Genomic DNA, 54,800 nt, shown 5'->3' on the forward strand with positions numbered 1-54,800 from the left:
AGCCAGCTTCATGGCCGAGATCATGGCCGAGGCGGAGGACCTTCCGGATGGCGTGATCAATCTGTTCTTCGAAAGCGGACCCGATGGCTCCGCCTATCTGGTGGACTCGCCCGAGGTGCCCGTCATCAGCTTCACCGGCTCCACCCGCACGGGCCGCGCGATCAGCGCCGCCGGCGCCAGGCACTTGAAGCGCTTCGGCATGGAACTCGGCGGCAAGACTCCCATGATCCTGTTCGATGACGCGGACGTGGACGCGGCGCTGCCCGTGCTTGAAAAGGCCTTGACTGTCTTCAGCGGCCAGTTCTGCATGACCGGCTCCCGCTTGCTGGTCCAGGACGGCATCTACGCCGAGGTTCGCGACGGACTGGCCTGCCGGCTGCGCAAGGTCAAGGTCGGCCCGGCTGCCGATCCGGACAGCGACATGGGGCCGCTGATCGACCGCGCCAGCGTCGAACGCGTCGACCATGCCGTCGTCCTTGCGATCGCGGCGGGCGCCACCGCAGTCGAACGCGGCGGGCCGGTGGACACAGGCCCGCTGGCCAGCGGCGCCTTCTACCGCCCCACGCTGCTGGAGGTGACCGAAAACAGCCTGGCCATCGTCCAGCAAGAAACTTTCGGCCCGGTGTTGACGATCCAGCGCTTTGCCGACGAGGCCGAAGCCATACGCCTGGCCAACGACAGCGAATACGGCCTGGCCGCCAGCGTCTGGACCCGCGACGTCGAGCGGTCGCTGCGTGTCGCGCAAGCCATCGACGCAGGTTCGGTATGGATCAACGACTGGGCCAAAGTCTACGACAGCACCGAGGAAGGCGGCTTCAAGCAATCCGGGCTGGGACGCCTGAATGGCGTGGCCGCGCTGGAGGACTTCATCGAATACAAGCACATCGCGCTCAAATCCGGCCTCGGCTAATGCCGACCAGCCAGAACATCCATTAGAAAAAAGGAGGCTCCCATGCCGGATTCCATCGCCGCAAAGCTGATTGACGCGCTCCATGCGGGCGCGGACGTCCCGCCAGGCTGCCGCGTCAATCACGCGCGCGGACTGCTTGTGGAAGGCAGATTCCTTGGCGTGCCCCGGGCAGCGCAATTCTGCGCTTCGCCCATGTTCAACGACGCTGAGCAGCCGCTCCTCGCCCGATTCTCGGACTCCGGCCCCGACCCGCGGATTCGCCAGGACAGTCCGCAAGCCGAACCGCGCGGCCTGGCCGTGCGTATCGGACAGGGTTCGCAGTTGGTGCTCGTAGGCCACTCGATCGAAGGTTTTCCCGCGCAAGACCCGCAGACGTTTCTTGCATTCATACAGGCCCTGAACACGCAGCACACCGCCCCCGAGGCGTTGCAAGCCCATCTGGCGACCAATGCGCCGGCGCAACGCTTCGGCCAACTGCAGCAAGACGCCCTGCCCACGGGCTACGCCTCCCGCAGCTATCACATGCTTCATTCCTACCGCCTGACCGCCGCGGATGGCGGGACGCGAACTGGCAGGCTGACGATCCGGGGCAGGAATGCCGATGGCGCTCACAAGGCCCTGACCGGTCGGAACTGTATGGACGAGGCCTTGCGCCATGCAATGGCGGCGGGCCCGGTGGCGCTGGAACTGGCGTTTACCCCGGAGCCGGAACGAGGCATGACGGACGACCCGTCCACGGGCTGGCCAGGGCATGGCGGCTCGCTGCTCCTGGGATATCTGATGCTGGAACGCCTTGCGCCAGATCAGGACGCACAGCGCACCCTGGTATTCGACCCTTCCATCCTGCCTGCCGGCATCGCGTTCGCGGGCGACCCGTTGCTGAAGGCGCGCTTGCAGGCCTACCGGCTGGCGGCAGAGCGACGACTGCGCGGCACTTCCTGATCCAGGCCAGACGCCAGGCGGCTCCGGGCCGCCTGCGCCGCCTCGCGCAACGACGCCATCAATGCATCCACCAGCGGATTGCCCGGCCGGTGCTCCGGAAACACCACGCTGACCCGGAACGGAAACGAGCGCGCCAAGGGGCGGATATGCAGGCCCCGGCCGGCAAAATCCAGCGCAGTCAGCGGGTTCACGATGGCCAGGCCCAGGCCCTGGCGCACGAAGGTACACACAGACACGGCAGTCGTCGTCTCGACGATGGACCGCCGCAGCACGCCGGCTTCGGCAAAGGCTTCGTCGATCTGGATACGGTAGGGATCGCTGGAGGACAGGCTGACGAACGCATGGCCCTCGAAATCGGCCAGCTCGATGCGCTGCCTGCCCAGGAGTTCGTGGGCGTCGGGCAGCACGCAGACTTCGTCCACTTCCAGCAGCAGCTCCACGCGCGTGCCGGCCGGCGCCGCGTCGTGCTCGGTCAGGCCCAGGTCGTAGCGCTGGGCGCTAAGCCATTCCTCCAGGAAGGGCGATTCCTGGGTTTCCAGCGCCAGGCTCACCCCGGGATGGCGCTCATGGAAACGCCGGAACGCGTCCGGCAGGATCGAATGGGAAAAGACCGGCAGCGCGATCACCGACAGTTGCCCGCCCTTGTAGGCCCGCAGGCGGGCCGCGGCCGAAGCGACCCGTTCCAGGCCGGCGTAGGACTGGCGGACCTCGTCGAACAGCGCCAGGCCCGGCATGGTGGGCCGCAGCCGCCCTGCCACCCGGTCGAACAGCGTGAAGCCTATGCCCTGCTCCATGCGCGCCAGCTCGCGGCTGACGGTCGGCTGGGAAGAGCCCAGCAGCTCGGCCGCCTTGGTCACGCTGCCGGCGATCATGACCGCACGGAAGACTTCGATTTGCCGGTGCGTCAGCATCGCCTACCCATATCAAAAATGAATCGATCAAGGAATTTTAAGCATTTTACTGGATGACCGAAGCCGGGCATCATGCCGCCTTGTTTTCACTTCCACCAACAAGGTTTCGCCCGCCATGGCCTTCGATCCGCGCCAACTCACCCAACTCGCCGCCGAGCACGGCACGCCGCTCTGGGTGTACGACGCCGCCGTCATCCGTGAACGCATTGCGCAACTGCGCCGCTTCGACACCATCCGCTATGCGCAGAAGGCCTGCTCCAACCTGCACATCCTGCGCCTGATGCGCGCCGAAGGCGCCGTGGTGGACGCCGTCTCGCTGGGCGAGATCGAGCGCAGCCTGGCTGCCGGCTTCCAGCCCCAGGGCGAGCCGGAAGGCATCGTCTTCACCGCGGACCTGATCGACCACGCCACGCTGGCCGCGGTGCTCAAGCACGGCATCACCGTCAACGCCGGTTCCCTGGACATGCTGGCCCGCGTGGGCCAGGCCTCGCCCGGCCATCGCGTCTGGCTGCGCATCAACCCGGGTTTCGGCCACGGCCACAGCAACAAGACCAATACCGGCGGCCCGCAGAGCAAGCACGGCATCTGGATCGGCGATGTGGCCGAAGCCATGGCCATCGTGCGCCGCCACGGCCTGAAGCTGGTCGGCATCCACATGCATATCGGCTCGGGCGTGGACTACGCCCACCTGTCCAGCGTGTGCGACGCCATGGTCGACGTGGTCGCCTCGCTGGACCATGACATCGAAGCCATTTCGGCGGGCGGCGGCCTATCCATCCCGTACCGCGAAGGCGATGCCCGTATCGACTGCGACCACTACTTCGAGCAATGGGACGCGGCGCGCCGCCGCATCGCCGAACGCCTGGGCCACGAGATCCGCCTGGAGATCGAGCCGGGCCGCTTCCTGGTCGCCGAGGCCGGCGCGCTGGTGTCGGAAGTGCATTCGATCAACCGCCGCCCGGAGCGCGACTTCGCGCTGGTCGATGCCGGCTTCAACGACCTGATGCGCCCGGCCATGTACGGCAGCTATCACCGCATTTCGGTGCATGCGCCCGATGGCGGCAAGCCGCAGGGCGCGGCGGAGACCCGCATCGCCGTGGCCGGCCCGCTGTGCGAATCGGGCGACGTGTTCACCCAGGACGCCGGCGGCGTCGTGTCGGATCAGTTGCTGCCGCAGCCGCGCATCGGCGACTTCCTGGTGTTCCACGACGCGGGCGCCTACGGCTCGTCCATGTCCTCGAACTACAACAGCCGCCCGCTGGCGCCCGAAGTGCTGCTGGACAACGGCGCGGCGCGGCTGATCCGCCGGCGCCAGACGATAGGCGAACTGCTGGCGCTGGAAGACGCCTGAGCGCCATCAGGTCGGGAACGCCTCGCGCAAGGCGAAGGTTGCCTGCTTGAACACGCCCAGGTCGGTGCCCACCGCCACGAAGTGCATGCCCATGTCCAGGTAGCGCCGCGCATCCGCATGCACCGGCGCAAGAATGCCCACGGCCTTGCCTTGGGCGGACACCCGCTGGTACAGATGGCGGATGGCCTCCTGGACTTCGGGATGGCCGGGATTGCCGATATGTCCCAGCGCCGCGGCCAGGTCGGACGGCCCGATGAACACGCCGTCCACGCCTTCCACCGAAGCGATCTCGTCCACCGCGGCGATGCCCGGGCGGCTTTCTATCTGCAGCAGCACGCAGATGTTGTCGTTGATGGTGTGCAGGTAGTCCGGCACCGTGCCATAGCGGTTGCTGCGCTGGGCGCCCGCCACGCCGCGCATGCCCTGCGGCGGATAGCGCGTGGCGGCCACGGCCCGGCGCGCGTCCTCTTCGGATTCGATGAACGGAATCAGCAGGTTGTAGAAGCCGATATCCAGCAGCCGCTTGATCTCCACCGGATCGTTCCACGACGGCCGGCCGACAGCGGCGCTGGCGCTGCCCTGCAAGGCCTGCAGCTGCTGCAGGAACATCGGCACCTCGTTGGGCGAGTGCTCGCCGTCCAGCAGCAGCCAGTCGAAATCGGCCAGGCCCACGAGCTCGGCCGTGATGTGGCTGGACATGCACATCCAGAATCCGATGAGCCGTTCGCGCGCCAGGATGCGTTGGCGGAAACGGTTGGGTAGGGGTGAGTTCATTGCACTTTTCACTTCATCAAGAAAAACAGGTCAGGCCGGGCCAGCAAGCCCGGCCGCGCATTCAATCCACGCATTCAATCCATTTTCGCGCCCGAGGCCTTGGCGGCCTTGCCCCATTTCGTGATCTCGTTATCCACGAACGCCGAGAACGATTTCGGGTCGTCGGCCACCACCACGAACCCCACGCTCTCCAGCTTCTGCCGGATCTCGGGCGAGGATAGCGCCTTCACCGTCGCCTGGTTCAGGCGCTGGATCACGGCGGGCGGCGTCTTCGCTGGCGCCGACAAGCCAAACCAGGACTCGGCCGAAAAACCCGGATAGCCTGATTCCGCCACCGTCGGCGTATCGGGATAGGCGGGATTGCGCTTGGCGCTGGCCACGGCCAGTGCGCGCAGCTTGCCCGACGTGACCTGCGGCAGCAACGCGTCCTGGTTCAGGAACAATACCGAGACACGGCCTCCGATGGTGTCGGTGATGGCGGCGGCGCCGCCCTTGTAGGGCACGTGCACCAGGTCGATCTTGGCGTCCTGTTTCAGCATCTCCATGGCCAGGTGGCCGGAGGAGCCGCTGCCCGAACTCGCATGCGTGTACTTGCCCGGATTCTCCCGCGCCAGCTTGATGAAGTCCGCGAAAGTCTTGCCCGGGAAGTCGTTGTTGGCCACCAGCACATTGGGGCCGGTTGCCAGCAGCGAGATATGCGCGAAGTCGCTGTTGCGGTATGGCATGTTCTGGTAGATCGCGTAGCTGATGGCGTTGGACCCCACGCCGGACAGCAGCAGGGTATAGCCGTCGGGCTCGGCCTTGGCCACCATGTCGGAGCCGATATTGCCATTGGCGCCGCCCTTGTTCTCCACCACCACGGTCTGGCCCAGCTCCTTGGACAGTTCGGCCGCCAGCAGGCGCCCCACCGAATCGGTGCTGCCGCCCGCGGGGAACGGCACCACCAGCTTGAGTTGCTTGGCGGGCCAGGCCGCGCCCTGCGCCATCAGCATGCCGGGCAGCATGGCCAGTGTCCCCGCCGCCGCCAGGATGGCCAGGCGCGCGCGCGCCGCCGGTTTCTTCTGTTGCATGGTTGTCTCCTCTATGGTTTTTTTAGTATGTGCGCCCGGTGTCCGGGTCAGTGGATTTCAGGCTCGCCCGCGGCCGGAGCGCGCGTTTCGGTCTGAAGAAAATCAAAATCGCAGCCCGTGTCGGCCTGGCCGATATGCTTGAGGTACAGCACGCCATAGCCGCGCTCGAAACGCGGCGGCGGCGCCTGCCAGGCGGCGCGGCGCGCGGCAAGCTCCTCGTCGGACACCAGCAGTTCCAGGCGCCGCGCCGGCACGTCCAGCGTGATGCGGTCGCCGTCCTGCACCAGCGCCAACGGGCCGCCCACATAGGCCTCGGGCGCCACGTGCAGCACACAGGCGCCATAGCTGGTGCCGCTCATGCGCGCATCCGAAATGCGCACCATGTCGCGCACGCCCTGCTTCAGGAGCTTTTGCGGAATCGGCAACTGGCCCCATTCGGGCATGCCGGGCGCGCCCTGCGGCCCCGCGTTCTGCAGCACGATGACGCTGTCGGCATCCACGTCCAGGTCGGGGTCGTCGATGCGCGCCGCCATGTCGTTGTAGTCCTTGAAGACCACCGCACGGCCCGTGTGCACCTGCAGATGCGCCTCCATCGCGGGCGGCTTGATCACCGCGCCGTCGGGCGCCAGGTTGCCGCGCAGCACCGCCAGCCCGTCGCGCTCGATCAGCGCCTGCGCGCGCGGCCGGATCACGTCTTCATTGAAGATCCGCGCGCCCGCGATGTTCTCGCCCAGCGTGCGGCCGTCCACGGTGCGCTGCGTCGTGTCCAGCAGGTCGCCCAGCTGCACCAGCATGGCGCGCAGGCCGCCGGCGTAATAGAAGTCTTCCATCAGGTACTTGCCGGCCGGCCGCAGATTGGCCAGCACCGGCGTGGTGCGCGCCAGATGGTCGAAGCGGTCCAGGTCCAGCCCGAAGCCGCTGCGCCGCGCCATGGCGATCAGGTGCACCACGGAATTGGTCGAGCCGGACAGCGCCAGCACCGTGCGCACGGCATTGTCGAACGACGCGGCGGTCAGCAGGTCCGAGGGCTTCAGGTCTTCCCACACCATCTCCACGATGCGCTTGCCGGTCAGGCTGGCCATCTGCGCGTGGCGCGAATCCGGCGCGGGGATCGACGAAGCGCCCGACAGGCACAGGCCCAGCGCCTCGACCGCGCCCGTCATGGTGGACGCGGTGCCCATCGTCATGCAGTGGCCGGGCGAACGGGCGATGCCGTCCTCCACGCCCTGCCAGTCTTCCTCGGTAATGTTGCCGGCGCGCAGCTCGGCCCAGTATTTCCAGGTGTCCGAGCCCGAGCCCAGCGTGTTGCCGTTCCAGTTGCCGCGCAGCATGGGGCCGGCCGGCATGAAGATGGTGGGCAAGTCCATGGACACCGCGCCCATCAGCAGCGCGGGCGTGGTCTTGTCGCAGCCGCCCATCAGCACACAGCCGTCCGCGGGATAGGAGCGCAGAAGCTCTTCGGTCTCCATCGCCAGCAGGTTGCGGTAGAGCATGGTGGTCGGCTTCTGGAAGGGTTCCGACAGGCTCATGGCGGGCATTTCCACCGGGAAGCCGCCCGCCTGCCAGATGCCGCGCTTGACCTCTTCCACGCGCTGCTTGAAGTGGCTGTGGCAGGGGTTGATGTCGCTCCAGGTGTTGATGATGGCGATCACCGGCTTGCCGGCGTAGTCCGAGCGGTGATAGCCCATCTGCGCGGTGCGCGAACGGTGGCCGAACGAGCGCAGGTCGCGCACGCCATACCAGCGGTGGCTGCGCAGTTCTTCGGGTTTCTTGCGCTTGTCTGAATTGCTCATGTCTCTGTTCCTGTGCTCTTGGGCAAGGGTTTATAGGGAAAACGGAATCACGCCGGGTCCAGCAGATAAGGCGTGCCGGCGCGCTCGCAGATGGCGCGCAGGCGTTCGGCCAGCGCGGCGGAAATGGGTATGCCTGCGCGCAGCCGGCGCGCGCGCTCGGCGGCTTCGGGCTCGCCCGCCACCAGCACCGGCTCGTCCGGGTTGGCGGGCGGCGTATCGTGCATGGCGTCGATCATGTCGTCCATGTCGGACTCGAACGAGCCCGCCGCGCGGAAGGCGTCGGGGTTCAAGGCCAGGAAGAAATGGCCCACATCGTCGGGTTCGCCCGGCCGGCGCGTCGGTGCGCGGCGCGCGGCGAAGGCGCTGCCGCTGAGCGTGCCGCCCAGGATCTGCGCCATCATCGCCAGGCCGTAGCCCTTGTGGCTGCTCATGGCGGCGGTGCCGCCCAGCGGGGTCAGGCCGCCCTCGGGATGCGTGAAGATGAATTGCATGGCGGCCGCCGCATCGGTAACCGCGCCGCCCTGCCCGTCCACCGCCCAGCCTGGCGGCAAGGGCTGATCCAGGAAGTCGTAGACCTTGACCTTGTTGGCGGCGACGGTGGTGGTCGCCATGTCCAGCACAAAGGGTTCGTTGTAGGCGGCCGGCGCGCCGAAGGCGATGGGATTGGTGCCCAGCATGGGCATGGCGCCGCGCGTGGGCACCATGATGACGCCGTTGGCGCTGCTGGTCACCAGCCCGACCACGCCGCGCTCGACCGCGATGCGCGCATAGACGCCGGCCGCGCCGAAGTGATGCGAATTACAGACCGACACGGCGCCCACGCCGTGCTCCAAAGCCTTGTCCACCGCCAGGTTCATGGCCTGCGCCGCCACCGGATAGCCCAGGCCGCCCATGCCGTCGATCAGCGCGCTGGCGCCGCCGTCGCGCAGGATCCGCGGCCTGGCGTCCAGCCGCAGGGCGCCGGCGCGCAACTTGTCCTCGTATGCCGGCAGCATGGAGATGCCGTGCGAGTCGATGCCCAGCAGGTCGGTGCGCGCCATCAGGCCCGCGGTGATGTGCGCCAGGTCCTGCGCCATGCCCCAGGCCATCAGCACCTGCAGGATCTGCTCGCGGACCTGCTCCACCGGCACTTCCGCCGCGATATTCCCTTGCACTCTGGTCTCCTGTAGTTTTGGTTTGATCGCAGCGGGCGGACGGAAGGGATCAATCGCGCTCGCGGTCCACCAGCCGGTGACGGGCCTGGCCCAGATGGAACTGCATGGCCACGCGGGCGCGCTCGCTGTCCTGTTCGCGGATGGCGTCCAGGATCGCGGCATGCTCGTCCACCACGCGCTGCGCACGCTGGCGCGAACCGGTGCGGGTCAGGTTCAAGGTCAGCCGCATGAAGCCGCTGATGGATTCGTGGATGCTTTCCAGCACGCCCAGATAGAAGTCGTTGCCGCTGGCTTCGGCGATGCTGGCATGGAAGGCCAGGTCGGCCTCGGCCGACACCTGGCCGCGCGCCAGGCTGTCGGCGAAGGCCGCATGCGCATCGGCGATCTTCCTGAGCTGCTCGTCGGTGCGCCGCAGCGCCGCCAGGCGCGCGGCGTCGCCCTCCAGCGCCACCCGGACCTCCTGGGCCCGCAGGTAGGCGCTGACGTTCTGCACGTCGTTGAAGGTCTTCAGGCGCGGTGCGGGCGCATGGCTGACAAAGGTGCCCAGCCCCTGGTGCGCGGTGATCAGGCCGTCGGCGCGCAGCCGCAGCAGCGCTTCGCGCACCACCGGACGCGAGACGCCGAAGCGTTCGGATATTTCGTTCTCGGAAGGCAGCTTGTCGCCCACGTTCAACCCGCCAGAGACGATCTGCTCGAAGATCTGGCCGTACAGCTGATCCGCCAGCCGCACCCGGTGCCCGCGTTCGAGCACCAGCGCGCCCGCGGCATCGTGTTCGGCGGGCGCCTGCGGCGCTGGCGCGGGTGTTGCTTTGGGTCGGGCCACGAAACCTCCTCGATGCTATGGCGCTGTCCGCGATGGCGGGACAGCGCTCATCGTACCGTCAATGCGCGGCGCCAGTGCGCTCACGCAGCAGCCGCCTCCCGGTCCCAGGCCGCCAGGGCGCGCGCCACCGGCGCCACCCGCTCGCGCTCGGCGGCGGAGATGCCGGTCAGCAGGGGCAGCATCGGCCCCATGTCCGCCACGCCCGACAGCGTCACGGCATCGTGCAGCACGCGGATGGGACTGATGCTGTCGCGGCAGTCTTCCAGGCCCAGGTACTGCTGGCGTACAGCCTCGGCTTCGTCATAGCGGCCGTCGCGCAACAGATGCAACAGGCGCATCGAACCGCGCGGCGCCACGCAGACCGAGCCGGAGGTGAAGCTCTTCAGGCCGAAATCGCGGTAGTGCACGATGGCCGGACGTTCGCCGATGCCACTGACGATCCAGCGCGCGTCCACCGCCTGCAGCAGCGATGACAGGTAGGCGTCCTGCGACGGATCATCGCGCACGACGGCGTACTTGAAGGCCACGATGCGGCCCTCTTCGATCAGGCGCGCGGCGCTTTCCGGCGCCAGGTAGCCGGACGACTTGATGTAGATCACCGCGGGCTTGCCCAGCGCGTCCGTGAAGCGGCGTACGCCTTCGGCCAGGCCCGCGTCCGTGTAGGGAAAGGACATGGGCAGCAACATGGCCGTGGGAAACGCACGCGTACGCAGGATCGCCGCCTGGTCCATCATCTTGCCGTAGTCGGGCCCCACGGAAGGCAGGATCCACGTGTCCGCGCCCGCCAGTCCGGCCAGCATGTCGACGATGCGCGCGTACTCGCCCACGCCCACGTTGTAGAAGTTGGCGTTGCCGCCATACATCACGTTGCGCACGCCGCCCGCTTCCAGATGGCCGAGCAAGGTCTTGTTGGCCGCCTCGTTCAGGGAAAGATCGTCGTGGCGCGCCAGCGGCGGCACGGCGATGACCGAACGCTGCAAATCCTGCGCGGTGACCGGGGAGGTTTTCATGGACGGGGCTCCTGGCTGATCCTGCTATCGGGTGTGGGGGTTCGAAAAAGTATACTTGGTTGACAAGCACAAGCTCAATACATATATTTGTTTTACAAGTAGTCCGGCAGCAAAACGCAGGGCGCCGCGGGGCGCCATGCGGCGTCAAAGCCTCGGGCCATGCCAGGGGCGGAATACCCCCAGAAACGATGCGCGGCCACGCGCACACCGAGGAGACGAATTCCATGCATGCAGCCCCTGCGCGAGGCCGGTCCGCCTTGGCCGTTCTTTGCAGCGCCGCCCTGGCGGCGGCCGCCTTCCTGTCGCCGGCCGCGCCGGCGCGGGCAGACTACCCGGAACGGGACGTCAAGATCATCGTGCCCTTCCCGGCCGGCGGCACCACCGACATCGCGGCCCGCATCGTCGCCGCCGAACTCGGCAAGACCTGGAACAAGGCCGTGGTGGTGGACAACAAGGCAGGCGCAGGCGGCAACGTCGGCACGGCCGAAGCCGCCCGGGCCGCGCCGGACGGCTACACGCTGCTGATGGGCACCGTCAGCACCCATGCGATCAACCAGTCGGTCTATGCCAAGCTGCCTTACGACCCGGTCAAGGACTTCGTGCCGGTGACGCTGGTGATCCCCGTACCCAACATCCTGGAACTCAACCCCGCGTTTGCCGACAAGCACGGCATCCGCACTGTGGCCGACCTGATCAAGTACCTGAAGGCCAATCCGGGCAGCGTCAACATGGCGTCCACCGGCAACGGCACCTCCACGCATCTGTCGGGAGAGCTCTTCCAGAACATGACGGGTACGCGCATGACCCACGTGCCGTACAAGGGAAGCAGCCCCGCGCTGACCGATGTGATGGCCGGTTCCGCCGATCTGATCTTCGACAACCTGCCGTCCTCCATGGGGTTTCTCAAGAGCGGCAAGCTGCGCCCGCTGGCCGTCACCAGCGCCCAGCGTTCACCCGCCTTGCCCGACGTCCCCACCATGGCCGAGGCCGGCGTGCAGGGCTATGACGCGTCCAGCTGGTTCGGCCTGCTGGCGCCCGCCGGCACGCCGCAGGCGGTGGTCGACAAGATCCAGCGCGACGTGGCCGCGGCCCTCAAGCAGGAATCCGTGCGCACGCAGTTGCAGGCGCAAGGCGCCACGCCCTCCGGCAACACGCCGGCCCAGTTCAAACAGTTCATGGCGCAGGAATCCGCCAAATGGGCGGAGGTCGTGAAGAAATCCGGCGCCAAGGTCGACTGACCCCAAGCCGATCCGGGTCCGTCCGCAACGCGTGGGCGGCGGGCTCTTCATCAGCACGCGAACCAGGAGACACCATGAACAAACTGATGAGCGCCGCGGCCGTCGCAGCCGCCGTCGCCGCAGGCGCCGTGCTGCCCGGGATGCCCGCGGCGCAGGCCGCCGGCTATCCCGACAAACCCGTGACGATGATCGTGCCTTTCGTGCCGGGCGGTTCTTCCGACATTACCGCGCGCTCGGTCACGCCGGGGCTGACGAAAATCCTGGGGCAGACCTTCGTGGTCGAAAACAAGCCCGGCGCCAACAGCGCCATCGGCGCGCAGGCGCTGGCCCGCTCCACGCCTGACGGGTACACCATGATGGTCGGCTCCATCGGCACCTTCGCCATCAACGAGGCGCTCTACAAGAACCTGTCGTACAACCCCAGCAAGGACTTCGAATACCTGACGCAGGCGGTGCGCAATCCCAACGTGCTGGTGGCAGCGCCGACGTTTCCGGCCAGCACCGTCGCCGAGCTGGTCGAATACGCGAAGAAGAATCCGGGCAAGGTGTCCTATGCCTCGTCGGGCACGGGTTCGTCGGACCACCTGTCCGCCGTGCTGTTCCGCCAGCGTACCCAGAGCACGGGCGTGGACGTCCCCTACCGCGGCGGCGGCGCGGCCATCGCCGACCTGATCGGCGGGCAGGTCAACGTGTCATTCCAGAACCTGGGCGCGGTCCAGACCCACATCAAGGCCGGCAAGCTCAAGGCGCTGGCCATCACGGGCGACGCCCGCGCCGCCGACCTGCCGGACGTGCCCACGCTGGCCGAGGCCGGCATCAAGGACATGGTGGTGTACTCCTGGCAAGGCTTTGCCGTGCCCAAGGGCACGCCCGCGCCCATCGTCCAGCAACTGTCCAAGGCCTTGCAGACCGCGCTGCGCGATCCCCAGACCGAGAAGACCCTGCAAGGCCTGGGCTTCGAGGTCGTGGCCAACACGCCGCAGCAGTTCACGGCATTCCAGCAGGCCGAGGTCAAGCGCTGGAAGGACGTCATCCAGAAAGCCAACATCCAGCTCGAGTAAGGTCGCGATCGGGACCCGGGATGCCCCTGGCGGGCATCCTGTCAGCCTGCATCAAGGCTGGATCAAGTAGCATCAACGTTTTGCCACCCACCTGTACGACAACATGACCACCAAGCATCGCATCATCCAGGTCGGCTCGCTGGCCGGTTCCCCCTACGCCAACAAGACGCTCGCGGACCGCTACGACGTCGTCGAACTATGGAAGTACCCGGACCGCAAGGCGGCGCTGGCCGAGCATGGCAAGGGCGTCACCGCCGTCGTCACGTCCGCCACCTACGGCGCCAACGCCGAACTCATCAACGCCCTGCCCGACCTGAAGGCCATCTGCAGCTGGGGCGTGGGCTACGAGACCATCGACGTCCAGGCCGCCAAGCAGCGCGGCGTGCAGGTCAGCAATACCCCCGACGTGCTGACCGACTGCGTCGCCGATCTGGCCTGGGGCCTCCTGATCGCGGGCGCGCGCCACATGGGCCAGGGCGAACGCTTCGTGCGCGCGGGCCAGTGGGGCCAGGTGCATGGCGGCATCCCGCTGGGCCAGCGCGTCAGCGGCAAGAAGCTGGGCATCGTCGGCCTGGGCCGCATCGGCGAGGCCATCGCCCGCCGCGGCATGGGCTTCGACATGGACGTGCGCTACCACAACCGCCGCAAGCGCGATGACGTGGAATACGGCTACGAAGCCTCGCTCACCGACCTGGCCAAGTGGGCCGACTTCCTCATCGTGGCCACCGTCGGCGGTCCCAGCACGCGCCATCTGGTCAACCGCGAAGTGCTGGAAGCGCTGGGCCCCACGGGCATCATCGTCAACATCGCGCGCGGCCCCGTCATCGACGAGACCGCGCTGGTCGCCGCGCTGGAAGCCGGCAAGCTGGGCTGCGCCGCGCTCGACGTGTTCGAGCACGAGCCCAAGGTACCCGAAGCGTTGCTCAAGACCGATCGCGCAGTGCTGCTGCCGCACATCGGCAGCGCCACGCTGGAAACCCGCGTGGCCATGGAGAACCTGATGCTGGAAAACCTGCAGGCGTTCTTCGAGACCGGCCGCGTGATCACTCCTGCGGAGTAAGGCCCGCCCTGCGCCGCAGCCGCGGCGCGCCAAATGAAAAAGCCTCTCGGCGCCCATACCGAGAGGCTTTCGACTTTCCGGCCCCCGCGGGAATCGGAAGTCGTTTGCGCAAAGGAACTACCGGGCGCTCAGGCCCTCAGTGCTTACTTCGCTGGCGCCGCTGCGCCGGAATGATCCGTCTTCGCGGCCCCGCCCGATTTGGCCGCCGCCGGTTTGGCGGAGGTCTTGTCGGACTTGTGATGCTTGTGCTGCGCCTGGGTCTTGGTTTCACCCGTCTTGGACGTGGCATCGGCGCCCGCCGCAAACGCCGAAGGCGCGGCAGCCAGACCGAGGCACAAGGCCGAGGTGGATAGGAACGCAGCAATACGGGAGTGAGTCGTCATTTCATGAACTCCTGAATGTAAAAGGACCGAAGTCCTTTTTTCGACACGGGGCGGCAACATCGCCGCTTTACCCGTTCCCGTTTGAACCGGCCCCATCCAGAAGGTTCAGCGCGGAACCAGAAAATTTCGGTCGCTAACGCTTCGAAATATGGCGCGGACGGTTCAGCTCTCGAACGCCAGCAGCGCCACGGTGGCGAATAGCATCAATGCGAAGCAGGCTCTCAGCTTGCGTTCAGGCAGACGGTACGCAAGCTTCACGCCCACCGGCACGAACAGCAGGCTGCCTATCGCCAGCGGTGCGCCGACCAGCCAATCGGCCTGCCCCGCCCAGGAGTAGGTGATCAACGCGATGAAAGATCCCGGAATCACCATGCTCAGCGCCAGCGCCTGCGCCGTGGTCTGCGGCAACCTGAACACGGACGTGATGATGGGCACGGCCAGCACCGCGCCGCCCACGCCGAAGAAGCCGCCCAGCGTGCCGCACAAAATGCCCAGCACGCTGGCGCGGCGCGGCGTGAAGACCGGGGCATCGCCCTTGGCCGCCGGCTTGCGCGCCGCAACGGGACGCGAGGCGCGCCAGGTCTGCCACACATAGAACAGCGCAATGAAGAACAGGAACACGGCGAAGCTGCGGCGCAGGATGCCGGAATCTATGCCCAGCGCCAGTTGCGCGCCGACCCAGGTGAACACCACGGCCCCGGCCGCTCCCGCCAACGCCACGCGCTTGTCGATGCGGGTCTGCTGGTTGTACTTGCGCACCGCCATCATGATGGTGGGCAGGACCATGATGAGCGCCGTGCCCTGCGCCAACTGCTGCGACATGCCCATCAACAGCACCAGCGCGGGAATCGCGATCAGGCCGCCCCCGATGCCCAGCACGCCGCCCATGAAACCGATCAGGCCGCCCGCAGCCAGGCACGCTGCGATAACTAACAGACTCACTTCTTGCTCCAGCAGGCCCGGCCAGTGCAGGCCGGGCAATCAGAATGTCGATATGAAACCGCCGCAGGCCGCCGCTCTCGGCGTCAGCGCAGCTTGTCCAGCGCGGCGTCCAGCCGGTCCACCGCCCAGATCTCCAGTCCTTCGATGGGCTGGCGCGGCGCGTTGGCCTTGGGGATCAGCGCAATCGAAAAGCCCAGCTTGGCCGCTTCGCGCAAGCGTTCCTGTCCGCGCGGCGCGGGCCGAATCTCGCCCGCCAGGCCGACCTCGCCGAAAGCAATCAGGCCGCGCGGCAGCGGCTTGTCGCGCAGCGAGGACATGATGGCCAGCAGTACCGGCAGGTCGGCCGCAGGTTCCGTGATGCGCACGCCGCCCACCGCGTTGACGAACACGTCCTGGTCAAAGGTGGACACGCCGGCGTGCCGGTGCAGCACCGCCAGCAGCATCGCCAGGCGGTTGCCCTCCAGGCCGACCGTGAGCCGGCGCGGGTTGGGCGCGTGCGAACTATCCACCAGCGCCTGGATCTCCACCAGCAGCGGGCGCGTGCCTTCCTGCGTGGCCATCACGCAAGATCCCGCGACCTGCTGTTCATGCTGCGACAGGAACAGCGCGGAAGGGTTGGCCACGCCGCGCAGCCCGCGGTCCGTCATGGCGAAGACACCCAGTTCATTGACCGCGCCGAAGCGGTTCTTGAAGGCGCGCACCAGGCGGAACGAGGAATGCGTATCGCCCTCGAAATACAGCACGGTGTCCACGATGTGCTCCAGCACCCGCGGCCCGGCCAGCGCGCCGTCCTTGGTGACGTGGCCGATCATGACGATGGCGATGCCCGTCTGCTTGGCCAGGCGCGTGAGCTGCGCCGCGCATTCGCGCACCTGCGACACCGACCCCGGCGCCGCGGTCAGTTCGCCGCTGTACAGGGTCTGGATCGAGTCGATCACCGCTACAGTGGGCTTCTGCTCCGACACCGCCGCCTGGATCGACTCCAGCCGGATCTCGGCCAGCAGGTTGACGTTGCCCGTCTGCAGGCCCAGCCGGCGCGCGCGCAGCGCCACCTGCTCGGCGGATTCCTCGCCCGTCACGTAAAGCACGTTGGTGACTTCGGACAGCGAGGCCAGCGCCTGCAGCAGCAAGGTGGACTTGCCTATGCCCGGGTCGCCGCCGATCAGCACCACGGCGCCGGCCACCAGGCCGCCGCCCAGCACACGGTCGAATTCTTCCAGCCCGGTAGGCTGGCGCGGCGTTTCGCGGGCCTCGATTTCAGACAGGCTGCGCACGGGGCTGGCGGCCGCCAGCGGCGCATAACGGTGGGAGGCGGCCGGCGCCGACGATTCCACGGCTTCTTCCAGCGTGTTCCAGGCGTTGCAATGTGGGCATTTGCCCTGCCACTTGGGGGTGGTGCCGCCGCAATCGGAGCACACATATACGGTTCGGGATTTGGCCATGCGCGAAAGTGTACCGGCAAGCCAGGGCGGCATGCGCGCGCACACGCGCGCTTTCGTCCTCGCACGCCCCATGATGGGGCGGTATCTGTCATTCTGCTTTCAAAAACAGGGACGTGCTGAAGTTACATGATGCAAACTCAAGAAATTCTCTGGCGGATTTCTCCAAATCGCGCATAATCATCAGGTGCAGCGCATTGACGAACCGCCCGGCCCAGGGCGGCATACCTGCAGCCAGACGCCCTCGGGGCGCGGCGGCGGGAATCGCGGCGCAATCACCCGCGGCTTTCCAGGAAGCCGCCTAAACCGGAACAGGACCCGAGCTACGACGAGACCGCCGGACCACCGGCGCGGCGTGCGCAGAGGTCAGACGCGGATGCGCCTTGCCACCAGGCGCATGTGCGAGGAGTACGCGCATGAGCATTACCTACCGCCCCCCTTTCGACGAAGACGATGAACGGGATCTGCGCGCCTTGTATCGCAGGCACGGTCCCGGTGCCAATCCCGAATTGGACGCGGCAGTGCGCCGCCGTTGGCATCCCGGCCATAGCTGGCACCCCGCCTGGGGCGCTGCCGCTTGCGCGGCCATGGTCTTCGGCCTGTTCGCCTGGACCGAGATGCGCGAAGCCCAGGACTTTCCCGAGCAGAACACGCCTGTCATCACCCCCCACGAAATAGGGACAAGCTCGGAACGCGCGCCCGCGCTGCTGTCCACGCCTGCGCAAGCGCCCGCCGAACAGTCCGCGCCCGTCACCGAACGCGTGGCCGCGCCGCCGCAAGAAACGGCGCCGCAAGCCGCTCCTGCCCAGGAAGCCGCCCCCGCCGCCCAGGAAACCTCGCCCGCGGAACAACCAGCCACCGAGCCCGCCACGCCGGAAACGCCCGCCCTCAGCGATCAAGACATCGAAGCCCGCGTGACCCACATCCGGGCGCTGGTGCGCGAGGAACAGCAGGAAGAGGCAGTACAGGCGCTGCGCGAATTGCAGCAGGCCGCCCCCGACCTGACCCTGCCCGACGACCTGCAGGAACTGGCCCAGCAGAACCCCGCCTGATCACCGCCACCCATCGGCGCCGCGCCCGGCGCGGACCGATGGGCGCGCGCGTCCGATTTCGCTGCGGCGCGGCCCGGCTTCTTGCTAACATAGCCGCCATGAGTCCGAGCTTCCACCACCGCAATCTCCCCCATCTGCTGCTCTACGCGCGTGAAACGCTGATGGCGCACTTCCGCCCCATCCTGCACGCCGCGGGCGTCACCGAACAACAATGGCGGGTGCTGCGCACGCTGAGCGAAGTGGGCTCCATGGAACCCAACCAGATCGCCCGCACCTGCCAGATTCTCAGCCCCAGCCTCACGCGCATGCTGGCGGGCATGCAGGAACAGGGCCTGATCAAGCGCACGCGCTCCAGCGCCGATCAGCGGCGCCAGGAAATTTCGCTGACGCCCAAGAGCAACAAGCTGATCGACCGCATGCGTCCGCAAGTGGACGCGAAGTACCAGGAAATCGAGGCCCGGATCGGCAAGGAATTGCTGGACCGCCTGTATCGCGACGTCGACGCCATGGTCGAGCTGATCAAGCGCGAGCCCGCCGACGCGCGCGCCTCCGAAGAAGAATGATCAGGCCGGCACCGGGAAGATCGCGTTGATCTGCCCCGTGCCGGAACTGGCGAAGTAATCCGTCACGATCTCCACCGGCTGGTCGTAGCCGTCCCAGCCCAACAGGCCCAGCAGCATCGCGGTATCGTGCATGCCGCCCTCGCCCACGCACAGGTCCGCGTATTCGGGCAGCATGGCGCAGAAGGCCTTCCAGTCGCCCTGGCGCCACAACTCCACCACCCGCAAGTCCACCTGCCGGAAGAACTCGCGGCTGATCTGGTGCATGGCGGCCTCGGGGCTGCCGTTGTCGTTGAAGCGATGCGACAGCGAACCGCTGGCCAGCACCGCCACGCGGCTGTCGCTGGCCTCGATGGCCTGGCGCAACGCCGCGCCGAAGCGGCGGCTTTCGTCCAGCGAGTGCCAGGCGCACCAGGCGGCTACCGACACCACGTTGAAGCGCCCGTCGCCATTCATGTAGCGCATCGGCACCAGTGTGCCGTACTCCAGTTCCAGGCTGTCGATTTCATGCGAACGCGTGCCCACGCCCGCGGCGTTGGCGCATTCAGCGATGCGGCGCCCCAGTTGCGGATTGCCGCGGTAGGCGTAATCCATGTCCTTGATGAAATGCGGCAGCTCGTTGCTGGTGTAGCGGCCCTTGAAGCCGCTGTTGCAGTTCACGTGATAGCCGCCGTTGACCAGCCAGTGCACGTCCAGCACCACGATGCTGTCCACATCCAGGTCGCGGCAACGCTGGCCGATGATGCGATGTCCCTGGATCGCCGCCTTCCTGCAACCCTGGTGCTTGCCAGGCAGTTCCGAAAGATACATGGACGGCACATGCGTTACCTTGGCCGCCAGCGCGAGCTTGCCCATGATGCTAGTCTCCTCGTTCTTGTGGTCGGGGCCGGATTCAGACGCCCCATCTGGGGATGTGGTGGCTGCCCATGGACACGCACACGTTCTTGATCTCGGCAAAGACCTCGTAACTGTATTCGCCGCCTTCGCGTCCCGTGCCCGATTCCTTGGTGCCGCCGAAGGGCTGGCGCAGGTCGCGCACATTCTGGCTGTTGATGAATACCATGCCCGCCTCGATGCCGCGGGCCAGTCGGTGCGCCCGCCCAATGTCGCGGGTCCAGATGTAGGACGCGAGACCGTACTTCACGTCATTGGCCAGCGCCAGGCCCTCGGCCTCGTCCTTGAACGGCAGCAGGCAGGCGACCGGTCCGAAGATCTCTTCCTGCGCGCAACGCATGCGGTTGTCGACATCCGCCAGCACCGTCGGGCTGACGAAATTGCCGCCCGCCAGGTGGGCCGGCAAGCCTGCGGGCCGGTCCGCGCCGCCCGCGAGTATGCGCGCGCCTTCCTGCTCGGCCAGGCGGATGTAGCCCGTGACCTTTTCCCAGTGCTGGCGCGTGATCATCGCGCCCACGTGGGTATTGTCATCGGTGGGGTCGCCCACGGCCAGGCGCTGCGCGCGTTCGGCAAACCTGCGCACGAAATCGTCGTAAATGGATTGCTGGATGAAGATGCGCGAACCCGCGGTGCAGCGTTCGCCGTTGAGCGAAAAGATGGTGAAGAGCGCCGCGTCCAGCGCGCGCTCCACGTCCGCGTCGTCGAAGATCAGCACGGGCGACTTGCCGCCCAGTTCCATCGAATACTTCTTGACGCCGCCGGCGCTGGCCAGGATCTTCTTGCCGGTCACGGTGCCGCCGGTGAACGAGATTGCGCGCACGCCGGGATGCCGCACCAGCGCATCGCCAGCGGTGGCGCCGTAGCCCTGCACCACGTTCAGCACGCCGGCCGGAATGCCGGCCTCCAGCGCCAGCATCCCGAGCTGGTCCGCCGTCAGCGGCGAAAGCTCGGACATCTTCAGCACCGCCGTATTGCCCAGCGCCAGGCAAGGCGCCGTCTTCCAGGTGGCGGTCATGAACGGCACGTTCCAGGGCGACACCAGCGCGCACACGCCCACCGGCTGGTACAGCGTGTAGTTCAGCATCTGGTCGTCCACCGGATAGGTGTGGCCGTTCATGCGCGTGCAGACCTCGGCGAAGAAATTGAAATTCTCCGAGGCGCGCGGGATCAGCTGCTTGCGGGTCTGCGAGATCGGCAGCCCGGTGTCGCGGGTTTCCAGTTCGGCCAGCTGCGGCACGTTCTGGTCTATCAGTTCGCCCAGCCTGCGCATCAGGCGGGCGCGTTCCTTGGCAGGCGTGTTGGCCCATTTGGGGAAGGCCTCGGCGGCTGCCGCGACGGCCGCGTCGATCTCGGCCTGCCCGCCCGCGGCCACCTCGGCGATGGGTTCGCCCGTGGCCGGGTTGCTGGTGATGAAGCGGTCGCGGCTGTCGACCTGCTTGCCGTTGATCCAGTGCTTGATGCTCACGCGCGGCTCCTCGTCCTGTCCGCGCCGGACCGTCCGGCGCAAATTTAATTAACAAGTTAACGTTATGCCTGCCGGAACGCGCTGTCAACGTCGGGAAACCCCCAGGCGGAACAGGCCCCGGCAACCCTATGGCCGATTGTTGCCATCGCAGTTTTTCATTAAACTAGTTAACATGATAATTACATCATGCGGAGCAAGGCCATGCCTCATATCTGGATCGAATACTCAGGCAATCTGGCCCTGGATACGCAGGCGCTGATGCGGACCGTGCAGGACGCCGCCGTGGGCGACGGCAGCCTGTTCCCGCTGGCCGGCGCGCGCACCCGCGCGCTGCGCGTGGATGACTGCCTGATCGTCGACGGCCATCCCGACAACGCCTTCGTCCACGTGGTGCTGCGCATCGGCCACGGCCGCAATGCCGAACAGAAAGCCGCCCTGGGCGAGCGGGTGTTCCAGGCGCTGACCGCCGCGCTCGCGCCGCAGATGGCGGCGCGCCCGCTCGGCATCTCGATGCAGATCGAGGAAGCCGACCCGGTGCTGAACTACAAGCTCAACAACTACCGCGAACACCTGGCCGCGCGCGCAGCCGCGGCCGCGGCGCCGTGGCCGCGGACCGTGGTGGGCGCGGCGCTGAACACGCGCCAGGCGCTGGCCGCGCTGGGCGAGGCCGTGGACGCGCCCCCCTACAAGGCCGCGCCCAAGGCGCCCGTGCTCTACATCAAGCCGGCCAATACCTATGCCCGCAATGGCGACGTGATCGCCCTGCCCGCCGGCGTGGACGAGGTCGAAGTGGGCGCCTGCCTGGGCGTGGTGTTCGCCCGCCGTGCGACCCGCGTGAGCGAAGCCGAGGCGCTGGACTATGTGGCGGGGTACCGCGTGGTGGCGGACCTGTCCGTGCCGCACGCCAGCTACTTCCGCCCCGCGCTCAAGCAGAAATGCCGCGACGGCTTCTGCCCCATCGGCCAGGATCTCGCCCCCGTGGCCGCGGTCGGCGACGTGGACGCCCTGGACATCGAAGTGCGCATCGACGGCCAGGTGGCGCAGCGCGCCAGCACCGCCGACCTGATCCGTCCCGTAGCGCGGCTGATCGCCGACGTGACCCAGTTCATGACGCTGGAAGCGGGCGACATCCTGCTGGCCGGCACGCCTCACGGCGCGCCCCGCGCGCGCGCCGGACAGCGCTACGAGATCAGCATTTCCCGGGTTGGCACGCTGGGCAATGCGCTGGCCGCCGCCCGATAAGCCCAGGAGCCCGCCATGAAACATGCCCGTATTTCCCTGGACGGCGTCATCCATGCCGCCACCGAAGCCGGCCCCGGCCAGGTCCGCCTGGCCGACGGACGCGTGTATGCCGAAGACGCGGTGCAATGGCTGCCGCCCTTCGAGCCGCGCACCACCTTCACGCTGGCCATCAACTATGCCGACCACGCCAAGGAACTGGCGTTCAAGGCCCCGGACGAGCCGCTGGGCTTCCTCAAGGCCGCCAACACCTTCGTCGGGCACCGCGCCCAGACCTTGCGCCCCGCCGACGTCGCCTTCATGCACTACGAATGCGAACTGGCGGTGGTGATAGGCAAGACCGCCAGCAAGGTCAGCCGCGCCCAGGCCTATGACTGCGTGGCCGGCTACACCGTGGCCAACGACTATGCGCTGCGCGACTACCTGGAAAACTGGTACCGCCCCAATCTGCGCGTGAAAAGCCGCGACACCTGCACACCGCTAGGCCCCTGGCTGGTGGACCGCGACGACGTGCCCGACCCCATGAACCTCAACCTGCGCACCACCGTCAACGGCGTGGAGACGCAGCGCGGCAATACCCGCGACATGGTGTTCGACGTGCCCGCGCTGATCGAGTACTTCAGCAGCTTCATGACGCTCTCGCCCGGCGACCTGATCCTGACCGGCACGCCCGACGGCATCGTCAACGTGCAGCCCGGCGACGAAGTCGTGACCGAGATCGAAGGAGTGGGACGGCTGGTCAACACGCTCGTCCCCTTCCCCAATTGATTCCACTCCAACTCCATGACACCTGGAACTCCGATGCTAGATAAAGATACCGTGCGCGCCATCGCCGCGCGCCTGCACGAAGCCGAACGCAACCGCCAGCAGATCCGCCAGATTTCGCTCGAGTACCCCGACATCACCATTGCCGACGCCTATGCCATCCAGCGCGCCTGGATGGACATCAAGCTGGCCGAAGGCCGCATCAAGCGCGGCCACAAGATCGGCCTGACCTCGCGCGCCATGCAACAGGCCTCGCAGATCGACGAACCCGACTTCGGCATGCTGCTGGACGACATGTTCTTCAATGACGGCGCGGACATACCCGCGGGCCGCTTCATCCTGCCGCGGCTGGAAGTCGAACTCGCCTTCGTGCTGGGCAAGCGCCTGCAAGGCCCCGACGTCACACTGTTCCAGGTCTATGACGCGGTCGACTACGTGATCCCGGCGCTGGAAATCATCGACGCGCGCTCGCACAGCATCGACCCCGACAGCAAGCGCCCGCGCAAGGTGTTCGACACCATCGCCGACAACGCCGCCAACGCCGGCGTGGTGATGGGAGGACGGCCGGTGAAGATCGGCGAACTGGACCTGCGCTGGATCGGCGCCATCCTGTCGCGCAACGCCGTGATCGAGGAAACCGGCGTGGCCGCGGGCGTCTTGAACCATCCCGCCAATGGCGTAGTATGGCTGGCGAACAAGCTGGCCGCCCACGACGTGGCGCTGGAAGCGGGAGAGATCATCCTGTCGGGCTCCTTCACCCGGCCGGTGCTGGCCCGCCCTGGCGATACCTTCAACGTCGATTACGGCGTGCTGGGTTCCGTCAACTGCCATTTCATCTGACCACGCCACCATCCATGGACATATTGACCAACACCTTCAAGCAGGCCCTGCGCAGCGGCAAGCCCCAGATCGGCCTGTGGGCGGGCCTGGCCAGCGCCTACTCCACCGAAATCATCGCCGGCGCGGGCTTCGACTGGCTGCTGATCGACGGCGAGCACGCGCCCAACACCTTGCAGACCACGCTGCAACAGCTGCAATCCATGGCCGCCTATCCGGTCGCTCCGGTGGTGCGGCCGGCCTGGAACGACGCGGTGCAGATCAAGCAGATCCTGGACACCGGCGCGCAGACGCTGCTGGTGCCCATGGTGCAATCCGCGGAAGAAGCCGCGGCCGCCGTGGCCGCGGTGCGCTATCCGCCGCAAGGCGTGCGCGGCGTGGGCAGCGCGCTGGCCCGTTCGTCGCGCTGGAACCGCATCCCCGACTACCTGCGCCGCGCCAATGACGAGATGTGCGTGCTGGTGCAGATCGAAACGCCGCGCGGCGTGGACGCGCTGGAAGAGATCCTCGCGGTGGACGGCGTGGACGGCGCCTTCATCGGCCCGGCCGACCTCTCGGCCAGCATGGGCTACCTGGGCCAGCCGGAGCATCCGGAAGTGGTCAAGGCGATCGACGACGCCATCCTGCGCATCGTGCGCAGCGGCAAGGCCGCCGGCATCCTGCATAGCGGCGTGGACCGCGCCAAGCACTATCTGTCGCTGGGCGCGACCTTCGTCGCCGTAGGCGTGGACGCAACCCTGCTGGCGCGCGCGGCCGAACAGCTGGCGGGCCAATTCAAGAACGCGGCCGCCCCCGTGGCGGCCAAGGGTCCCTACTGACCCGCAGGCCGGGGCGCACCGTCCCGGCCCGCCAGGAACTCGCGCACGGCGGTATTGAACAATAGCGGGCGCTCCAGGTGCGCGGCATGCCCGCAGTCCGGCAGCACGCACAGGCTGCCGTGGGTCAAGGCGGCGCGCAAGGCCAGCGCCGAGGGCAGCGTATGGCTGCGTTCAAGTTCGCCCGATATGACCAGCACCGGCGCGCGCACCGCCGCCAGCGCCTGCGTGTAGTCCACGCCCGCAACCGCCGCGATCATCGAGGCCGCGCCGGCCGCGCTCATGGTCATGCCGTCTTCCAGGCAGCCCGCGTAGGCCGGCGCCTGCTCCCCCTGCCGGAACCAGGCGCCCAGCACGCGCCTGGCGGTGGCCCGCGGGCCGTCCGCGCGCAGGCGCGCCAAGGTCTGGTCCATGGGCTCAAAGCGCGCGGCGCCATCTACCCTCAAGCCCGCGCCGTACAGCACGGCACGGCCGACGCGCCCCGGAACCGCGCACAGCAGCTGCTGCGCAACGAAGCCGCTGAACGAATGCCCCAATACGTCGAAGCTGGCGATGCCCAGTTCATCCGCCAGCGCGACGAGCGCGTCCGCGTAGGCCGGCAAACCCTGCAAGGGAGCCGCTTGCGCGCCGCGTCCGAAGCCCGGCCAATCCACGGCGATCACGTCATGCTCATCGGCCAGCGCGCCCAACAGGCCGCTCCAGATCGCGGACGATGAACAGAAACCATGCAGCAGGAACAGCGGGCGGCCTGAACCGCGGCGCGTGTACTTCATGTCCCGCTCCTCAGTTGTCCAGCACCACGCCGGATTCGCGCACCACCGCCTGCCATTGCGGCGCTTCGCGGCGCCAGGCCGAGGCGAACGACGCGGGCGTGTCCTGTCCCGGTACGAAGCCGCCCGCCAGGAACGCCTGGCGCACCTCCGGCAAGGCCAGCACCTCGTGCAGGACGTCGGCAAAGCGCGCCACGCGCTCGGGCGGCGTGCCCTTGGGCGCGGCAAAGCCCCACCAGTTGCCCTGCACCACGTCCGGCATGCCAGCCTCGGCCGCGGTAGGCACGTCGGGCAGGCCGGCAAAGCGCTCGGGAGCCGCCACCGCCAAGGCCCGCACCTTGCCCTGCGGCATGTAGGCCGCGGCGATGCTGTAGCCGCCGATGTACATCTGGATCTCGTTGGCCAGCAAGGCCTGCACCCCCGGCGAGGAACCGCGGTAGGCGATGTGCGTCATGCCCGCACCCATGGCATGCGACAGGCGGTAGCCGGAAAGATGCGGCGTAGTGCCCATGCCCGGCGATCCGTAGTTCAGCTTGCCGGCCTGCGCGCGCGCATACTGCGCGAACTGCGCGTAGTCCTGCGCCGGCACTTGCGCGCTGACGTAGACGAAGGCCGGCACGTCCGCCAGCTTGCCCACCGGCTCCAGGTCGGCCAGCGGATCGAAGCCCAGCTTGCGGTACAGGAACTGGTTGATGACGAAGTTGTTGGTCGCGCCCAGCACCAGCGTGTAGCCGTCGGGCTTGGCGCGCGCCACCTCCAGCGCGCCGATGTTGCCGCCGGCGCCCGTCTTGTAATCGACGACGAGAGGCTGGCCCAGACGCTTTTCCAGCAGGGGCTGGATCTGGCGCATGGCCACGTCGCCCGCCGCGCCCGGCGCGTACGGCAGGACGACGCGGATGGGATGATCGGGATACTGCGCCCGGGCGGCCAGCGGCGATGCCGCCAGGCCCCAGGCAAGCAAAACGGATACGGCGCAAGTCCGGTACGTCATGGTGTTCTCCCTGGCCGGCGGGCCGTGCCCGCGCGCGCCGGCCCGGCGGCCGGCAGGTTTTCCTCGCGGATGCTACAGGTCGATGCGCATCAGGTCATGGGCCAGCCGCAGCGGGCCCGAATAGTTCTTGCGGATGTCGGCCACGATCTCGTCCATCAAGTGCGGTCCCATCAGTTCCACCGGCAGATGCTTGGCCGCGGCGCGCTTGATCACCGGACTGGTCGAATCGAAATGGCCGAAGTGCGTCGCCACCAGGCTCTTGACGCCCGCGCGGCTGGCGATGATGCCAAGGTCCGTGGGGCTGGTGTGCGCATAGGTGCCCACGCCGGTCTTGGCGCGGTGCGCGATGAATGATTCTGGAAAGGTGCATTCATGGATCAACAGGTCTGCGTCCTGTGCCAGGCGCACCATGGCTTCACAGGGCGCGGTGTCGCCGCTGAACGCGATGACCTTGCCTTCGGCCTCCACCCGCACGCCGAAGCATTCGCAGACGTCGCGCGGAATGTGCTCCACCCAATCGACCGAAATGCGCACCCTGCCGTCGTCGAACACCGGCCCGGGGCTGACTTCCCGCACCTCGGGCCGCATGGCTTCCAGATTGGCCTGGCGTACCGGATAGGCGCTGCGCGCCTGGTAGTCGGTGTGGTAGGCGCCGTTCTCGAACAGGTGGTCGACGAAATGGCGGGTGCCCTTCGGCCCCAGCACCAGCGGCGCGCCGGTCTTGTTCAGCATCCAGCTGGAGATGACGAAGTAGGGATAGTCGCAGATGTGGTCGTGGTGCAGGTGCGTCAGGAACACGAAGCCGACCTTGGCCGGATCGACGTTGGCGCGCACCATCTGGCGCGTGGCGCCCTCGCCGCAGTCAAACAGGTAGTGGGTATCGTCATCCAGGGTCAGCAGGATGGCGGACTGGCCCCGGTCGGGATCGGGCAGCGCGGCTCCGGTTCCCAGCATCGTGATCTTCATGTTTTCCCCTTTTGCACAGGTCGGTTGAACTGCGATCCAGTATAGGGATGGGGTGCATACAATCTAATCAATTATTAGAATGCTGTGATAACCAACAGGAATTGCAAAAAATGCCTGCCACGCCCCGCATTCCCGAACTGCACCACATTGGCGGACGCCTGCGCATGCGCCACCTGGACCTGCTGCGCGCCCTCTATGCCCTGGGCAGCGTGCACAAGGCCGCGGCCGAGCTCGGCATGACGCAGCCCGCGGCCAGCAAGCAGCTGCTGGAACTGGAAGACATGTTCGGCGTGCCGCTGTTCCAGCGCACGCGCCGCGGCATCGTGCCCACGGGCTTCGGCCATGCGCTGGCGCGCAAGGCGGATGTGCTCTGGTCCGACCTGTCCGGCGCGCGCAACGAGATCGCCGCGTTGGCCGCCGGCGCCAGCGGCCGCATCCGCGTCGGCGTGCAGCAGGTGGCCCTGCCCGTGCTGGTGCCGCGCGCCCTGCAGCGCCTGCGCGCCGACCATGCCGGCGTCACCGTCATGCTGCAGGAAGGCGCGCACGACGCGCTGCTGGCCGGCCTGGCGCGCGGCGAACTCGATTGCGTACTGGGCCGCCTGATGCTGGACGCGACACAGCCCGTGTTCCGTACCGAGGTCCTGTACGAAGAGCCCATCTGCGTGGTGGCGCGCGTCGGCCATCCGCTGGCCAAGTCCACCCGCATCACCGCCGCTGCGCTGGCGCGGCAGGACTGGATCCTGCCGCCGCCCCAGGCGCCACTGCGCCAGCGCATCGACTCCTACTTCGCCGAACAGGGACTGACGCTGCGCGCGCCCATGGCCGAATCGGTATCGCTGCTGGCCAACGAGGTGCTGTTGCGCAGCAGCGACCTGCTTTCGGCCATGCCGCGCGCGGTGGCGCAGCACTATGCCGCGCTGGGCGTGCTGGCCATCCTGAGATTCCGCCCAGACTGGAACCTGCCGCCGGTAGGCGTGGTGCAGCGCGCGCAGGTTGAAGCGGCGCCGGCGCTGCAGCGCTTTCTGGACGCGCTGCGGGTGGAAGCTGGCGCGCTGGGCGCGTAGCGCCGCAGCCGCCTCCCGGTCTCAGGCGTATTGCGCGAGACCGTAACCGAAAGACCAGTTCTCTTTCGCCACCTCCACCAGGTTCACGAACACGTCCTCGGGCCGCAGGCCGGGATCTTCGCCCAGGCGCTGCGCGATCCGCTGGAACAGCGCCTTCTTCTGTTCCAGGCTGCGCGTGTTGTTCGCCGTGATCTGGATGTAGACGAGGTCGTCGCTGCGCGCCACGTCCATGTAGGTCGGGCTATAGCGGAAGTTCGACGCCTCATGCTCGGTCATGGTCATGAATTGGTCGTCTTCGGGAACATTGAACGTTTCGCGCATGGCCAGATAGATGTTGTCGAAGATGGCCTGGCGATAGGCTTGCGGCTTGCCAGCGCGCAATGAGACATGGACTAGCGGCATGGTGGTTCTCCGTTGTTGTGCCGTTCCATGTTAGCCATTCTGATAAGCTATGGCTCTATATTTCAATGATAAACATCTGAAATGACTGAACGCCCACTGGATATCGCCGCGGTCAGGGCCTTTGTCCGCATTGCCGAACTGGGCAGCTTCACGCGCGCCGCCGAAGTCCTGCAGACGACGCAGGCCGCCATCAGCCTGAAACTCAAGCGGCTCGAGGACCGGCTCGGTTTCCGCCTGATCGAACGCACGCCGCGGTATGTGGAGCTTTCGGCCAGGGGCGCCGCCTTTCTTGGACAGGCGCGCGAACTGCTGGCGGCGCATGACCGTGCACTGTCCGCGGCTGCCGAGGACAGGCAGCGCCTTGCCGTCGGCATCAGCGAACACGTGGCGGGACCGGAACTGCCGGCGCTGATCGCGCGCATGAACGCGGCGGATCCCCAGTTGCTGATCGAAATCCGGATTGCCTCATCCGGCGATTTGCTCCAGAGCTACGACCGGCGCGAACTCGATACGGTGATCGTGCGCCTGCATGCGGGACGCGACGACGGCCAGGTCCTGACCAAGGAAAAATTCGGTTGGTACGCGGCGCCCGACTGGCAGCACCGGGCAGGCGAACCGCTGCCCCTGGCCACCATGGCGCAACCTTGCGGCGTGCGCGCCATCGCCGAACAACTGCTCGACGAATCGGGCATACCGTGGACGGAAGTTTTTGTGGGCGGCGGCGTAATGGCGGTCGCGTCCGCCGTGATGGCGGGACTCGGCGTTGCGGCGCTGTCTCCGCGCATGCTGCCCTTCGGCGCGGTCGACGCGGGCCCGAGGATGGGACTGCCTGCCCTGCCGCAACTGCCGGTCTTACTGCACACCAGGGTCAGGGATGGCCGCGCGCGCGATGCGCTGACGGCCCTGGGCGCGGCGTTCCGCAGCGCAGTGAAAGGCTGAAAACGTCAGGAACGGCCGCCCAGGCTGCCGCCGCCATCCACGCCCAGCACCTGGCCGGTGATGAAGCCGGCGTCGTCCGACAGCAGGAATGCAATCGCGGCCGCCACTTCGGCGGGCGTGCCCAAACGCTTCATGGGCACGGAGGCCAGCGCGCGCTTTTCGGCGTCGCTGCCGGCAGGCCGCGTGGCGCGGAACATCTCGGTTTCGATCGGGCCGGGGGCCACCGCGTTGGCGGTGACGCCGTATTCGGCCAGTTCCAGCGCCCAGGTGCGCGTGCAGCCGACCAGCGCGCTCTTGGCGGCCGAATAGGCGGTGCGCTCCAGGCCGCCGTGGATGGCGCGGCTGACCACGTTGACGATGCGCCCAGCGCGGCGCACCTTCATGGATTCGATGAAGGCCTGGGTGACTTGCACCGCCACCCGCACGTTCAGGTCGAGCACGTTGTACAGCGTGGCCAGATCGATCTCGCCCAGCGGCTGGGGCGAGACGATGCCGACGTTGTTGACCACGGCGTCGACCGGGAATTTCTCGCGGATCTCGCGCAGCACCTCTTCGGTGCGGCCGGCGTCCGCCAGGTCACAGGCATAGAGGTAGCCCGGGAAGTCCACGTCGGTGGTGTTGCGCGCGATGCCCACCACATGACAGCCCATGTCGGACAGCCGCTGAGTAAGCGCCCAGCCTATGCCTTTGGTGGCGCCCGTGACGAGCACGCATTTGTCCTTCATGGGTTGAAACCTCGCTTCTGTTTTCTTGGTAAAAAACGGGCGCTTGGGCGCCCGGTCTTCCAAGTAGACACCATCCGGCGCCACCTGTCTTGTAAATTGCGTAGCAATTCTTGCCTGCCGGACAGCCTGCCCGGCCGCAAGGGACCGGCCCTTTTCAGACGTCCCGGGTGACCGGAACGCGCGGCGCCAGGGCGCACAGCAGCTCGTAGCCGATGGTCCCGGCGGCCAGGGCCACCTCGTCCACGGAGGGGCCTTCCTCGCCCCAGAGCGACACGGGGGAGCCGACGCCGGCGGCGGGGACGGGCCCCAGATCGACGATCAGCATGTCCATGGAAACACGGCCCACCAATTGGGTGCGGATGCCGGCCACCACCACCGGCGTGCCGGTGGTGGCGTGACGCGGATAGCCGTCGGCATAGCCGCAGGCCACGATGCCGATGCGCATGGAGCGGTCGGCGCGGAAGATGGCGCCATAGCCCACCGAATCGCCGGCTTTCAAATCCTGCACGGCAATGATTTCCGATCGCAGCGACATGGCCGGTTTCAGACCGAAGGAAGATGCTTCGGCGTCCGCGAACGGCGACGCGCCGTACAGGCAGATGCCCGGGCGCACCCAGTGCGCCTGGGTTTCCGAGGCAACCGCGATCTCGGCAAAGCGCAGCGTGGCAGCCGAATTGCAGACGCTGATGGCGCCCGGCATCTTATGCGTCACCGAATTGAATACCGCCAGTTGCTCGTTCACGCCCTGGGGGCCGTCGGCGCAGGCGAAATGGGTCATCTTGCCCACCGAGCCCAGCACGCCCTGCTGTTGCAGCAGCATGGCGCGCTCATGCGCCGCGGCATAGGCGGCGGGGCTGAAGCCCAGGCGGTTCATGCCGCTGTTCAGTTTGAGCATGATGTCGACGCGGCGCGAGAAGCGCGCGCGGGCCAGCATGTCCAGTTGCTCGCGGTTGTGCACCGTGGTGCTCAGGTGGTAGCGGTCGACGATGTCCAGGTCGGAGGGTTCGAAAAAGCCTTCCAGCAGCAGGATGGGGCCGCCCCAGCCCGCCTCGCGGCAGCGCACCGCTTCGTCCAGGTCCAGCATCGCCAGGCCTTGGGCCTTGGAGAAGCCGGCCACGGCCTGCTCGATGCCGTGTCCATAGGCATTGGCCTTGATCACTGCCCAGATCGAGGGCGGCAGGCCGGAAGCCGCGGCGGCCGTCTGGTCCAGGTGGCGGCGCACGGCCGCAAGATTGTGCGCAAGCGCGGAAACGGAGACGGTGGCGGATATGGGACGCGGCATGGTGTGGGATCCTGTGGCGCTTAAGTCTAACTGATCCGCGTCCCGCACGGCATGGCGCCGTGCCGCCGGAATGCGACTACTCTAAAATGGATCGGTCCAGGCCCCCAGGGCCAGATCCGCAATTCCAAATATGCCCATCGATCACTACGAGAACTTTCCCGTCGCCTCGCTGCTGCTGCCGCGCAGGCTGCGCGGCGCCGTGACCGATATCTACCGTTTCGCCCGCGCAGCGGACGATATCGCCGACGAAGGCAGCGCCACCGACGCGGAACGGCTGAGCCAGCTGGCCGCGTTCCGCGCCGAGCTGCACCGCATCGGCGCCGAACCAGGCGCCACGCCCGAACCCGGCTCGCCCGAACTGGCCGGCATCTTCGTGCCGCTCGCGGCCACCATCGCGCGCCACCAGTTGCCCATCACGCCGTTCTACGACCTTTTGTCCGCCTTCGAACAGGACATCAGCGTCAAGCGCTACGAAGACTACGCCACGCTGGCGGACTACTGCACCCGCTCCGCCAACCCTGTGGGCAGGCTGATGCTGCACCTGTTCGAAGCCACCAATCCGCATAACGTGACCGAGGCCGACGCCATCTGCACCGGCCTGCAGCTGGTGAATTTCTGGCAGGATGTACGGGTGGACTGGCACAAGCAGCGCGTCTACCTGCCGCAGGAAGACCTGCGCCGCCACGGCGTGACGGACGAGGACCTGGCCGCCTGCCGGTTGACACCCGCCTGGCGCGACCTGATGGCCTTCGAAGTCGAACGCGCCCGCGCACTGCTACACTTCGGCGCTCCGCTGGCGCGCCGCCTGCCGGGCCGCATGGGCCTGGAGCTGCGTCTGGTGGTGCAAGGCGGGCTGCGCGTGCTGGAGCGTATCGAGGCGGGCGGCTACGATGTATTCATGAATCGCCCCGAATTGGGCGCCAAAGATTGGGCCATCATGTTGTGGCGCGCAATTACCTGATATGACCCCTGACGAATATTGCCAGGAGAAAGCCGCCAAGAGCGGTTCCAGCTTCTACTACTCGTTCCTCTTCCTGCCGCCCGAGCGGCGGCGCGCCATCACGGCGCTGTATGCGTATTGCCGCGAAGTGGATGACGTGGTCGACGAATGCACCGACCCGTCGCTGGCCCGCGTCAAGCTGGCCTGGTGGCGCACGCAGGTCGACCAGATGTACAACGGCAATCCGGACCACCCGGTGACGCGCGCGCTGCAGCCGCACCTGCAAAGCTGTTCGATCACGCGCGAACGCCTGCTGGCCGTCATCGACGGCATGGAAATGGACCTGGACCAGACCCGTTACCTGGACTGGCCGGGCCTGCGCAAATACTGCTGGCACGCCGCCGGCGTGGTGGGCGAACTGTCGGCCGGCGTCTTCGGCTACTCCGACCCCAAGACCCTGGTCTACGCGGAAAAGCTGGGCCTGGCGTTCCAGATGACCAACATCATCCGCGACGTGGGCGACGACGCCCGGCGCGGCCGCATCTACCTGCCGGTCAACGACATGCAGCAATTCGAGGTCAAGGCCTCGGACATCCTGAACGGCGAGTACTCCGACCGCTTCAGCGCGCTGATGAAGTTCCAGGCCGAGCGCGCCCGCGGACTGTACCGCGAGGCCATGAGCAACCTGCCCGAGGCGGACCGCCGCGCGCAGCGCCCGGGCCTGATGATGGCGGCCATCTACCACGCGCTGCTCGACGAGATCGAGCGCGACAACTGGCAGGTGCTGCATCAGCGCATCTCGCTCACCCCTTTGCGCAAGCTGTGGCTCGCCTGGAAGACCTGGGTGGGCGGCGGACGCGGACTGGTCCGCCGGTTGGCGCGGTGAAGGCCGCGGTCATCGGCGCTGGCTGGGCTGGCCTGGCAGCCAGCGTCGCCCTGCGCGAAGCCGGCGCCAAAGTCACCGTCTTCGAAGCCGGCCATACGCCGGGCGGCCGCGCCCGGCGCGTCTTCCACACCGATTTCGACGCGCCGCTGGACAACGGCCAGCACCTGCTGTCGGGCGCCTACAAGCACACGCTGGCGCTGATGCGCCGCGTCGGCCGCAACCCGGACGCCTTGCTGATGCGCCGGCCGCTGCAACTGGCCAGCCTGGACGGCCGCTTCCGCCTGGCCGCGCCGCGGCTGCCGGCCCCATTGCACATGGCGGCGGCGATCCTGCGCGCGCGCGGCCTGGCCTGGAAGGACCGCCTGGCGACGCTGCGCCTGATGCGCGGCCTGAAGACCATGTCCTGGACGCCGCCGCGCGAATGGACCGTCCTGCACCTGCTGCACTACCACGCGCAATCGGATGCGCTGATCCGCCAGGTCTGGGAACCGCTATGCCTGGCCGCGCTGAACACGCCAACCGCCACGGCCAGCGCCGCGCTGTTCGCGCGCGTGCTGCGCGACAGCCTGACCGGCAGCCGCGAAAACAGCGACATGCTGCTGCCCTGCACCGACCTGTCCGCGCTCTGGCCCGACGCCGCCGCGCGCCAGGTGACCATGCGCTACGGCAGCACCGTGCGCCAGCTCCGCCCGTCGGCTGAAGGCATCGACATCAACCAGGAACGGTTCGACGCGGCCGTGCTGGCGGTACCGCCCGCCTTTGCCGCGCGGCTGCTCGACGCCCCGCTGCGGGAAGCGGGCGCCACCGGGCTGCTGGATGCGCTCAAGGCATTCGAGTACATGCCCATCGCCACGCTGAACCTGCGGCTGCAGGATCCCTGGCGCCTGCCCGAACCCATGATGATGCTGCGCGAGGAATCCGCCCGCGACCACTACGGCCAATGGCTGTTCGACCGCGCGCAGCTGGCCGGCGACACCAAGGCCGGCGAACTGGCCGTGGTGACCAGCGCGGCCACCGGCATCGCGGAACGCAACCGCCGGCAGGTCATCGAAGCGCTGATCGACCAGGTGGCCGAACAGGCGGCGCGCCATCCCGCGCGCCTGCCGGCCATGCCGGAAGTGACGGCCGCGGAACTGTTCATCGAGAAACGCGCCACCTTCGCGGCGGTGCCGGGCCTGACCCGGCCATTGAATTCCACGCCCTGGCCCACGCTGGCGCTGGCCGGCGACTGGACCGACACGGGCTACCCTGGCGTGCTCGAAGGCGCGGTGCGCAGCGGCCTGCAGGCCGCCCGCGTGCTGAATCCGGCAGCAGCCTGAACGCCGCCCGCAGGCCTTAGCGCAGCAGGCTGGCAGTGGCCAGCCCGGCCGCCGTCAGCAGCAGCGACCCGATCAGGCTGAACCCGGCATAGCCCAGCGCGCTGGCGTAGGCGCCGCGCTCCAGCATCGCCACCGTCTCGGCCGAAAAGGTCGAGAACGTGGTCAAGCCTCCCATGAAACCCGTGATCGCGCCCAACCGCACCCAGGCCGGCCATTCGGGATGCCCGGCCACCAGCGCCAGGACCAATCCGACCAGGTACCCGCCGGCCAGGTTCACCGCGAAGGTGCCCCAGGGCCAGGACTCCACGTTGAGCCACATGCTGACCAGCCAGCGGGTCCAGGCGCCGAACATGGCGCCCAGGCCCACGGCCAGGAAATTCAGGGGAATCAGGGTTTGGTATACGGACATCGGATTTCAGGACGCCTTGTGCTGTTTGAGGCGGAAGGAAAAGACCAGCAGCAGTATGCCGAAAAACACGGCGTAGGCGCCGATGACCCAGACCAGCGCCAGCGCACCCGCGCCCGGCTGCATGATCAGCATGCCGCCGAACAGGATGGACACCAGGCCCGAGAGGCCGAGCAACCACTCGTTGCGGATGTCCTTGCGGAAACGGATGGCGGCGACAACCTGGAATATGCCGGACACCAGCGCCCAGATCGCAATGATGTAGAGCAGGACGAGCGCGGTCAGGCCTGGATAGAGGAAGGTGACGATGCCGGCCGCGATCCCCAGCAGGCCCACGATGATGAGCGCCCACAAAGGTTTGCCGTTGTCGCGGATGCGCACGCCGGCGACCAGGGCCAGCACGCCGTCCACCAGCGCGAAAGCGCCCCACACCAGCACCAGCGCGGACAAGGTGATGGCAGGCATGAGCAAGGCCATGAGCCCGAACAGGATGGCGACGACGCCGCGCAACGCCACCCAACCCCAATGACGACCGATCTGATCCACGACTTGCTGTTCAAGCATGACGACCTCCGGTGTTTGTAACGGGTGGCCTATCTTATCGCCGCTGGCAGGCAGGCGCCACGACGCGCCCTTTTCTGCCGACGCTTGCCCCGAAACCAATTGAAATTTCCTTGGGCGGACCACGGAGGCATTTATAAGAGTCATTCTCATTAAATGTTAGAATCCGCGGGCTTTCACCCTATACCCCATGGACAGTCAACCCACTCCCCGCCGCCGGGCCTATTGGCTCAAGACGCTGCACCAATGGCATTGGATCAGCTCGGCGCTGTGCCTGCTGGGCATGCTGTTGTTCGCGGTGACGGGCCTGACCCTGAACAATGCCTCGCATATCGAGTCCCGGGCGGTCGTGACCAGCCGCGAGGCCCGCATGCCGGACGCCGTGCTGCAGCAACTGTCCCCCCCGCCAGCCCAAAAAAAGGCGCCGCTGCCCGCGCCCGTCGCGCAATGGCTGGACCAGACGCTGGATGCCTCCGCCGCCGGCAAACCGGCCGAGTGGTCGGCCGACGAGGTCTACCTGTCGCTGCCGCGCGCTGGCGGCGACGCCTGGCTGTCCATCGACCTGGCCAGCGGCGACGTGGAATACGAACGCACCGACCGCGGCTGGATCTCGTACCTGAACGACCTGCACAAGGGGCGCAACACCGGCCTGGCCTGGAGCTGGTTCCTGGACATCTTCGCCGTCGCCTGTCTGGTCTTTTCGCTGACCGGACTGGTGCTGCTCAAGATGCACGCCGGCAACCGCAGCGCGACCTGGCCCATGGTCGGCCTGGGCGTGGTGATCCCGGTGGTGCTGGCCCTGCTTTTCATACATTGATTCCAACGATCCGCCCCTGGAGATTTCCATGCGCAAGCTGTTGCTGTCGGCCCTGCTGGCCGGCCTGATCGCCCGAACGGCCCAAGCGGCCGACATCGGCCTGTCCATCGAGATCCCGCGCCTGGACGTGGCGGAGTACCACCGCCCCTACGTCGCGATCTGGATCGAAAACCCGGATCAGAGCGTCGCGACCGACCTGGCCGTCTGGTACGACGTGGCCAAGAAGAACAACGAAGGCACGGAATGGCTCAAGGACATGCGCCAATGGTGGCGCCGCAGCGGCCGCAACCAGCAATTCCCGGTGGACGGCGTCAGCGGCGCGACCAAACCCGTGGGCAAGCATGCGCTGAGCTTTGACGCGGCCAGCAAGCCGCTGTCGGGCCTGAAGCCCGGCCAGTACGCCGTGGTGGTCGAAGCCGCACGCGAAGTCGGCGGCCGCGAGCTGCTGCGCATTCCCTTCCAATGGCCGCCGCAAAAGGCCGAGCAATTGACCGCGCGCGGCGAACACGAACTGGGCGCCATCGCGCTCGACCTGAAACCTTGAGATCCCCTAGGAGCGCAACGATGAAATCCGCCGCCAAACTGGCCGCCGCCCTGGCGCTGTGCCTGCCCTTCGCCTCCCAGGCGCATGACGTCTGGATGGTGCCGTCCTCGACGGTGCTGTCGGGCACCGACAGCTGGGTCACCGTCGACGCCGCCGTCGGCAACGACAAGTTCTATTTCAACCACGCCCCGCTGCGCCTGGACGGCCTGGCCGTGACGGCCCCGGACGGCAGCGCCGCCGAAGCCGAGAACATCAACAAGGGCAAGCTGCGCAGCACCTTCGACCTGCAACTGAAGCAGGCCGGCACCTACCGCGTGGCCGTGGTCAACGACGGCGTGTTCGCGCGCTGGAAGGAAGACGGCAAGAACAAGCGCTACTTCGGCAAGCCCGAAGGCCTGGCGCAGGCCGTTCCGGCCAAGGCCGATGAACTGGAAGTCTCGCAAAGCCTGGGCCGCGTCGAAACCTTCGTGACCGCCGGCAAGCCTTCGGCCGTCAAGCCGGTCGGCCGCGGCCTGGAACTGGCGCCCGTGACCCACCCGAACGACCTGTTCACCGACGAGCCCGCCACCTTCCAGATGCTGCTGGACGGCAAGCCCGCCGCCGAACTGGAAGTCAACGTGGTACCCGGCGGCAGCCGCTATCGCGACAAGGTCGGCGAAATCCAGCTGAAGACGGACAAGGACGGCAAGTTCTCCGTGAAGTGGCCGCAGCCCGGCCTGTACTGGATCGAGGCCGGCATGGAAGACGCCAAGGTCAGCGTGCCGCAAGCCAAGAAGCGCCGCCTGTCCTACGCGGGCACGGTCGAAGTGCTGCAGCCCTAAGCCGCCGCAGGCGCATGGCCAACTCTCCTTCGTACGCCCAGCGCGGCGCGCCGGCCGCGGCCGTGCGCGTCGCCTATGGCGCCATGCCGGCAATGCCGGCGGCGCCCGCGGCGTTGGCCGGCGCCACCATGGGCACCACCTGGTCGGCGCGCATGGCGCTGCCGGCCGGACGCACGGAAGCCGCGGCGCGCCATGCCATCCAGGCGGCACTGGACGAAGTGGTCGCCCAGATGAGCACCTGGGAAGCGGATTCCGACATCACGCGCTACAACCAGGCCGCGGCCGGCTGGCAGGAATTGCCCGCGGAATTCTTCCATGTGCTGAGCCACGCGCTGGCGCTGGCCGGGGACTCCGGCGGCGCGTATGACCCCACGGTAGGACCGCTGGTGAACGCCTGGGGATTCGGACCGCACCAGCGCGCCTTCGAGCCGCCCGCGCCTGCCGCCATCGAGGCGGCGCGCGCGCGCTGCGGCTGGCGCCGCGTGCGGCTCGACACCGAACGCCACGCCGCGCTGCAGCCGGGCGGCGCCTATCTGGATCTTTCCTCCATCGCCAAGGGTTACGGCGTGGACCGCGCCGCGATGGCGCTCGATGCCCTGGGCATCACCCAATACCTGGTCGAAGTGGGCGGCGAATTGCGCGCGCGCGGCAAACGGCCCGACGGCCAGCCCTGGCGCGTCGCGATCGAAGTGCCGGACGCGAGCGACGACCATGCGCTGGCCCTGCCGCTATCCGACCGCAGCATCGCCACCTCGGGCGATTACCGCCGCCACGCGGGCAACGGCGACGAGCGCTACGCCCACACCATCGATCCGCGCACCGGACTGCCGGTGCGCAACAATCTGGCCTCGGTCACCGTGCTGCATTCCGGATGCATGCAGGCCGACGCGCTCGCCACCGCCCTGACCGTGCTGGGCGAAGACGAGGGCCTGGCCTATGCGCGCCGCCACGATCTGGCGGCCTTGTTCATCCTGCGCGAGCGCGACGCCTGGCGCGTCGTCGCCACGCCCGCATTCCAGGCGCTTGCCGCCATAGCCTGACGACATGCCAGCAACCCGGTTGATCGCGGCAGCATGCGTGGTGGGCGCCTGGCTGCTTCTGTGCGTCTGGGCCCGCCGCCGCGCCAAGCGCCATCAGGCGCAGCAGGAGCAGGCCTTGCAAGCCCTGCAGGCGCCCGTCCCTGAAGACACGTTGCTGGTCGCCTATGCCACGCAGACCGGCTATGCCGAATCGCTGGCGGCGCAGACCGCCGAATCCCTGCGCGCGGGCGGCCTCGCCGTGCGCGTGGCCTCGCTGGAACAGCTGGATGCCAAGCGTCTTGCGGCGTATCGCCGCATGCTGTTCGTGGTCAGCACCTATGGCGAAGGCGATCCGCCCGACGCCGCCGCGGCCTTCGCCGAACAGATGCAGCAGACGGTCCCGGCGCTGGCCGGCGCGCATTACGCGGTGCTGGCGCTGGGCGACAGCGAATACGCCCAGTTCTGCGGCTTCGGCCATCGCCTGGACGACTGGCTGCACGCGCAGGGCGCGACGCCGCTGTTCGACCTGGTGGAAGTCGACAACGGCGACCCCGCCGCCCTGCGCCATTGGCAACACCACCTGGGCCTGCTGGCCGGACGCAGCGACCTGCCCGACTGGCAGGCGCCGGTGTATGAATCCTGGCGCCTGGCTGCCCGCGAGCAGCTCAATCCACATAGCCAAGGCGGCCCCTGCTACCTGCTGACGCTGACGCCGCCAGCCGATGGCGTGCGCGGCTGGCAGGCCGGCGACATCGCCGAGATCGGCCCGCGGCGCGAAGCCGGCGGCCCCTTGCTCGCGCATCGCGAATACTCGATCGCATCGCTGCCGGAAGACGGTTCGATCCAGTTGCTGGTGCGCCAGATGCGCGGCGCCGATGGCGCGCTGGGCCTGGGCAGCGGCTGGCTCACCCACATCGCCCAGCCCGGCGACGCGATCGACCTGCGCGTGCGCGTCAACCGCAATTTCCACGCCCCTGCCGACGACCGTCCGCTGCTGCTGGTGGGCAACGGCACCGGCCTGGCCGGCCTGCGCGCGCTGATCAAGGCGCGCCGCGCCGCGGGCCGCCGTCGCAACTGGCTGGTGTTCGGCGAACGCAATGCGGCGCATGACTGGTTCTGCCGGGAAGAGATCGACGCGTGGCGCGCCGACGGCACGCTGGAACGCGTGGACGCGGTGTTCTCGCGCGATCAGGCCGACCGCCGCTACGTGCAGCACCATCTGCGCGATGAGGCCCAGGCCGTGCGCGCCTGGGCCGATGCCGGCGCCGCGATCTACGTCTGCGGCAGCCTGCAAGGCATGGCCGGCGGCGTGGACGCCGCCCTGCAGGACATACTGGGCGCCGCGCGCCTGCAGGCCATGCAGCGCGACGGCCGCTACCGCCGCGACGTGTACTGAGCTGCGTTTACTGCAGCTTGATATCGGCCTTCTCGATCACTGTCTTCCAGCGGTCGCGCTCGGCGCGGATCTGCTGGCCGAACTCGGCCGGAGTATTGCCCAGCGGGAACGCGCCCGTCTCTTCCATCTTGGCCGCGGTCGCCGGATCGCGCACGGCGCGGGCGAAGGCGTCGGCCAGCTTGTCGCGCACGTCGTCAGGCATGCCGGCAGGTCCCACCACGCCGTACCAGGCCGTCACGTCGTAATCCTTGTAGCCCTGCTCCGCGAACGTCGGCACGTCCGGCAGACGCGGGTTGCGCTGGGCGCCGGTGATGGCCAGGGCGCGCAGGTGATTGCTCTTCAGATAGGGCAGCGACGACGGGAAATTGTCGAAGATCACCGGCACCACGCCGCCCACCGTATCGGTCAGCGCGGGCGCCGAACCGCGATAGGAAATGCTGTTCATCTTGCCGCCGATGATCTGCAGGAACCAGATCATGCCCAGGTCGTTCACGCCGCCCGCGCCGGCATTGGCATAGCCGTCCTTGTTGGGATTGGCGCGCACGTGCTCGACGAACTCGGCCAGCGTCTTGGCTGGAAACTGCGGATTCACGCTGAGGATGTTGGGGCTGGTGACCAGGTTGCTGACGGGCGTGAAATCCTTGACCGGATCGTAAGCCAGCTTGGGGAACAGGTGCGGCGCGGTGCCGTGCGTGCTGACGGTGGCCAGGCCCACGGTGTAGCCGTCCGGCTTGGCCCGTGCGGTGGCGGTCATGCCTATGGTGCCGGACGCGCCCGTGCGGTTCTCCACGACGATCTGCTGGCCCAGGATCTCGCCCGCCTTGGCGGCCGCAAGCCGGCCCACGATATCGGTCGGGCCGCCCGCCGGGAACGGCACGATCAGCGTGATGGGATGGTCGGGAAAAGCCGCGTGGGCGGCGGGCAGCATGGCGGCCAGCGCCAGGGCTACGCAAGTCTTGCGCATCATGGGTATGTCTCCTGTACGGATGGTTGGAATTCTTATGTGGCCGCGCCGGCGGCGGCTTGCGCCATTGCTTCACGGCGCAGGATCTTGCCGGGGCGGGCCATCCCGGGGCGGGCCATGCCGGCTTCGGCCGGGAAGACCTGCTGGCCGTTGACCAGCACGTGCTCCACGCCCGCGGAAGCCAGCGTCGGCGCCTCCCAGGTGGCGCGGTCCTCGACCGTGTCGGCGTCGAACACAACGATGTCGGCCCAGGCGCCCTCGCTCAGCTGGCCGCGCCCGGCCAGGCCGAACACGCGGGCCGGCAGGGAAGTCATCTTGGCGACCGCGGTCTCCAGCGTCATCAGCTCGGCCTCGCGCACGTAGCGGCCCAGCACGCGCGTAAAGCTGCCCCACAGCCGGGGATGCGGATGCGCGTCGTTGGGCAGGCCGTCCGAGCCCACCATGCAGCATTCGTGCTGGAAGATGCGCTGGACCTCGGCCTCGTCCATGGCGAAGTAGATCGCGCCCGCGGGACACAGCCGCTGCGCCGCGGTGGTCTTGTCGCAGCCCCAGCGCGCCGCAATGTCGCTGAGAAACTGGCCGCCGCATTCGGGATGGGGCGTGGACCAGGTGATGCGTATGTCCTCGATGGTCTCGGCGCGCTCTGGAATCAGGATGGTGGAGCTGCCGGGGTACGGGTAGATGTCCAGCGCCACCTCGACGCCCTCGCCACGCGCGCGGTCGATGTTGGCCAGCGTGGCGCGGCTCTTGCCCCAGTTCTGCGGCATCATGCATTTGTGGTGCGACAGCACGGTGGCGCAACCCGTGTTACGACCAACCGAGAGCACCTCGTCGACGGCCGCCTCGACCTCGTCGCCTTCGTTGCGGATATGGCTGGTATGCATGGCGCCGCGCGCCGCCGCCACCCGCGCAAGCCCCTCCAGTTCAGCGGGACGCGCCGCGCCGCCAGGCTGGTAGGCCAGGCCCGTGCTGAAGCCCACCGCGCCCGCGGCCAGGGCTTCGTCCAGCATGCGCTGCATGCTGTCCTGTTCTTCGGCCGTAGGCTGGGCCGCCGGGTCGCGCATGGCGGCCAGTCGCAGGTTGGCGTGCCCCACCAGGGCCGCCACATTGATCATGGGTTGCTGCGCGCGCAACTCGCCGAAATAGGCCTGCATGTCGGCGAACAGCGGCGTCTCCCCCAGCAGGGCCAGCGCCGCGGCCGTATTGCCCGGCAAGGGCGCCGGGGCGCCGCTCACGCCGCAATTGCCCACCACCACCGAGGTGATGCCCTGGGTGGTCTTCCATTCCAGGCCGGGCCGCTCCACGAACATCAGGTCGTCGTGGCCATGCACATCGATGAAGCCGGGGGCCACGATCTTGCCGCGCGCGTCCACCCGGCGCGTGGCAGCCCTGCCCGACAGGTCGCCGATGGCGGCGATGCGCTCGCCCGCCACGCCCACGTCGGCGCGCCGACGTGGGCCGCCCAGGCCGTCGATGACCCAGCCGCCTTCAATGATCAGATCCAGAGGTTCCTGCCGCATGGTGCTCCCGCCTTGAGGGTGTCGCCGGCGGATACGCCAGGCCAGCGGACGCCGAAAGGGTCTAGTATCGTCGGCCCGATCAATCTGGGAAAATTGTTTTTATTGATCCATCTATCGCTATTTGAAATGAATCGTCTGCCCAAGCACGTCACCCTGAAGCACCTGACCGCCTTCGTCGCGGTGGCCCAGGAATCCAGCTTCACGCACGCGGCCAAGCGCCTCTTCCAGACGCAGTCGTCGGTGACCAGCCTGGTGCGGCAGCTGGAAGACGCGCTCGCCACGCAACTGTTCGCGCGCACCAGCCGGCGCGTGCTGCTGACGGCGGCCGGCGAGGAATTCCTGCCGCGCGTCATGCGGCTGCTGGCGGATTTCGATGGGGTGATAGACGACGTGCAGCGCTATGGCGCGCTGGAGCGCGGTCGGGTCGGGGTGGCGGCAGCGCCGTCTGCCATCACGCAGATCATCGCGCCCGCCGCCGCGGCGTTTTCCGCCCGCTACCCGGCGGTGCGCCTGTATCTCAGCGACGACAACTCCGGCCGCATCCAGCGCAAGGTCGCCGCGCGCGAGGTCGACTTCGGCCTGACCAGCCGCTGGGCCGACGCGCCCGGCCTGCAGTTCGACGCCCTGCTGGAAGATCGTTTCGGCGTGTTGTACCGGGAAGACGACGCCAGCCTGCGCCCCGCGCGCGACGGCACGATGCGCTGGTCGGACCTGGCCGGCCGCAAACTGGTGGGGGTGGTGGACGAGACCGGCATCATGGCGCTGTTGCGCGCCCGCGCCGACCTGCCGATAGAAGCCGGCGCGCCATTCTACGAAGCGTCCAGCACCACCTCGCAGGCGGCGCTGGTCCAGGCCGGCCTGGGCGTGGCGCTACTGCCTGCGCTGGCCGCGCAGCGGGTAATGGAGCCGGGACTGGCCTACGCATTGCTGGCGCGGCCCACTGTCGTGCGCACGGTCTGCATCATCCGGCACAAGGAATACCCCTTGAGCCCCGCCGCGCAGGCGCTGATTCGCGCCATCCACGACTACCTGCGCAGCGCGCCGCTGCCGGCCGGCTGCAAGCGCATGCCGGCCAAGGGTTTGAAAGCCTGAAAGACAGGCTCGGCGCGATCAGGCTCCGCGCAGCTTCTCATCCAGCGCCGCCAGCCCCGCCGCGAACACGTTGCGGCCCACGGCGTTGGCCACGTCGCTCAGCTCCGCGCCCTCGACGCGGAAATCCGCCCACCACTCCACCAGCGTGTGGCCGCCCTCGGTGACGGCATGCAGGGACACGCCGGCGATGTAGTCGCGCATGGGCAGGTCGGTCTCGATGATGGAGTAGCGCAGCGCCGTGCCCGGATCGTCCAGCATCAGCAACTGCTCGCGGACGAAACCGGAAGGCTTGAGCGACAGGTGCCGCACGCTGCCTACGGCGTCATGGCGGCCGCCTTCTTCCAGGCGGCTTTCGGCGATGCCGGGATGCCAGGCGGCCAGGCCGTTGAAGTCGCGGAAACTCGCCCAGACTTTCTGAAGCGGCGCGTGGATGATGGCGCTGACGTGTACGGTATGCGGCATGCGGACTCCTGCGGGCGCGCGGCCCAGGGATGGAGAAAACGTCGGAAGCGACGGAATCAGAACGTCAGGCTCTTGAATTCGCGCGTTGCCGCGGTCAGTGCCTGTTCAGTGGGCAGCCGCTCCATCGAGCTGGCGCCATAGAAGCCATGGCAATGCTTGCACGCGCGCAGCACGTAGGCCGCGTCTTCGGGCGTGGCGATGGGACCGCCGTGGCACAGCACGATGATATCCGGGCGCACCGCCAGCGCGGCAGCGGCGATGCGGTCGATGGCCGCCACGCAACCGTCCAGCGTCTGCGCGGTCTCGGCGCCAATCGAGCCGCCGGTCGTCAGGCCCATATGGGCCACGATGATGTCGGCGCCGGCCTTCGTCATGGCGGCGGCGTCGTCCTCATTGAACACGTAGGGCGTGGTCAGCATGCCCTTCTTGTGGGCCAGTCGGATCATGTCCACTTCCAGCGCGTAGCCCATGCCGGTCTCTTCCAGGTTGGCGCGGAAGGTGCCGTCGATGAGGCCCACGGTGGGAAAGTTCTGCACGCCGGCAAAGCCCTGGCGCTTGAGGTCGTCCAGGAACACGTCGAAATCGCAGAACGGATCGGTACCATTGACGCCGGCCAGCACCGGCGTCTTCTTCACCACCGGCAGGACTTCGCGCCCCATGTCCACCACGATCTCGTTGGCGTTGCCATAAGCCAGAAGCCCCGCCAGCGACCCGCGCCCCGCCATGCGGTAGCGGCCCGAGTTATAGATCACGATCAGGTCGATGCCGCCCGCTTCCTCGCACTTGGCCGACAAGCCGGTGCCCGCGCCGCCGCCGACGATGGGCGTGCGCGAGCGCACCATGGCGCGATACTTGTCCAGGAGTTCGTTGCGGTCAAAGCGCGGCATGGCGGCGGTCCTCAGTGTGTAGCGATTTCAAGAAATTGGTCGACCGCGGTCTGGGCGAAGAGCGGGTCGTTGATATGGCACGGCACGCGCACCAGACGGCGGTCGGCGGTCTGCACCAGATTCGCCTCCAGCGCCGCGTACAGCGCGGCGTCGGCTTCCGGATCCCAGAACGCCTGTCCCGGCGCGTCCAGCGCAGAGACGCCGCCCTCCGGGATCAGGAAGCGCACCGGGCCCTGGCATTGATTCAGCCTGGCGGCGATCCATTCGCCCTGGCGGGTGTTTTCTTCCACGGTGGTGCGCATCAGCGTCACCTGCGGATTGTGCGGATAGAACTTGCGGCCGCGGTAGCGTTCCGGAACGGTGTCCATGGCGCCGAAATTCACCATGTCCAGCGCGCCGCAGGAGCCCACGTAAGGCAGCCCGGTGCGGGCCACTGCGCCGAAGCGGTCCTCGGTGCAGGCCAGCACGCCGCCAAACAGGAAGTCGCAGACTTCGGTGGTGGTCAGGTCCAGCACGCCGCCCAGCAGATGGCTGTCCAGCAGCTTTTCCATCGACTGCCCGCCCGTGCCGGTGGCATGGAACACCAGGCAGTCGTAGCGGGACTCCAGCAGCGGCGTCACCTGCTGCACGCAGGCGGTGGTGACGCCGAACATGGTGATGCCCACGGCGGGCCGGCCGTCATCGGCCGTGGCGCTCGCCGCCTGTTTGAAGGCGCCGCCGATCGCGCCGGCGGCATTGGCCAGCACCCGGCGGGAAATGCGGTTCAGGCCCGCGACGTCGGTCACGGAATACATCATGGCGATGTCCGAGGGCCCGACATAGGGCGCGACATTGCCCGAGGCCATCGTCGACACCATCAGCTTGGGCGTGCCGATCGGCAGCGCGCGCATGGCGGGCGTGATCAGCGCGGTGCCGCCCGAGCCGCCCAGGCCCAGCAGCGCGCCTATCCCGGCGTTGCCGGCCGCGTAGCGTTCGAACGCCAGCGCCATGGCCGCGATGGCCGTGCCACGGTCGCCGGTGAAGACTGCGCCGGCGCCGCCCGGATGGCTGGCGGCCACCTCGCTGGCCTGCACCTGTGCCGCGCTGGCGGCGCCGGAAGTGGACACGTCCACCGACACCGGATCCAGTCCGTCCCGGCGCAGCAGGTCCATCACGTACTCAGCCTCTTGGCCCTTGGTGTCATAGGTGGCGGCCACGTAGATCCGCCGATTCGAATGCGTCATGACTCCTCCGCGGGCGGCTACACTCGGTGCGCGCCTCGATATGTGAGGCCGCGAGGCCTGTAGAATCTAGAAATGAGACGAAAGAATCATACTGAGACACCTGTCTCACGTCAAACTCCCGCCCCCTCCGCGGCCGGCACGGCGCGCCTGATCGCGCCGGCCAGTCCGCAAGCCGCCGCCAGCGGCGAACCGCCGCACGGGCCGCGCGCGCGCATGCGCAAGATCCTGCTGGATGCGGCGCAGCGGCTGATGGCCCAGGGCATCACGCCGTCGGTGGCCGAACTGGCCGAACACGCGCAGGTATCGCGCGCCACCGCCTATCGCTACTTTCCCAGCCAGAGCGCGCTGATCGCAGCCGTGGTGGACGAGAGCCTCGGGCCCATCCTGGCCTGGGACTCTGCCGCGCCCGACGCCGCCGACCGCATCGACGAACTGCTGCGCTTCGCCTACCCCCGGCTGGCAGCGCACGAAGCGCCGCTGCGCGCCGCCATCATGGTGTCGCTGCAGCAGCACGCCGAAGCCAGCGCCGGACGCGCCGCAACCGAACCCCGGCTGGTGCGCGGCCATCGCGTCGACATCCTCAGGCGCGCCATCGCGCCGCTGGCGCCCGAGCTGACCCCGGCCCAGCTGGACCGCGTGGCCCAGGCCTTGTCGCTGGTCTATGGGACGGAGGTGTTCCTGGTGTTGAAGGACATCTGGAAACTGGAGCTGGCCGAACTCACGGACGTAGCGCGCTGGACCGCCCGCGCCATCATCGCGCAGGCGCGCGCAGAGGCGAAGGCCGCCAAGGCCTGAACGGCTTCAATCGCGCCGGTTCATCCCGGCGGAGATGGCCCGCGCCGTGCGGCACAGCGGCTCCAGGCACTGCTCCACCATCTGCTCGGCCGTGCGCACGCCCTGGATCCACACGATGTTGACGCAGCCGTAGAGCCGCCCCGGCGCGGCCAGGATAGGCAGGGCGATGGCCTCCAGCCTATCGTTCTGGTCCTTGCGGGTCTTGTCGTAGTCGCCGCCAAAGCGCTGCTCGCGCAGGCCGTAGCCTTGGCGGCGTGTCTGCTCCAGCATTTTCTCCACGGCGGCGCAATCGTGGGCCAGCGCGTCGCCCTCGCGGCGGCTGCGGCGCAGCGCGGCCAGGATCGAATCGCGCTCTTTGTCGGCGCAGAACGCCAGATACGCGCGCCCCACCGCGGAGCGCAGCATGTTGATCTGGAAGCCGATGTTGTCGCGGCGGATGGTGAAGTACGACTGGCTGCGGTTGGTTTCGCGCACGATCATGGCGGTGCCGCGGCGCACCGTCAGGTCCGACGGCCACAGCACCTGCGCCTGCAGCCGGTCCAGCTCCGGCGCCGCGCACTGGCCCAGCAGATCCAGCACGCGCGCGCGCCGGCTGGGCTCGTTGAGCGAGCTGGCGGGGCAAAAATAGTCGTCCGCGATCCGCCGCCAGATCAGTCCGCGCAGTTGCAGCGTCGCCAGGATGCGCAGCAGCGTGGCCTTGGCGTAGCCGGTGCGCACATGCAGCTCCTGCAAGCTTGCGCCCTGCGTGGCGCGCACCTCGTCCAGCACGATCAGGCCGCGCTCCAGCGCGTCTATGGTCTTTACCTTCGGCGTCCAACGGCTCATTGCGCCCCCTCTTTCAGCACAACTGGAAATTTCACTCAGTGAAACTCTAGCAAAACCTGCTTGAGCCGCCCAGCCCCCGCGAAATATCGTGGCGTCTAACGCAAGCCGCGGTGGCTGGCGGAACGGGAAGAGAGGCGGGAATGAGCGGACAGGCTGTACGCAATGTGCTCTGGATCATGTGCGACCAACTGCGCTGGGACTACCTGTCCTGCTATGGGCACCCGCGCCTGCGCACCCCCAATATCGATCGTCTGGCCGCCGAAGGCATGCGTTTCGACAATGCCTTCGTGCAGGGCCCGGTCTGCGGGCCGTCGCGCATGTCCTATTACACCGGCCGCTATGTCACCAGCCACGGTGCGGTGTGGAACTTCGTCCCCATGCCTGTCAGCGAAATGACGCTGGGCGACTACCTGCGCCCCCTGGGCGTGCGCGTGGCGGTGGCGGGCAAGACCCACGTGGAGGCCGACAGGTCCGGCATGCGGCGCCTGGGCATAGATCCGGCAAGCGCCAGCGGCCTGCTGGCCGCGCAAGGCGGCTTCGAGCCCTACGACCGCGACGACGGCATCTGGCCGCCGGGCTTCAGCGACGAATCGCACCACTACACGCAATACCTGCGCAAGCAAGGCTACGACGGCGCCAATCCCTGGCACGACCACGCCAACTCGGCGCTGGGCGCCAACGGCGAGATCCTGTCCGGCTGGAACATGCGCTATGCCGGCCTGCCGGCGCGCGTCGCGCAAGCCGACTCCGAAACGCCCTACATGACGCGGCGCGCGATCGAATTCATGGAGCAAAGCGGCGAGCAGCCCTGGGTGCTGCATCTGTCCTACATCAAGCCGCACTGGCCCTATGTCGCACCCGCGCCGTACCACGCCATGTATTCGGCCGACGACATGCAACCCGCCAAACGCGCGGCGCGCGAACTCGAAAACGCGCATCCCGTGCTGCAGGGCTTTCGCCAGGCCGAGGTCAGCAGGAACTTTTCCTGCGACCAGGTGCGCGAGACCGTGATACCTACCTACATGGGCCTCATCAAGCAGGTCGACGACCAATTGGGCGTGCTATTTGACTACCTGCGGCGCAGCGGCCGCGACCAGGACACCATGGTCATCTTCTGCAGCGACCATGGCGACTACCTGGGCGACCACTACCTGGGCGAGAAGGAATTGTTTCACGATTGCGTGGCCAAGGTGCCGCTGATCGTGCGTCTGCCCGGCGACGGCGCGCGCCGCGGCGTGGTGGAATCGCGGCTGGTGGAAGCGATCGACCTGGTGCCCACCATCCTGGACGCGCTGGGCGCCGAGATCCCCGACCACATCCTCGAAGGCCGTTCCCTGCTGCCGCTGCTGCGCGGCGAGGAACCCTCCGACTGGCGCCGCGCCGTGTTCTCGGAAAACAACTACGCGTTCCGCGACTTCGTACGCGAACCGCTGGGCCGTCCCGCCGACGGCTGCCACACCATCATGGTGCGCGACCACGATTGGAAGTACGTCCATTTCGAAGGCCTGCGTCCGCAGCTGTTCGATTTGCGCGCCGACCCGGACGAGTACGACGACCTGGGCGCGGATCCCGCGCACGCGTCCGTGCGGGAACGCTACCAGGCCATGCTGTTCGACTGGCTGCGCAACCGCAGGATCCACCCCACCGTCAGCCACGCCGCCATGACGGGATGGACACGCAAGGAGGACTCGGTCGGCATCCATATCGGCAGGTGGTAGCGCAGCGCGCCCAAACCCGCGCGCCTGAAAAATAAACGTCAGGAGACAGCATGAAACCGCAAGTACTTGCGCTGGCAGCCTGTATGGCCGCCAGCACGGCGTCGCACGTCCAGGCGCAGGAGGAGTGGCCCACGCGCGCCATCCGCATCGTCGTCGCCTTCCCCGCGGGATCGCCGGGCGACACCGCCGCGCGCATCGTGGCCGACGCCGTGGGGCAGTCGCTCAAGCAGCCGGTCATCGTCGAGAACCGCCCCGGCGCGGGCGGCAACATCGGCGCCGAAGCGGTGGTCCGTGCGCCCGCCGACGGCTACACCTTCCTCGAAGCGCCCGACACCGTCGTCACCATCAACCCCGCCATCTACCGCAAGCTGAATTTCAAGGCCGACGACCTGACGCCGGTGGTCGCGCTGGCGAACTTCAACCAGATGCTGGTGTGCTCGGCCGCCTCGGGCCTGCGCACGCTGGCGCAGCTGGACGCGCAAGCCAAGAAGACGCCCGGCGCCCTCAGCTATGCCTCCGGCGGCCAGGGCGTGCCTGGCCATCTGGCGATGGAGCTCTATCTGTCGGGCGCCGGCCTGGACATCCTGCATGTCCCCTACAAGGGGCCGTCGCCCGCCACGCAGGACGTGCTGGCCGGCCAGGTGCCCTGCGGTTATCTGGCCTCGCCGGTGGTCGCGCCCTACGTTGCGGCCGGCAAGCTCTACGGGCTGGCGGTGTCGGGCAGCGCGCGCTCGGTCCAGGCGCCGGACGTGCCGACCATGCAGCAGGCCGGCGTGGCCGGCTACGACGCCACCTTCCGCGAAATGCTGTTCGCGCCCAAAGGCACGCCGGCCGCCATCGTGCAACGCATGAATGCGGAGGTGGCGCGCGCCCTGGCGCTTCCGGAGGTGAAGCAGAAGCTGCAAGGCAACGACCTCGATCCGCAGCCCGAATCGCCCGACGCCACTGCGCTGCGCTTGCGCGAGGACGCCGCCAAATGGACCGGCGTCATCCGCAAGATCAATCTCAAGGTGGACTGAGACGCCCGCCCCTTTCCCCCGTCCGCGCCCTTTCCGCCGCGCGGGCAGCAGTACCCGACACAGGAGGCACCATGAACACCGCAACACCGACCACCGTCTTCGGCTCGCTCAAGGATTACCGCAAGGGCTCGATCGAGATCACACAAGGCTCGCCGCGCCATTACGTCTTTTCCAACATTTTCGAGGTGGCCGCGAACTCGGCGCCCTACGAAAAGGTCGTCGTCGGCAAGAACCTGGAATACGTCATCGAAACGCTGCGCGCCGAAGGCGTATCGCCTTGGTACGCCTGCAGCCACGACGAGTTCGCGATCCTGATGGACGGCCAGGCCCAGGTCGAATTCCTGGCGCTGGACCAGCCGCCCCCCGCCGCTGACGGCACGGTGCTGGCGGGGACGGCCCCCGCCGGCAAGCCCATGGGCCGCGTGCTGCTGGGCCGCGGACACCAATGCCTATTGCCCGCCGGCTGCGCCTACCGCTTCACCGCACCGTATCCGGGCGTGCTGCTGATCCAGACCCGCGCCGGCGAATTGTCCGTCGAAAAGTGGGCGGACATCTGCCTGCAGTAAGCCGCCCCCCTTTTTCCTTTTCTGGAGTACCGATATGGCCATGCTGGACACCCCCGCTCCCGCCTCTTCCTTCGCCGCCGGCAAAGTCGCGGCTGGGCCCGCCGACGCCGTCACCGGCTACAAGCGCTTCGATCTCGGCGCGTTCACCTTCACCCGTGACGAATACTTCGTCAAGGTGCACTGGCCTTCCAAGGGCCAGACGCGCACCCACGCCATCGCGGCCGACGCTTTCCTGCGCGCGCTGATGCGCGACGTGGCCTGGGGCTTCTTCTACGGCTGGGTCAACTTCGACCACGTGTTCGGCACGCGCAACCACTACGGCAAGGTGGACGTCTACGCCGGCTCGTTCAACGGCGTCATGAAGGCCGCGGGCGTGGACTACACGGAAACCTTCGACACGCCGCTCATCATGGCCACCTTCAAGGCCATGCTGCACGACTGGACCAACGAAGGCTTCGATCCGTTCGCCGCGCCCGAGGAAACCGGCTCCGCCTTCGGCCGCAAGCACGGCGACAACATCGCCGCCATCGAGCGTTCGCGCATCGCCACGCGCCGCATGCCCGGCCTGCCGGAAGACTCGCCGCTGCGCGACGACCTGCCGGTCAACCGCGCCTTCGCCGACGTGACCCAGGATGAGCCGCAGATCCAGGCCGAACCGGGCTACGAAGGCGCGCTGCACGCGTTCAGCCTGTTCAAGTACCTGTCGCGCTCGGACGTGACCTGGAACCCCTCTGTCACCTCCGTCTGCGGCGCCAGCCTGTTCTGCCCCACCACCGAGGAGTTCATCCTGCCGGTGTTCCATGGCAATGACCGCGTCGAATGGTTCCTGCAACTGTCCGACGAAATCGTCTGGGACATCGGCGACAAGGACACCGGCGCGCCGCGCGCCCGCGTCACCATGCGCGCAGGAGACATCTGCGCCATGCCCGCCGACATCCGCCATCAGGGTTATTCGACCAAGCGCTCGATGCTGCTGGTCTGGGAGAACGCCACCCCCGATCTGCCCCAGCGCTACGAAAGCGGCGAACTCGCGCCCTACCCCGTCGAGTTCTGAATCCGCCTCCTTCCACCCATCACGTATCCAGAGCCATGCAGAACAAACTCTTTATCGACGGCCGTTTCGTGGACGCAGCCGCCGGCGGCACGATAGACGTGCTCAACCCGCACGACGGAACCCTCATCACTGCCATCGCCGCGGCCGAAGCCGAAGACGTGGACCGCGCGGTCGCGGCCGCGCAACGTGCCTTTCCCGCCTGGTCGCGCATGGCGGCGGCCGAACGCGGGCGCCTGCTGCTCAAGCTGGCCGACCTGATCGAAGCCAACGCGGAAGAACTGGCGCAGCTGGAAACGCTGGACACCGGCCATCCGATACGCGACACGCGCGGCCTGGACGTGCCGCGCACCGCCGGCTGCTTCCGTTACTTCGGCGGCATGGCCGACAAACTGCAAGGCAGCGTCATTCCGGTGGAAGCGGGCTTCCTCAACTACGTGCAGCGCGCGCCCATCGGCGTGGTCGGCCAGATCGTGCCGTGGAACTTCCCGCTGATGTTCACCAGCTGGAAGCTGGGGCCGGCGCTGGCGGCCGGCAACACGGTGGTGCTAAAGCCTTCCGAACTCACCCCCCTGTCGACCCTGCGTATCGCCGAACTGATGGCCCAGGCGGGCTTTCCCGAAGGCGTGGTCAACATGGTCCCCGGCTACGGCCACACCGCAGGCCAACGCCTGGCCGAGCATCCCGGCGTGGGCAAGATCGCCTTCACGGGGTCGACTGCCACCGGCCGCCGCATCGTGCAGGCGTCCCAGGGCAACCTCAAGCGGGTACAGCTGGAACTCGGCGGCAAGGGCGCCAATATCGTGTTCGACGACGCCAACCTCGACGCCGCCATCAACGGCGCGGCCTGGGCCATCTTCCACAACCAGGGCCAGGCCTGCATCGCAGGTTCGCGCCTGATGCTGCACGACAAGATCGCCGATGCCTTTCTGGAGCGCTTCACGGCGCTGGCGAATTCCATCCGCCTGGGCGACCCGCGTTCGCCCGATACCGAAATGGGTCCGCTGACCTCGGCGCAGCATCGCGACAAAGTCCTGTCCTACGTGGGCATTGCCGCCGAACAGGGCGCGCGCCTGCTGGCCGGCGGCCAGGCGCCCGGCGGCGAACTGGCCCGCGGCTACTACGTCGCGCCCACCATCGTCGAAGCCCGGCCCCAGGACCGCGTCGCGCAGGAAGAAGTCTTCGGCCCTTTCGTCACCGTGCTGCGCTTTGGCAGCGACGAGGAAGCGCTGGCCATCGCCAACGCCACCGATTACGGCCTGGGCAGCGGCCTGTGGACGCGCGACCTGGCCCGCGCCCACAAAATGGCAGGCGCCATCCACGCCGGCATGTGCTGGATCAACTGCTACAAGCGGGTCAATCCCGGCAGTCCGTTCGGCGGCGTGGGCCAGTCCGGCTACGGACGCGAAATGGGCTTCGAGGCCATGCATGACTACACTGAGGCAAGGTCCGTGTGGGTCAATGTGGACGCCGCCGTGCCGCCGCATTTCAAGCGCTGAGGAGCCGCCATGAACCCTGCCATGCCGAACGCCGAAACCGCCCTGACCGACACGGTCGCCGCCGCCTTTGCCCAGACGCCGGATCCCAGGCTGCGTCAGCTGATGCAGTCCCTGGTGCGGCATCTGCACGCCTTCGTTGCCGACGTCGAGCCCACCGAGGCCGAATGGATGGCCGCGATCCGGTTCCTGACCGAGACCGGCCAGATCTGTGACGGCGCGGTGCGGCAGGAATTCATCCTGCTGTCCGACACGCTGGGCGTATCGATGCTGGTGGACGCCATCAACCACCGCAAGCCGGGCCAGGCCACCGAGAGCACGGTGTTCGGCCCCTTCTACATGGCCGGCATGCCCGAGCGCGCGGCGGGCGAGGACATGGCGCAGACGCCAGGCGAGCCCGCGCTGGTGCATGGTCATGTGCGCGACACCGAAGGCCGGCCGCTGGCCGGCGCCGTGCTCGACGTGTGGCAGACGGCCGCCAACGGCATGTATTCGGGCCAGGACCTGGACCAGCCGCAGGGCAATCTGCGCGGCCGCTACCGCAGCGGCGAAGACGGCAGTTTCGCGATCCGCACCATCCTGCCGGTGTCCTATCCGATCCCGGGCGACGGTCCCGTCGGCCGCATGATGGCGGCGACCGGCCGGCACATCTTCCGGCCGGCGCATCTGCACTTCATGATCGATGCGCCTGGGCACCAGCGGCTGGTAACCCATCTGTTCAACGCCGGCGATCCGTATCTCGCGTCGGACGCGGTGTTCGGCGTGAAGCCCTCGCTGGTGCTGCAATACCGCCCGCAAGCTGCGGATTCCGCGCTGGGCAAGCGCTACGGCTTCGGGTCGGACTTC

The 54,800-nt window shown here is 67.8% G+C and carries 56 protein-coding genes (2 of these 56 cut by a window edge); 30 read left to right on the plus strand and 26 right to left on the minus strand.

The window, feature by feature from the left end; genetic code table 11:
* Together HV766_RS15360 and HV766_RS15365 are read left to right on the plus strand one after the other, a co-directional pair.
* A protein-coding gene (locus HV766_RS15360) for an aldehyde dehydrogenase family protein (protein ID WP_225590302.1) crosses the window boundary here: on the plus strand, positions 1-910 show its 3' portion. 563 nt of this gene lie to the left of the window's left edge; only the last 910 of its 1,473 coding nucleotides appear in the window; its start codon lies beyond the left edge, outside the window; the stop codon is at positions 908-910.
* A gap of 42 nt (positions 911-952) precedes the next feature.
* Positions 953-1,852, plus strand: a complete 900-nt coding sequence (locus HV766_RS15365; RefSeq protein WP_054452394.1) for a catalase — start codon at positions 953-955, stop codon at positions 1,850-1,852.
* Here HV766_RS15365 and HV766_RS15370 read toward each other — a convergent pair.
* Positions 1,810-2,763 carry a LysR family transcriptional regulator gene (locus HV766_RS15370; RefSeq protein WP_054452397.1) on the minus strand — a complete coding sequence of 318 codons (954 nt, stop codon included), beginning with the start codon at positions 2,761-2,763 and terminating at the stop codon, positions 1,810-1,812. The two genes, HV766_RS15365 and HV766_RS15370, sit on opposite strands and share 43 nt — an antisense overlap.
* Before the next feature lie 115 nt (positions 2,764-2,878).
* On the opposite strand from HV766_RS15370, the gene lysA reads away from it, so the two are divergent.
* Positions 2,879-4,114: a diaminopimelate decarboxylase gene (lysA, locus tag HV766_RS15375; protein WP_054452398.1), complete on the plus strand. Its 1,236-nt coding sequence runs from the start codon at positions 2,879-2,881 to the stop codon at positions 4,112-4,114.
* A 6-nt stretch (positions 4,115-4,120) separates the two neighbouring features.
* On the opposite strand, the gene garL is transcribed toward lysA, so the two are convergent.
* From garL to HV766_RS15405, 6 genes are all read right to left on the minus strand, one after another.
* Positions 4,121-4,888: a 2-dehydro-3-deoxyglucarate aldolase gene (gene garL, locus HV766_RS15380; RefSeq protein ID WP_054452400.1), complete on the minus strand. Its 768-nt coding sequence runs from the start codon at positions 4,886-4,888 to the stop codon at positions 4,121-4,123.
* A gap of 74 nt (positions 4,889-4,962) precedes the next feature.
* Complete coding sequence (locus HV766_RS15385; protein WP_175181439.1) at positions 4,963-5,958, minus strand: Bug family tripartite tricarboxylate transporter substrate binding protein; 996 nt, start codon at positions 5,956-5,958, stop codon at positions 4,963-4,965.
* A 47-nt stretch (positions 5,959-6,005) separates the two neighbouring features.
* A complete protein-coding gene (araD, locus tag HV766_RS15390) occupies positions 6,006-7,751 on the minus strand; it encodes an L-arabinonate dehydratase (RefSeq protein ID WP_054452402.1) in 1,746 nt (581 codons plus the stop codon).
* A 47-nt stretch (positions 7,752-7,798) separates the two neighbouring features.
* Complete coding sequence (locus HV766_RS15395) at positions 7,799-8,905, minus strand: Ldh family oxidoreductase (protein WP_054452404.1); 1,107 nt, start codon at positions 8,903-8,905, stop codon at positions 7,799-7,801.
* 49 nt (positions 8,906-8,954) lie between these two features.
* Positions 8,955-9,728, minus strand: coding sequence for a FadR/GntR family transcriptional regulator (locus HV766_RS15400; RefSeq protein ID WP_118932816.1), 774 nt, complete (start codon positions 9,726-9,728; stop codon positions 8,955-8,957).
* Positions 9,729-9,808: 80 nt separating this feature from the next.
* A complete protein-coding gene (locus tag HV766_RS15405) occupies positions 9,809-10,738 on the minus strand; it encodes a dihydrodipicolinate synthase family protein (protein WP_175181440.1) in 930 nt (309 codons plus the stop codon).
* A gap of 224 nt (positions 10,739-10,962) precedes the next feature.
* Between HV766_RS15405 and HV766_RS15410 the strand changes: the two genes are divergently transcribed.
* The 3 genes from HV766_RS15410 (at position 10,963) to HV766_RS15420 (ending at position 14,097) form a co-directional block, all read left to right on the plus strand.
* A complete protein-coding gene (locus HV766_RS15410) occupies positions 10,963-11,976 on the plus strand; it encodes a Bug family tripartite tricarboxylate transporter substrate binding protein (protein ID WP_054453632.1) in 1,014 nt (337 codons plus the stop codon).
* 74 nt (positions 11,977-12,050) lie between these two features.
* The gene (locus HV766_RS15415) at positions 12,051-13,037 is read left to right on the plus strand and encodes a Bug family tripartite tricarboxylate transporter substrate binding protein (RefSeq protein ID WP_054452407.1); all 987 of its coding nucleotides are present in this window, start codon (positions 12,051-12,053) and stop codon (positions 13,035-13,037) included.
* 103 nt (positions 13,038-13,140) lie between these two features.
* Entirely contained in the window at positions 13,141-14,097 is a 957-nt protein-coding gene (locus tag HV766_RS15420) for a 2-hydroxyacid dehydrogenase (protein WP_054452409.1), read from the plus strand.
* A gap of 143 nt (positions 14,098-14,240) precedes the next feature.
* On the opposite strand, the gene HV766_RS15425 is transcribed toward HV766_RS15420, so the two are convergent.
* From HV766_RS15425 to radA, 3 genes are all read right to left on the minus strand, one after another.
* On the minus strand, positions 14,241-14,480 hold the full coding sequence (locus HV766_RS15425; protein ID WP_054452411.1) for a hypothetical protein: 240 nt from the start codon (positions 14,478-14,480) through the stop codon (positions 14,241-14,243).
* A gap of 162 nt (positions 14,481-14,642) precedes the next feature.
* Entirely contained in the window at positions 14,643-15,422 is a 780-nt protein-coding gene (locus HV766_RS15430) for a sulfite exporter TauE/SafE family protein (RefSeq protein ID WP_054453641.1), read from the minus strand.
* Positions 15,423-15,505: 83 nt separating this feature from the next.
* A complete protein-coding gene (gene radA / locus HV766_RS15435; protein WP_175181441.1) occupies positions 15,506-16,864 on the minus strand; it encodes a DNA repair protein RadA in 1,359 nt (452 codons plus the stop codon).
* Between the two features lie 413 nt (positions 16,865-17,277).
* On the opposite strand from radA, the gene HV766_RS15440 reads away from it, so the two are divergent.
* Complete coding sequence (locus HV766_RS15440) at positions 17,278-17,913, plus strand: hypothetical protein (protein ID WP_175181442.1); 636 nt, start codon at positions 17,278-17,280, stop codon at positions 17,911-17,913.
* A 98-nt stretch (positions 17,914-18,011) separates the two neighbouring features.
* A complete protein-coding gene (hpaR, locus tag HV766_RS15445; protein ID WP_175181443.1) occupies positions 18,012-18,476 on the plus strand; it encodes a homoprotocatechuate degradation operon regulator HpaR in 465 nt (154 codons plus the stop codon).
* On the opposite strand, the gene hpaD is transcribed toward hpaR, so the two are convergent.
* Positions 18,477-19,328, minus strand: a complete 852-nt coding sequence (gene hpaD / locus HV766_RS15450; protein WP_175181444.1) for a 3,4-dihydroxyphenylacetate 2,3-dioxygenase — start codon at positions 19,326-19,328, stop codon at positions 18,477-18,479. It abuts the gene before it with no gap.
* Positions 19,329-19,365: 37 nt separating this feature from the next.
* A complete protein-coding gene (gene hpaE, locus HV766_RS15455) occupies positions 19,366-20,832 on the minus strand; it encodes a 5-carboxymethyl-2-hydroxymuconate semialdehyde dehydrogenase (RefSeq protein WP_175163550.1) in 1,467 nt (488 codons plus the stop codon).
* Between the two features lie 201 nt (positions 20,833-21,033).
* Here hpaE and HV766_RS15460 point away from each other — a divergent pair, with 201 nt between their 5' ends.
* The 4 genes from HV766_RS15460 to hpaI are packed head-to-tail and all read left to right on the plus strand — an operon-like array spanning position 21,034 to position 24,491.
* Positions 21,034-22,074: a fumarylacetoacetate hydrolase family protein gene (locus HV766_RS15460; protein ID WP_175181445.1), complete on the plus strand. Its 1,041-nt coding sequence runs from the start codon at positions 21,034-21,036 to the stop codon at positions 22,072-22,074.
* A 15-nt stretch (positions 22,075-22,089) separates the two neighbouring features.
* Positions 22,090-22,839: a fumarylacetoacetate hydrolase family protein gene (locus tag HV766_RS15465; protein WP_054452424.1), complete on the plus strand. Its 750-nt coding sequence runs from the start codon at positions 22,090-22,092 to the stop codon at positions 22,837-22,839.
* A 33-nt stretch (positions 22,840-22,872) separates the two neighbouring features.
* A complete protein-coding gene (gene hpaH, locus HV766_RS15470) occupies positions 22,873-23,676 on the plus strand; it encodes a 2-oxo-hept-4-ene-1,7-dioate hydratase (RefSeq protein ID WP_054452426.1) in 804 nt (267 codons plus the stop codon).
* 14 nt (positions 23,677-23,690) lie between these two features.
* The gene (hpaI, locus tag HV766_RS15475) at positions 23,691-24,491 is read left to right on the plus strand and encodes a 4-hydroxy-2-oxoheptanedioate aldolase (protein WP_054452428.1); all 801 of its coding nucleotides are present in this window, start codon (positions 23,691-23,693) and stop codon (positions 24,489-24,491) included.
* Here the strand turns inward: hpaI and HV766_RS15480 are convergent.
* From HV766_RS15480 to HV766_RS15490, 3 genes are all read right to left on the minus strand, one after another.
* The gene (locus tag HV766_RS15480) at positions 24,485-25,261 is read right to left on the minus strand and encodes an alpha/beta fold hydrolase (protein WP_175181446.1); all 777 of its coding nucleotides are present in this window, start codon (positions 25,259-25,261) and stop codon (positions 24,485-24,487) included. The genes hpaI and HV766_RS15480 overlap by 7 nt on opposite strands.
* 10 nt (positions 25,262-25,271) lie before the next feature.
* Complete coding sequence (locus HV766_RS15485; RefSeq protein WP_119449292.1) at positions 25,272-26,249, minus strand: Bug family tripartite tricarboxylate transporter substrate binding protein; 978 nt, start codon at positions 26,247-26,249, stop codon at positions 25,272-25,274.
* Positions 26,250-26,321: 72 nt separating this feature from the next.
* Positions 26,322-27,215 (minus strand): MBL fold metallo-hydrolase, encoded by an 894-nt coding sequence (locus HV766_RS15490; RefSeq protein WP_013394808.1) that lies wholly within the window; start codon positions 27,213-27,215, stop codon positions 26,322-26,324.
* Between the two features lie 110 nt (positions 27,216-27,325).
* Between HV766_RS15490 and HV766_RS15495 the strand changes: the two genes are divergently transcribed.
* Entirely contained in the window at positions 27,326-28,279 is a 954-nt protein-coding gene (locus HV766_RS15495; RefSeq protein ID WP_054452434.1) for a LysR substrate-binding domain-containing protein, read from the plus strand.
* 21 nt (positions 28,280-28,300) lie between these two features.
* On the opposite strand, the gene HV766_RS15500 is transcribed toward HV766_RS15495, so the two are convergent.
* Positions 28,301-28,681, minus strand: coding sequence for a tautomerase family protein (locus HV766_RS15500; protein WP_054452436.1), 381 nt, complete (start codon positions 28,679-28,681; stop codon positions 28,301-28,303).
* Between the two features lie 81 nt (positions 28,682-28,762).
* Here HV766_RS15500 and HV766_RS15505 point away from each other — a divergent pair, with 81 nt between their 5' ends.
* Positions 28,763-29,620, plus strand: coding sequence for a LysR substrate-binding domain-containing protein (locus HV766_RS15505; RefSeq protein WP_054452438.1), 858 nt, complete (start codon positions 28,763-28,765; stop codon positions 29,618-29,620).
* 5 nt (positions 29,621-29,625) lie between these two features.
* Here HV766_RS15505 and HV766_RS15510 read toward each other — a convergent pair whose 3' ends face one another.
* A complete protein-coding gene (locus tag HV766_RS15510; RefSeq protein WP_042794220.1) occupies positions 29,626-30,345 on the minus strand; it encodes an SDR family oxidoreductase in 720 nt (239 codons plus the stop codon).
* 154 nt (positions 30,346-30,499) lie between these two features.
* On the minus strand, positions 30,500-31,627 hold the full coding sequence (gene alr, locus HV766_RS15515; protein WP_054452440.1) for an alanine racemase: 1,128 nt from the start codon (positions 31,625-31,627) through the stop codon (positions 30,500-30,502).
* Between the two features lie 130 nt (positions 31,628-31,757).
* Here alr and hpnC point away from each other — a divergent pair, with 130 nt between their 5' ends.
* The 3 genes from hpnC to hpnE are packed head-to-tail and all read left to right on the plus strand — an operon-like array spanning position 31,758 to position 34,772.
* Positions 31,758-32,588 carry a squalene synthase HpnC gene (gene hpnC, locus HV766_RS15520; RefSeq protein ID WP_054452442.1) on the plus strand — a complete coding sequence of 277 codons (831 nt, stop codon included), beginning with the start codon at positions 31,758-31,760 and terminating at the stop codon, positions 32,586-32,588.
* A gap of 1 nt (position 32,589) precedes the next feature.
* Entirely contained in the window at positions 32,590-33,453 is an 864-nt protein-coding gene (gene hpnD / locus HV766_RS15525) for a presqualene diphosphate synthase HpnD (protein WP_054452444.1), read from the plus strand.
* Positions 33,450-34,772 (plus strand): hydroxysqualene dehydroxylase HpnE, encoded by a 1,323-nt coding sequence (gene hpnE, locus HV766_RS15530; protein ID WP_054452446.1) that lies wholly within the window; start codon positions 33,450-33,452, stop codon positions 34,770-34,772. The genes hpnD and hpnE overlap by 4 nt, the downstream gene beginning before the upstream one ends.
* Positions 34,773-34,788: 16 nt before the next feature.
* On the opposite strand, the gene crcB is transcribed toward hpnE, so the two are convergent.
* Positions 34,789-35,181 carry a fluoride efflux transporter CrcB gene (gene crcB, locus HV766_RS15535; RefSeq protein WP_175181447.1) on the minus strand — a complete coding sequence of 131 codons (393 nt, stop codon included), beginning with the start codon at positions 35,179-35,181 and terminating at the stop codon, positions 34,789-34,791.
* A gap of 6 nt (positions 35,182-35,187) precedes the next feature.
* Positions 35,188-35,742 (minus strand): HdeD family acid-resistance protein, encoded by a 555-nt coding sequence (locus HV766_RS15540; RefSeq protein WP_054452451.1) that lies wholly within the window; start codon positions 35,740-35,742, stop codon positions 35,188-35,190.
* A 187-nt stretch (positions 35,743-35,929) separates the two neighbouring features.
* On the opposite strand from HV766_RS15540, the gene HV766_RS15545 reads away from it, so the two are divergent.
* Genes HV766_RS15545 through HV766_RS15565 form a run of 5 tightly spaced genes read left to right on the plus strand, consistent with a single transcriptional unit; the run spans position 35,930 to position 40,336 of the window.
* Complete coding sequence (locus HV766_RS15545; RefSeq protein ID WP_054452454.1) at positions 35,930-36,556, plus strand: PepSY-associated TM helix domain-containing protein; 627 nt, start codon at positions 35,930-35,932, stop codon at positions 36,554-36,556.
* 28 nt (positions 36,557-36,584) lie between these two features.
* Positions 36,585-37,100, plus strand: a complete 516-nt coding sequence (locus tag HV766_RS15550) for a DUF2271 domain-containing protein (RefSeq protein WP_088158886.1) — start codon at positions 36,585-36,587, stop codon at positions 37,098-37,100.
* Positions 37,101-37,120: 20 nt separating this feature from the next.
* The gene (locus HV766_RS15555) at positions 37,121-37,921 is read left to right on the plus strand and encodes a DUF4198 domain-containing protein (protein ID WP_054452460.1); all 801 of its coding nucleotides are present in this window, start codon (positions 37,121-37,123) and stop codon (positions 37,919-37,921) included.
* 14 nt (positions 37,922-37,935) lie between these two features.
* Positions 37,936-38,961 carry an FAD:protein FMN transferase gene (locus HV766_RS15560; RefSeq protein ID WP_175181448.1) on the plus strand — a complete coding sequence of 342 codons (1,026 nt, stop codon included), beginning with the start codon at positions 37,936-37,938 and terminating at the stop codon, positions 38,959-38,961.
* 4 nt (positions 38,962-38,965) lie between these two features.
* A complete protein-coding gene (locus HV766_RS15565; protein ID WP_119449288.1) occupies positions 38,966-40,336 on the plus strand; it encodes a sulfite reductase subunit alpha in 1,371 nt (456 codons plus the stop codon).
* Between the two features lie 7 nt (positions 40,337-40,343).
* Here HV766_RS15565 and HV766_RS15570 read toward each other — a convergent pair whose 3' ends face one another.
* Together HV766_RS15570 and HV766_RS15575 are read right to left on the minus strand one after the other, a co-directional pair.
* Positions 40,344-41,303, minus strand: coding sequence for a tripartite tricarboxylate transporter substrate binding protein BugE (locus HV766_RS15570; RefSeq protein WP_054452466.1), 960 nt, complete (start codon positions 41,301-41,303; stop codon positions 40,344-40,346).
* A 32-nt stretch (positions 41,304-41,335) separates the two neighbouring features.
* Positions 41,336-42,820, minus strand: a complete 1,485-nt coding sequence (locus HV766_RS15575) for an N-acyl-D-amino-acid deacylase family protein (protein ID WP_175181449.1) — start codon at positions 42,818-42,820, stop codon at positions 41,336-41,338.
* A gap of 126 nt (positions 42,821-42,946) precedes the next feature.
* Between HV766_RS15575 and HV766_RS15580 the strand changes: the two genes are divergently transcribed.
* Positions 42,947-43,912, plus strand: a complete 966-nt coding sequence (locus HV766_RS15580) for a LysR family transcriptional regulator (protein WP_054452471.1) — start codon at positions 42,947-42,949, stop codon at positions 43,910-43,912.
* Positions 43,913-43,930: 18 nt separating this feature from the next.
* On the opposite strand, the gene HV766_RS15585 is transcribed toward HV766_RS15580, so the two are convergent.
* Genes HV766_RS15585 through HV766_RS15595 form a run of 3 tightly spaced genes read right to left on the minus strand, consistent with a single transcriptional unit; the run spans position 43,931 to position 46,484 of the window.
* A complete protein-coding gene (locus HV766_RS15585) occupies positions 43,931-44,374 on the minus strand; it encodes an SRPBCC family protein (protein WP_054452474.1) in 444 nt (147 codons plus the stop codon).
* 56 nt (positions 44,375-44,430) lie between these two features.
* Entirely contained in the window at positions 44,431-45,261 is an 831-nt protein-coding gene (locus HV766_RS15590) for a phosphoenolpyruvate hydrolase family protein (protein WP_054452477.1), read from the minus strand.
* An 11-nt stretch (positions 45,262-45,272) separates the two neighbouring features.
* On the minus strand, positions 45,273-46,484 hold the full coding sequence (locus tag HV766_RS15595; protein ID WP_175181450.1) for a Tm-1-like ATP-binding domain-containing protein: 1,212 nt from the start codon (positions 46,482-46,484) through the stop codon (positions 45,273-45,275).
* Positions 46,485-46,631: 147 nt separating this feature from the next.
* On the opposite strand from HV766_RS15595, the gene HV766_RS15600 reads away from it, so the two are divergent.
* Complete coding sequence (locus tag HV766_RS15600) at positions 46,632-47,279, plus strand: TetR/AcrR family transcriptional regulator (RefSeq protein WP_054453648.1); 648 nt, start codon at positions 46,632-46,634, stop codon at positions 47,277-47,279.
* Positions 47,280-47,285: 6 nt separating this feature from the next.
* Here the strand turns inward: HV766_RS15600 and HV766_RS15605 are convergent, their stop codons facing one another.
* Complete coding sequence (locus tag HV766_RS15605; protein ID WP_156337347.1) at positions 47,286-48,104, minus strand: IclR family transcriptional regulator domain-containing protein; 819 nt, start codon at positions 48,102-48,104, stop codon at positions 47,286-47,288.
* Positions 48,105-48,244: 140 nt separating this feature from the next.
* Here HV766_RS15605 and HV766_RS15610 point away from each other — a divergent pair, with 140 nt between their 5' ends.
* From HV766_RS15610 to HV766_RS15635, 6 genes are all read left to right on the plus strand, one after another.
* Positions 48,245-49,822, plus strand: a complete 1,578-nt coding sequence (locus tag HV766_RS15610) for an alkaline phosphatase family protein (protein WP_054452483.1) — start codon at positions 48,245-48,247, stop codon at positions 49,820-49,822.
* 50 nt (positions 49,823-49,872) lie between these two features.
* Positions 49,873-50,841, plus strand: coding sequence for a Bug family tripartite tricarboxylate transporter substrate binding protein (locus HV766_RS15615; protein WP_175181451.1), 969 nt, complete (start codon positions 49,873-49,875; stop codon positions 50,839-50,841).
* Between the two features lie 71 nt (positions 50,842-50,912).
* Positions 50,913-51,407, plus strand: coding sequence for a cupin domain-containing protein (locus tag HV766_RS15620; RefSeq protein ID WP_119449283.1), 495 nt, complete (start codon positions 50,913-50,915; stop codon positions 51,405-51,407).
* A 34-nt stretch (positions 51,408-51,441) separates the two neighbouring features.
* Positions 51,442-52,461: a hydroxyquinol 1,2-dioxygenase gene (locus HV766_RS15625; protein ID WP_175164164.1), complete on the plus strand. Its 1,020-nt coding sequence runs from the start codon at positions 51,442-51,444 to the stop codon at positions 52,459-52,461.
* Between the two features lie 35 nt (positions 52,462-52,496).
* Positions 52,497-53,957 (plus strand): aldehyde dehydrogenase family protein, encoded by a 1,461-nt coding sequence (locus HV766_RS15630; protein WP_119449282.1) that lies wholly within the window; start codon positions 52,497-52,499, stop codon positions 53,955-53,957.
* A 9-nt stretch (positions 53,958-53,966) separates the two neighbouring features.
* Positions 53,967-54,800 carry the 5' portion of an intradiol ring-cleavage dioxygenase gene (locus HV766_RS15635; RefSeq protein ID WP_175164162.1) on the plus strand. Its footprint extends 39 nt past the window's final position, so 834 of the gene's 873 nt are visible here — the first part of the coding sequence; it begins with the start codon at positions 53,967-53,969; the stop codon falls past the right edge of the window.

It is taken from the genome of Achromobacter aegrifaciens (genome assembly GCF_902859735.1).
GTDB classification, from domain to species: domain Bacteria; phylum Pseudomonadota; class Gammaproteobacteria; order Burkholderiales; family Burkholderiaceae_B; genus Achromobacter; species Achromobacter aegrifaciens.

Bases quoted from the DNA above. Each gene is read 5' to 3' on its own strand.
- HV766_RS15365 (WP_054452394.1), top strand. From the start codon at position 953: ATGCCGGATTCCATCGCCGCAAAGCTGATTGACGCGCTCCATGCGGGC.
- HV766_RS15370 (WP_054452397.1), bottom strand. From the start codon at position 2,763: ATGCTGACGCACCGGCAAATCGAAGTCTTCCGTGCGGTCATGATCGCC.
- lysA (WP_054452398.1), top strand. From the start codon at position 2,879: ATGGCCTTCGATCCGCGCCAACTCACCCAACTCGCCGCCGAGCACGGC.
- garL (WP_054452400.1), bottom strand. From the start codon at position 4,888: ATGAACTCACCCCTACCCAACCGTTTCCGCCAACGCATCCTGGCGCGC.
- HV766_RS15385 (WP_175181439.1), bottom strand. From the start codon at position 5,958: ATGCAACAGAAGAAACCGGCGGCGCGCGCGCGCCTGGCCATCCTGGCG.
- araD (WP_054452402.1), bottom strand. From the start codon at position 7,751: ATGAGCAATTCAGACAAGCGCAAGAAACCCGAAGAACTGCGCAGCCAC.
- HV766_RS15405 (WP_175181440.1), bottom strand. From the start codon at position 10,738: ATGAAAACCTCCCCGGTCACCGCGCAGGATTTGCAGCGTTCGGTCATC.
- HV766_RS15410 (WP_054453632.1), top strand. From the start codon at position 10,963: ATGCATGCAGCCCCTGCGCGAGGCCGGTCCGCCTTGGCCGTTCTTTGC.
- HV766_RS15415 (WP_054452407.1), top strand. From the start codon at position 12,051: ATGAACAAACTGATGAGCGCCGCGGCCGTCGCAGCCGCCGTCGCCGCA.
- HV766_RS15420 (WP_054452409.1), top strand. From the start codon at position 13,141: ATGACCACCAAGCATCGCATCATCCAGGTCGGCTCGCTGGCCGGTTCC.
- HV766_RS15425 (WP_054452411.1), bottom strand. From the start codon at position 14,480: ATGACGACTCACTCCCGTATTGCTGCGTTCCTATCCACCTCGGCCTTG.
- radA (WP_175181441.1), bottom strand. From the start codon at position 16,864: ATGGCCAAATCCCGAACCGTATATGTGTGCTCCGATTGCGGCGGCACC.
- HV766_RS15440 (WP_175181442.1), top strand. From the start codon at position 17,278: ATGAGCATTACCTACCGCCCCCCTTTCGACGAAGACGATGAACGGGAT.
- hpaR (WP_175181443.1), top strand. From the start codon at position 18,012: ATGAGTCCGAGCTTCCACCACCGCAATCTCCCCCATCTGCTGCTCTAC.
- hpaD (WP_175181444.1), bottom strand. From the start codon at position 19,328: ATGGGCAAGCTCGCGCTGGCGGCCAAGGTAACGCATGTGCCGTCCATG.
- HV766_RS15460 (WP_175181445.1), top strand. From the start codon at position 21,034: ATGCCTCATATCTGGATCGAATACTCAGGCAATCTGGCCCTGGATACG.
- HV766_RS15465 (WP_054452424.1), top strand. From the start codon at position 22,090: ATGAAACATGCCCGTATTTCCCTGGACGGCGTCATCCATGCCGCCACC.
- hpaH (WP_054452426.1), top strand. From the start codon at position 22,873: ATGCTAGATAAAGATACCGTGCGCGCCATCGCCGCGCGCCTGCACGAA.
- hpaI (WP_054452428.1), top strand. From the start codon at position 23,691: ATGGACATATTGACCAACACCTTCAAGCAGGCCCTGCGCAGCGGCAAG.
- HV766_RS15480 (WP_175181446.1), bottom strand. From the start codon at position 25,261: ATGAAGTACACGCGCCGCGGTTCAGGCCGCCCGCTGTTCCTGCTGCAT.
- HV766_RS15485 (WP_119449292.1), bottom strand. From the start codon at position 26,249: ATGACGTACCGGACTTGCGCCGTATCCGTTTTGCTTGCCTGGGGCCTG.
- HV766_RS15490 (WP_013394808.1), bottom strand. From the start codon at position 27,215: ATGAAGATCACGATGCTGGGAACCGGAGCCGCGCTGCCCGATCCCGAC.
- HV766_RS15495 (WP_054452434.1), top strand. From the start codon at position 27,326: ATGCCTGCCACGCCCCGCATTCCCGAACTGCACCACATTGGCGGACGC.
- HV766_RS15500 (WP_054452436.1), bottom strand. From the start codon at position 28,681: ATGCCGCTAGTCCATGTCTCATTGCGCGCTGGCAAGCCGCAAGCCTAT.
- HV766_RS15505 (WP_054452438.1), top strand. From the start codon at position 28,763: ATGACTGAACGCCCACTGGATATCGCCGCGGTCAGGGCCTTTGTCCGC.
- HV766_RS15510 (WP_042794220.1), bottom strand. From the start codon at position 30,345: ATGAAGGACAAATGCGTGCTCGTCACGGGCGCCACCAAAGGCATAGGC.
- alr (WP_054452440.1), bottom strand. From the start codon at position 31,627: ATGCCGCGTCCCATATCCGCCACCGTCTCCGTTTCCGCGCTTGCGCAC.
- hpnC (WP_054452442.1), top strand. From the start codon at position 31,758: ATGCCCATCGATCACTACGAGAACTTTCCCGTCGCCTCGCTGCTGCTG.
- hpnD (WP_054452444.1), top strand. From the start codon at position 32,590: ATGACCCCTGACGAATATTGCCAGGAGAAAGCCGCCAAGAGCGGTTCC.
- crcB (WP_175181447.1), bottom strand. From the start codon at position 35,181: ATGTCCGTATACCAAACCCTGATTCCCCTGAATTTCCTGGCCGTGGGC.
- HV766_RS15540 (WP_054452451.1), bottom strand. From the start codon at position 35,742: ATGCTTGAACAGCAAGTCGTGGATCAGATCGGTCGTCATTGGGGTTGG.
- HV766_RS15545 (WP_054452454.1), top strand. From the start codon at position 35,930: ATGGACAGTCAACCCACTCCCCGCCGCCGGGCCTATTGGCTCAAGACG.
- HV766_RS15550 (WP_088158886.1), top strand. From the start codon at position 36,585: ATGCGCAAGCTGTTGCTGTCGGCCCTGCTGGCCGGCCTGATCGCCCGA.
- HV766_RS15555 (WP_054452460.1), top strand. From the start codon at position 37,121: ATGAAATCCGCCGCCAAACTGGCCGCCGCCCTGGCGCTGTGCCTGCCC.
- HV766_RS15560 (WP_175181448.1), top strand. From the start codon at position 37,936: ATGGCCAACTCTCCTTCGTACGCCCAGCGCGGCGCGCCGGCCGCGGCC.
- HV766_RS15565 (WP_119449288.1), top strand. From the start codon at position 38,966: ATGCCAGCAACCCGGTTGATCGCGGCAGCATGCGTGGTGGGCGCCTGG.
- HV766_RS15570 (WP_054452466.1), bottom strand. From the start codon at position 41,303: ATGATGCGCAAGACTTGCGTAGCCCTGGCGCTGGCCGCCATGCTGCCC.
- HV766_RS15575 (WP_175181449.1), bottom strand. From the start codon at position 42,820: ATGCGGCAGGAACCTCTGGATCTGATCATTGAAGGCGGCTGGGTCATC.
- HV766_RS15580 (WP_054452471.1), top strand. From the start codon at position 42,947: ATGAATCGTCTGCCCAAGCACGTCACCCTGAAGCACCTGACCGCCTTC.
- HV766_RS15585 (WP_054452474.1), bottom strand. From the start codon at position 44,374: ATGCCGCATACCGTACACGTCAGCGCCATCATCCACGCGCCGCTTCAG.
- HV766_RS15590 (WP_054452477.1), bottom strand. From the start codon at position 45,261: ATGCCGCGCTTTGACCGCAACGAACTCCTGGACAAGTATCGCGCCATG.
- HV766_RS15595 (WP_175181450.1), bottom strand. From the start codon at position 46,484: ATGACGCATTCGAATCGGCGGATCTACGTGGCCGCCACCTATGACACC.
- HV766_RS15605 (WP_156337347.1), bottom strand. From the start codon at position 48,104: ATGAGCCGTTGGACGCCGAAGGTAAAGACCATAGACGCGCTGGAGCGC.
- HV766_RS15610 (WP_054452483.1), top strand. From the start codon at position 48,245: ATGAGCGGACAGGCTGTACGCAATGTGCTCTGGATCATGTGCGACCAA.
- HV766_RS15615 (WP_175181451.1), top strand. From the start codon at position 49,873: ATGAAACCGCAAGTACTTGCGCTGGCAGCCTGTATGGCCGCCAGCACG.
- HV766_RS15620 (WP_119449283.1), top strand. From the start codon at position 50,913: ATGAACACCGCAACACCGACCACCGTCTTCGGCTCGCTCAAGGATTAC.
- HV766_RS15625 (WP_175164164.1), top strand. From the start codon at position 51,442: ATGGCCATGCTGGACACCCCCGCTCCCGCCTCTTCCTTCGCCGCCGGC.
- HV766_RS15630 (WP_119449282.1), top strand. From the start codon at position 52,497: ATGCAGAACAAACTCTTTATCGACGGCCGTTTCGTGGACGCAGCCGCC.